Source organism: Xenorhabdus innexi (assembly GCF_002632485.1).
GTDB lineage: Bacteria > Pseudomonadota > Gammaproteobacteria > Enterobacterales > Enterobacteriaceae > Xenorhabdus > Xenorhabdus innexi.
In genome coordinates, this window is the sequence record NZ_NIBU01000009.1 from 1 (window position 1) to 53,827 (window position 53,827).

75 protein-coding genes, 2 tRNA genes and 3 pseudogenes (1 of these 80 cut by a window edge) are annotated in these 53,827 nt (G+C 43.8%); 46 read left to right on the forward strand and 34 right to left on the reverse strand.

Annotated elements, in window-relative coordinates; translation table 11 throughout:
- Positions 1–178 precede the first annotated feature (178 nt).
- The 9 genes and pseudogenes from Xinn_RS05250 to aspA form a co-directional block, all read right to left on the reverse strand.
- Positions 179–1,480 (reverse strand): anaerobic C4-dicarboxylate transporter, encoded by a 1,302-nt coding sequence (locus Xinn_RS05250; RefSeq protein WP_086954384.1) that lies wholly within the window; start codon positions 1,478–1,480, stop codon positions 179–181.
- Positions 1,481–1,901: 421 nt separating this feature from the next.
- Positions 1,902–2,813 (reverse strand): AEC family transporter, encoded by a 912-nt coding sequence (locus tag Xinn_RS05255; protein WP_086954383.1) that lies wholly within the window; start codon positions 2,811–2,813, stop codon positions 1,902–1,904.
- A gap of 56 nt (positions 2,814–2,869) precedes the next feature.
- Positions 2,870–3,772: a TauD/TfdA family dioxygenase gene (locus tag Xinn_RS05260; protein WP_169923529.1), complete on the reverse strand. Its 903-nt coding sequence runs from the start codon at positions 3,770–3,772 to the stop codon at positions 2,870–2,872.
- A 269-nt stretch (positions 3,773–4,041) separates the two neighbouring features.
- A pseudogene (locus Xinn_RS05265) lies at positions 4,042–4,490 on the reverse strand (IS1 family transposase).
- Positions 4,491–4,554: 64 nt separating this feature from the next.
- A pseudogene (locus tag Xinn_RS22620) lies at positions 4,555–5,652 on the reverse strand (IS4 family transposase); the annotation flags it as partial.
- A gap of 18 nt (positions 5,653–5,670) precedes the next feature.
- Entirely contained in the window at positions 5,671–6,147 is a 477-nt protein-coding gene (locus Xinn_RS05275) for an IS630 family transposase (protein ID WP_153043403.1), read from the reverse strand.
- 31 nt (positions 6,148–6,178) lie between these two features.
- A complete protein-coding gene (locus tag Xinn_RS05280; protein WP_099137616.1) occupies positions 6,179–6,502 on the reverse strand; it encodes an IS630 transposase-related protein in 324 nt (107 codons plus the stop codon).
- Between the two features lie 62 nt (positions 6,503–6,564).
- Positions 6,565–6,843 (reverse strand): annotated as a pseudogene (locus Xinn_RS05285) (IS4/Tn5 family transposase DNA-binding protein); the annotation flags it as partial.
- Positions 6,844–7,077: 234 nt separating this feature from the next.
- Positions 7,078–8,502, reverse strand: a complete 1,425-nt coding sequence (gene aspA / locus Xinn_RS05290; RefSeq protein ID WP_086954377.1) for an aspartate ammonia-lyase — start codon at positions 8,500–8,502, stop codon at positions 7,078–7,080.
- 513 nt (positions 8,503–9,015) lie between these two features.
- On the opposite strand from aspA, the gene Xinn_RS05295 reads away from it, so the two are divergent.
- The 4 genes from Xinn_RS05295 (at position 9,016) to Xinn_RS05310 (ending at position 12,209) form a co-directional block, all read left to right on the forward strand.
- Positions 9,016–9,528, forward strand: coding sequence for an FxsA family protein (locus tag Xinn_RS05295; protein ID WP_086954376.1), 513 nt, complete (start codon positions 9,016–9,018; stop codon positions 9,526–9,528).
- Between the two features lie 178 nt (positions 9,529–9,706).
- Positions 9,707–10,000 (forward strand): co-chaperone GroES, encoded by a 294-nt coding sequence (locus Xinn_RS05300; RefSeq protein WP_086954375.1) that lies wholly within the window; start codon positions 9,707–9,709, stop codon positions 9,998–10,000.
- A gap of 55 nt (positions 10,001–10,055) precedes the next feature.
- Positions 10,056–11,702: a chaperonin GroEL gene (gene groL / locus Xinn_RS05305; protein ID WP_086954374.1), complete on the forward strand. Its 1,647-nt coding sequence runs from the start codon at positions 10,056–10,058 to the stop codon at positions 11,700–11,702.
- A gap of 165 nt (positions 11,703–11,867) precedes the next feature.
- Positions 11,868–12,209, forward strand: a complete 342-nt coding sequence (locus Xinn_RS05310) for a DUF4156 domain-containing protein (RefSeq protein ID WP_086954373.1) — start codon at positions 11,868–11,870, stop codon at positions 12,207–12,209.
- Positions 12,210–12,325: 116 nt separating this feature from the next.
- On the opposite strand, the gene epmB is transcribed toward Xinn_RS05310, so the two are convergent.
- A complete protein-coding gene (gene epmB / locus Xinn_RS05315) occupies positions 12,326–13,354 on the reverse strand; it encodes an EF-P beta-lysylation protein EpmB (protein ID WP_086954372.1) in 1,029 nt (342 codons plus the stop codon).
- Between the two features lie 40 nt (positions 13,355–13,394).
- Here epmB and efp point away from each other — a divergent pair, with 40 nt between their 5' ends.
- Both efp and sugE read left to right on the forward strand, forming a co-directional pair.
- Positions 13,395–13,961: an elongation factor P gene (gene efp / locus Xinn_RS05320; protein WP_086954371.1), complete on the forward strand. Its 567-nt coding sequence runs from the start codon at positions 13,395–13,397 to the stop codon at positions 13,959–13,961.
- A gap of 234 nt (positions 13,962–14,195) precedes the next feature.
- The gene (gene sugE, locus Xinn_RS05325) at positions 14,196–14,510 is read left to right on the forward strand and encodes a quaternary ammonium compound efflux SMR transporter SugE (protein ID WP_086954370.1); all 315 of its coding nucleotides are present in this window, start codon (positions 14,196–14,198) and stop codon (positions 14,508–14,510) included.
- A 63-nt stretch (positions 14,511–14,573) separates the two neighbouring features.
- On the opposite strand, the gene Xinn_RS05330 is transcribed toward sugE, so the two are convergent.
- Positions 14,574–14,786, reverse strand: a complete 213-nt coding sequence (locus Xinn_RS05330; RefSeq protein ID WP_038260439.1) for a helix-turn-helix domain-containing protein — start codon at positions 14,784–14,786, stop codon at positions 14,574–14,576.
- A gap of 216 nt (positions 14,787–15,002) precedes the next feature.
- On the opposite strand from Xinn_RS05330, the gene Xinn_RS05335 reads away from it, so the two are divergent.
- On the forward strand, positions 15,003–15,173 hold the full coding sequence (locus tag Xinn_RS05335; RefSeq protein WP_339373515.1) for a helix-turn-helix domain-containing protein: 171 nt from the start codon (positions 15,003–15,005) through the stop codon (positions 15,171–15,173).
- A 139-nt stretch (positions 15,174–15,312) separates the two neighbouring features.
- Here Xinn_RS05335 and uriH read toward each other — a convergent pair whose 3' ends face one another.
- Positions 15,313–16,263, reverse strand: coding sequence for a uridine-preferring nucleoside hydrolase UriH (gene uriH, locus Xinn_RS05340; protein WP_086956506.1), 951 nt, complete (start codon positions 16,261–16,263; stop codon positions 15,313–15,315).
- A 365-nt stretch (positions 16,264–16,628) separates the two neighbouring features.
- Between uriH and Xinn_RS05345 the strand changes: the two genes are divergently transcribed.
- From Xinn_RS05345 to phoA, 4 genes are all read left to right on the forward strand, one after another.
- On the forward strand, positions 16,629–17,930 hold the full coding sequence (locus Xinn_RS05345; protein ID WP_086956505.1) for an NAD(P)/FAD-dependent oxidoreductase: 1,302 nt from the start codon (positions 16,629–16,631) through the stop codon (positions 17,928–17,930).
- A gap of 43 nt (positions 17,931–17,973) precedes the next feature.
- Positions 17,974–18,354 carry a cupin domain-containing protein gene (locus Xinn_RS05350; RefSeq protein WP_086954368.1) on the forward strand — a complete coding sequence of 127 codons (381 nt, stop codon included), beginning with the start codon at positions 17,974–17,976 and terminating at the stop codon, positions 18,352–18,354.
- A 15-nt stretch (positions 18,355–18,369) separates the two neighbouring features.
- Positions 18,370–19,863: an aldehyde dehydrogenase family protein gene (locus Xinn_RS05355; RefSeq protein WP_086954367.1), complete on the forward strand. Its 1,494-nt coding sequence runs from the start codon at positions 18,370–18,372 to the stop codon at positions 19,861–19,863.
- 242 nt (positions 19,864–20,105) lie between these two features.
- On the forward strand, positions 20,106–21,566 hold the full coding sequence (phoA, locus tag Xinn_RS05360; protein WP_086954366.1) for an alkaline phosphatase: 1,461 nt from the start codon (positions 20,106–20,108) through the stop codon (positions 21,564–21,566).
- Between the two features lie 82 nt (positions 21,567–21,648).
- On the opposite strand, the gene Xinn_RS05365 is transcribed toward phoA, so the two are convergent.
- The 3 genes from Xinn_RS05365 to rsmC form a co-directional block, all read right to left on the reverse strand.
- Positions 21,649–21,735 (reverse strand) — tRNA-Leu (locus Xinn_RS05365).
- Between the two features lie 45 nt (positions 21,736–21,780).
- A tRNA-Leu gene (locus Xinn_RS05370) sits at positions 21,781–21,867 on the reverse strand.
- A 172-nt stretch (positions 21,868–22,039) separates the two neighbouring features.
- Complete coding sequence (gene rsmC / locus Xinn_RS05375; RefSeq protein ID WP_086954365.1) at positions 22,040–23,053, reverse strand: 16S rRNA (guanine(1207)-N(2))-methyltransferase RsmC; 1,014 nt, start codon at positions 23,051–23,053, stop codon at positions 22,040–22,042.
- Positions 23,054–23,264: 211 nt separating this feature from the next.
- Between rsmC and Xinn_RS05380 the strand changes: the two genes are divergently transcribed.
- From Xinn_RS05380 to Xinn_RS05390, 3 genes are all read left to right on the forward strand, one after another.
- Positions 23,265–23,675, forward strand: a complete 411-nt coding sequence (locus Xinn_RS05380) for a DNA polymerase III subunit psi (RefSeq protein WP_086954364.1) — start codon at positions 23,265–23,267, stop codon at positions 23,673–23,675.
- A complete protein-coding gene (gene rimI / locus Xinn_RS05385; protein ID WP_086954363.1) occupies positions 23,644–24,093 on the forward strand; it encodes a ribosomal protein S18-alanine N-acetyltransferase in 450 nt (149 codons plus the stop codon). Before Xinn_RS05380 ends, rimI begins: the two co-directional genes overlap by 32 nt.
- Before the next feature lie 535 nt (positions 24,094–24,628).
- On the forward strand, positions 24,629–25,864 hold the full coding sequence (locus Xinn_RS05390; RefSeq protein WP_086954362.1) for a tyrosine-type recombinase/integrase: 1,236 nt from the start codon (positions 24,629–24,631) through the stop codon (positions 25,862–25,864).
- A 306-nt stretch (positions 25,865–26,170) separates the two neighbouring features.
- Here Xinn_RS05390 and Xinn_RS05400 read toward each other — a convergent pair whose 3' ends face one another.
- The 17 genes from Xinn_RS05400 to Xinn_RS05470 all read right to left on the reverse strand — a co-directional run bounded on the left by Xinn_RS05400 (position 26,171) and on the right by Xinn_RS05470 (position 35,102).
- A complete protein-coding gene (locus Xinn_RS05400) occupies positions 26,171–26,350 on the reverse strand; it encodes a hypothetical protein (protein ID WP_086954360.1) in 180 nt (59 codons plus the stop codon).
- Between the two features lie 10 nt (positions 26,351–26,360).
- The gene (locus Xinn_RS05405; RefSeq protein ID WP_086954359.1) at positions 26,361–26,882 is read right to left on the reverse strand and encodes a phage N-6-adenine-methyltransferase; all 522 of its coding nucleotides are present in this window, start codon (positions 26,880–26,882) and stop codon (positions 26,361–26,363) included.
- Between the two features lie 168 nt (positions 26,883–27,050).
- A complete protein-coding gene (locus Xinn_RS05410) occupies positions 27,051–27,794 on the reverse strand; it encodes a hypothetical protein (RefSeq protein WP_086954358.1) in 744 nt (247 codons plus the stop codon).
- 3 nt (positions 27,795–27,797) lie between these two features.
- Positions 27,798–28,109, reverse strand: coding sequence for a hypothetical protein (locus Xinn_RS05415; protein ID WP_086954357.1), 312 nt, complete (start codon positions 28,107–28,109; stop codon positions 27,798–27,800).
- Positions 28,110–28,895, reverse strand: coding sequence for a DNA cytosine methyltransferase (locus Xinn_RS05420; RefSeq protein WP_086954356.1), 786 nt, complete (start codon positions 28,893–28,895; stop codon positions 28,110–28,112).
- Positions 28,892–29,314, reverse strand: coding sequence for a zinc-finger-containing protein (locus Xinn_RS05425; RefSeq protein ID WP_086954355.1), 423 nt, complete (start codon positions 29,312–29,314; stop codon positions 28,892–28,894). The genes Xinn_RS05420 and Xinn_RS05425 overlap by 4 nt, the downstream gene beginning before the upstream one ends.
- A gap of 37 nt (positions 29,315–29,351) precedes the next feature.
- The gene (locus Xinn_RS21905; RefSeq protein ID WP_169923531.1) at positions 29,352–29,516 is read right to left on the reverse strand and encodes a hypothetical protein; all 165 of its coding nucleotides are present in this window, start codon (positions 29,514–29,516) and stop codon (positions 29,352–29,354) included.
- Between the two features lie 60 nt (positions 29,517–29,576).
- Positions 29,577–30,086, reverse strand: a complete 510-nt coding sequence (ssb, locus tag Xinn_RS05430; RefSeq protein ID WP_086954354.1) for a single-stranded DNA-binding protein — start codon at positions 30,084–30,086, stop codon at positions 29,577–29,579.
- Positions 30,087–31,145 (reverse strand): AAA family ATPase, encoded by a 1,059-nt coding sequence (locus Xinn_RS05435; protein WP_169923532.1) that lies wholly within the window; start codon positions 31,143–31,145, stop codon positions 30,087–30,089. It lies immediately after the preceding gene.
- Positions 31,142–31,420, reverse strand: coding sequence for a hypothetical protein (locus Xinn_RS05440; RefSeq protein ID WP_086954352.1), 279 nt, complete (start codon positions 31,418–31,420; stop codon positions 31,142–31,144). The genes Xinn_RS05435 and Xinn_RS05440 overlap by 4 nt, the downstream gene beginning before the upstream one ends.
- Entirely contained in the window at positions 31,417–31,635 is a 219-nt protein-coding gene (locus Xinn_RS05445) for a hypothetical protein (RefSeq protein WP_086954351.1), read from the reverse strand. The genes Xinn_RS05440 and Xinn_RS05445 overlap by 4 nt, the downstream gene beginning before the upstream one ends.
- A complete protein-coding gene (locus tag Xinn_RS21910; protein WP_169923533.1) occupies positions 31,580–31,753 on the reverse strand; it encodes a hypothetical protein in 174 nt (57 codons plus the stop codon). Before Xinn_RS21910 ends, Xinn_RS05445 begins: the two co-directional genes overlap by 56 nt.
- Positions 31,754–31,820: 67 nt before the next feature.
- Positions 31,821–32,243 (reverse strand): hypothetical protein, encoded by a 423-nt coding sequence (locus Xinn_RS05450; protein ID WP_086954350.1) that lies wholly within the window; start codon positions 32,241–32,243, stop codon positions 31,821–31,823.
- 2 nt (positions 32,244–32,245) lie between these two features.
- On the reverse strand, positions 32,246–32,635 hold the full coding sequence (locus Xinn_RS05455; protein ID WP_086954349.1) for a hypothetical protein: 390 nt from the start codon (positions 32,633–32,635) through the stop codon (positions 32,246–32,248).
- Positions 32,636–32,704: 69 nt separating this feature from the next.
- A complete protein-coding gene (locus Xinn_RS05460) occupies positions 32,705–33,010 on the reverse strand; it encodes a hypothetical protein (RefSeq protein WP_086954348.1) in 306 nt (101 codons plus the stop codon).
- A gap of 639 nt (positions 33,011–33,649) precedes the next feature.
- Positions 33,650–33,919, reverse strand: a complete 270-nt coding sequence (locus Xinn_RS05465) for a hypothetical protein (protein WP_086954347.1) — start codon at positions 33,917–33,919, stop codon at positions 33,650–33,652.
- A gap of 709 nt (positions 33,920–34,628) precedes the next feature.
- Positions 34,629–35,102 carry a helix-turn-helix domain-containing protein gene (locus tag Xinn_RS05470; protein WP_086954346.1) on the reverse strand — a complete coding sequence of 158 codons (474 nt, stop codon included), beginning with the start codon at positions 35,100–35,102 and terminating at the stop codon, positions 34,629–34,631.
- Positions 35,103–35,205: 103 nt separating this feature from the next.
- On the opposite strand from Xinn_RS05470, the gene Xinn_RS05475 reads away from it, so the two are divergent.
- The 20 genes from Xinn_RS05475 (at position 35,206) to Xinn_RS05570 (ending at position 44,840) form a co-directional block, all read left to right on the forward strand.
- Entirely contained in the window at positions 35,206–35,397 is a 192-nt protein-coding gene (locus Xinn_RS05475) for a Cro/CI family transcriptional regulator (protein ID WP_086954345.1), read from the forward strand.
- A 237-nt stretch (positions 35,398–35,634) separates the two neighbouring features.
- Positions 35,635–36,006, forward strand: coding sequence for a hypothetical protein (locus Xinn_RS05480; protein ID WP_086954344.1), 372 nt, complete (start codon positions 35,635–35,637; stop codon positions 36,004–36,006).
- A 93-nt stretch (positions 36,007–36,099) separates the two neighbouring features.
- Positions 36,100–37,020 carry a replication protein gene (locus tag Xinn_RS05485; RefSeq protein WP_086954343.1) on the forward strand — a complete coding sequence of 307 codons (921 nt, stop codon included), beginning with the start codon at positions 36,100–36,102 and terminating at the stop codon, positions 37,018–37,020.
- A complete protein-coding gene (locus Xinn_RS05490) occupies positions 37,017–37,757 on the forward strand; it encodes a replication protein P (protein ID WP_086954342.1) in 741 nt (246 codons plus the stop codon). Before Xinn_RS05485 ends, Xinn_RS05490 begins: the two co-directional genes overlap by 4 nt.
- Before the next feature lie 20 nt (positions 37,758–37,777).
- Positions 37,778–38,686: a recombination-associated protein RdgC gene (gene rdgC, locus Xinn_RS05495; protein WP_086954341.1), complete on the forward strand. Its 909-nt coding sequence runs from the start codon at positions 37,778–37,780 to the stop codon at positions 38,684–38,686.
- 23 nt (positions 38,687–38,709) lie between these two features.
- Positions 38,710–39,186, forward strand: coding sequence for a phage protein NinX family protein (locus Xinn_RS05500; RefSeq protein WP_086954340.1), 477 nt, complete (start codon positions 38,710–38,712; stop codon positions 39,184–39,186).
- A complete protein-coding gene (locus Xinn_RS05505) occupies positions 39,183–39,362 on the forward strand; it encodes a Lar family restriction alleviation protein (RefSeq protein WP_086954339.1) in 180 nt (59 codons plus the stop codon). Before Xinn_RS05500 ends, Xinn_RS05505 begins: the two co-directional genes overlap by 4 nt.
- A gap of 134 nt (positions 39,363–39,496) precedes the next feature.
- Positions 39,497–39,733 carry a hypothetical protein gene (locus Xinn_RS05510; RefSeq protein ID WP_086954338.1) on the forward strand — a complete coding sequence of 79 codons (237 nt, stop codon included), beginning with the start codon at positions 39,497–39,499 and terminating at the stop codon, positions 39,731–39,733.
- A gap of 10 nt (positions 39,734–39,743) precedes the next feature.
- Positions 39,744–40,187 carry a recombination protein NinB gene (locus tag Xinn_RS05515; protein ID WP_086954337.1) on the forward strand — a complete coding sequence of 148 codons (444 nt, stop codon included), beginning with the start codon at positions 39,744–39,746 and terminating at the stop codon, positions 40,185–40,187.
- A 20-nt stretch (positions 40,188–40,207) separates the two neighbouring features.
- On the forward strand, positions 40,208–40,414 hold the full coding sequence (locus Xinn_RS05520) for a hypothetical protein (RefSeq protein WP_086954336.1): 207 nt from the start codon (positions 40,208–40,210) through the stop codon (positions 40,412–40,414).
- 68 nt (positions 40,415–40,482) lie between these two features.
- A complete protein-coding gene (locus Xinn_RS05525; RefSeq protein WP_086954335.1) occupies positions 40,483–40,770 on the forward strand; it encodes a hypothetical protein in 288 nt (95 codons plus the stop codon).
- Entirely contained in the window at positions 40,767–41,123 is a 357-nt protein-coding gene (locus tag Xinn_RS05530; RefSeq protein WP_086954334.1) for a RusA family crossover junction endodeoxyribonuclease, read from the forward strand. Before Xinn_RS05525 ends, Xinn_RS05530 begins: the two co-directional genes overlap by 4 nt.
- A complete protein-coding gene (locus tag Xinn_RS05535) occupies positions 41,123–41,317 on the forward strand; it encodes a hypothetical protein (RefSeq protein WP_086954333.1) in 195 nt (64 codons plus the stop codon). The genes Xinn_RS05530 and Xinn_RS05535 overlap by 1 nt, the downstream gene beginning before the upstream one ends.
- Before the next feature lies 1 nt (position 41,318).
- Positions 41,319–41,810, forward strand: a complete 492-nt coding sequence (locus tag Xinn_RS05540; protein WP_086954332.1) for an antiterminator Q family protein — start codon at positions 41,319–41,321, stop codon at positions 41,808–41,810.
- Between the two features lie 200 nt (positions 41,811–42,010).
- Complete coding sequence (locus Xinn_RS05545; protein WP_086954331.1) at positions 42,011–42,211, forward strand: hypothetical protein; 201 nt, start codon at positions 42,011–42,013, stop codon at positions 42,209–42,211.
- A gap of 99 nt (positions 42,212–42,310) precedes the next feature.
- Positions 42,311–43,342: a DNA-methyltransferase gene (locus tag Xinn_RS05550; RefSeq protein ID WP_086954330.1), complete on the forward strand. Its 1,032-nt coding sequence runs from the start codon at positions 42,311–42,313 to the stop codon at positions 43,340–43,342.
- A gap of 347 nt (positions 43,343–43,689) precedes the next feature.
- Positions 43,690–43,926, forward strand: coding sequence for a ParD-like family protein (locus Xinn_RS05555; RefSeq protein WP_086954329.1), 237 nt, complete (start codon positions 43,690–43,692; stop codon positions 43,924–43,926).
- Positions 43,895–44,224 (forward strand): type II toxin-antitoxin system RelE/ParE family toxin, encoded by a 330-nt coding sequence (locus Xinn_RS05560; RefSeq protein ID WP_086954328.1) that lies wholly within the window; start codon positions 43,895–43,897, stop codon positions 44,222–44,224. The genes Xinn_RS05555 and Xinn_RS05560 overlap by 32 nt, the downstream gene beginning before the upstream one ends.
- Positions 44,225–44,336: 112 nt before the next feature.
- A complete protein-coding gene (locus tag Xinn_RS05565) occupies positions 44,337–44,630 on the forward strand; it encodes a hypothetical protein (protein ID WP_143706522.1) in 294 nt (97 codons plus the stop codon).
- A 15-nt stretch (positions 44,631–44,645) separates the two neighbouring features.
- Positions 44,646–44,840: a hypothetical protein gene (locus Xinn_RS05570; protein WP_086954326.1), complete on the forward strand. Its 195-nt coding sequence runs from the start codon at positions 44,646–44,648 to the stop codon at positions 44,838–44,840.
- Here the strand turns inward: Xinn_RS05570 and Xinn_RS05575 are convergent.
- Positions 44,809–45,033: a hypothetical protein gene (locus tag Xinn_RS05575; RefSeq protein ID WP_086954325.1), complete on the reverse strand. Its 225-nt coding sequence runs from the start codon at positions 45,031–45,033 to the stop codon at positions 44,809–44,811. The genes Xinn_RS05570 and Xinn_RS05575 overlap by 32 nt on opposite strands.
- Before the next feature lie 160 nt (positions 45,034–45,193).
- Between Xinn_RS05575 and Xinn_RS05580 the strand changes: the two genes are divergently transcribed.
- Genes Xinn_RS05580 through Xinn_RS05590 form a run of 3 tightly spaced genes read left to right on the forward strand, consistent with a single transcriptional unit; the run spans position 45,194 to position 46,342 of the window.
- Positions 45,194–45,376, forward strand: coding sequence for a phage holin family protein (locus Xinn_RS05580; protein WP_086954324.1), 183 nt, complete (start codon positions 45,194–45,196; stop codon positions 45,374–45,376).
- Positions 45,360–45,896: a lysozyme gene (locus Xinn_RS05585; RefSeq protein WP_086954323.1), complete on the forward strand. Its 537-nt coding sequence runs from the start codon at positions 45,360–45,362 to the stop codon at positions 45,894–45,896. The genes Xinn_RS05580 and Xinn_RS05585 overlap by 17 nt, the downstream gene beginning before the upstream one ends.
- A 32-nt stretch (positions 45,897–45,928) precedes the next feature.
- Entirely contained in the window at positions 45,929–46,342 is a 414-nt protein-coding gene (locus Xinn_RS05590) for a lysis protein (protein WP_244590138.1), read from the forward strand.
- Here Xinn_RS05590 and Xinn_RS22400 read toward each other — a convergent pair.
- Complete coding sequence (locus Xinn_RS22400; protein ID WP_086954321.1) at positions 46,323–46,637, reverse strand: hypothetical protein; 315 nt, start codon at positions 46,635–46,637, stop codon at positions 46,323–46,325. The two genes, Xinn_RS05590 and Xinn_RS22400, sit on opposite strands and share 20 nt — an antisense overlap.
- Positions 46,638–46,863: 226 nt before the next feature.
- On the opposite strand from Xinn_RS22400, the gene Xinn_RS05600 reads away from it, so the two are divergent.
- The 9 genes from Xinn_RS05600 to Xinn_RS05640 all read left to right on the forward strand — a co-directional run.
- A complete protein-coding gene (locus Xinn_RS05600) occupies positions 46,864–47,403 on the forward strand; it encodes a KilA-N domain-containing protein (protein ID WP_086954320.1) in 540 nt (179 codons plus the stop codon).
- Positions 47,400–47,795 carry a hypothetical protein gene (locus tag Xinn_RS05605; protein ID WP_086954319.1) on the forward strand — a complete coding sequence of 132 codons (396 nt, stop codon included), beginning with the start codon at positions 47,400–47,402 and terminating at the stop codon, positions 47,793–47,795. The genes Xinn_RS05600 and Xinn_RS05605 overlap by 4 nt, the downstream gene beginning before the upstream one ends.
- A 120-nt stretch (positions 47,796–47,915) precedes the next feature.
- Positions 47,916–48,185 carry a hypothetical protein gene (locus tag Xinn_RS05610; RefSeq protein WP_086954318.1) on the forward strand — a complete coding sequence of 90 codons (270 nt, stop codon included), beginning with the start codon at positions 47,916–47,918 and terminating at the stop codon, positions 48,183–48,185.
- Positions 48,186–48,261: 76 nt separating this feature from the next.
- Positions 48,262–48,822, forward strand: coding sequence for a terminase small subunit (locus Xinn_RS05615; RefSeq protein WP_086954317.1), 561 nt, complete (start codon positions 48,262–48,264; stop codon positions 48,820–48,822).
- Positions 48,819–50,390, forward strand: coding sequence for a terminase (locus tag Xinn_RS05620; RefSeq protein WP_086954316.1), 1,572 nt, complete (start codon positions 48,819–48,821; stop codon positions 50,388–50,390). The genes Xinn_RS05615 and Xinn_RS05620 overlap by 4 nt, the downstream gene beginning before the upstream one ends.
- A 1-nt stretch (position 50,391) precedes the next feature.
- A complete protein-coding gene (locus Xinn_RS05625) occupies positions 50,392–51,768 on the forward strand; it encodes a DUF4055 domain-containing protein (RefSeq protein WP_086954315.1) in 1,377 nt (458 codons plus the stop codon).
- A gap of 8 nt (positions 51,769–51,776) precedes the next feature.
- Positions 51,777–52,841: a structural protein gene (locus tag Xinn_RS05630; RefSeq protein ID WP_086954314.1), complete on the forward strand. Its 1,065-nt coding sequence runs from the start codon at positions 51,777–51,779 to the stop codon at positions 52,839–52,841.
- A gap of 73 nt (positions 52,842–52,914) precedes the next feature.
- The gene (locus Xinn_RS05635) at positions 52,915–53,619 is read left to right on the forward strand and encodes a hypothetical protein (protein WP_244590139.1); all 705 of its coding nucleotides are present in this window, start codon (positions 52,915–52,917) and stop codon (positions 53,617–53,619) included.
- Positions 53,620–53,636: 17 nt separating this feature from the next.
- Positions 53,637–53,827, forward strand: the 5' portion of a protein-coding gene (locus Xinn_RS05640) for a phage coat protein (RefSeq protein ID WP_086954313.1). Its footprint extends 817 nt past the window's final position; 191 of the gene's 1,008 nt are visible here — the first part of the coding sequence; it begins with the start codon at positions 53,637–53,639; its stop codon lies beyond the right edge, outside the window.

Below are 53,827 nucleotides of genomic sequence, written 5' to 3' on the forward strand. Positions count from 1 at the left end.
CATTTGTGCAACCGCAGTCACAGTCATGTTGTACGGTGGTAGCAATTTAGCCAGTGCGGCAGATTTACGTTCAGGTGAAATACGTGTCATTTTTTTCTCCATCAGCGTTGTTAATGAGGGTGACAACTATGCTGACAGAGAGGGCCCCCCTGAAATAACAAAATATAACGCCTGAAGATTACAGAATCATACCGCCGAACAGAAAACCGAATGTGACTGCCAGCGCAACAGCAATTGTACCCGGAATGAAAAATGGATGGTTAAAAACGAAACGTCCGATACGGGTTGTTCCGGTATCATCCATCTGTACTGCGGCAACTAAGGTTGGGTATGTCGGCAGAATGAACAGCCCGGAAACAGCAGAAAAAGAGGCAATTGCCGTCAGAGGAGTGACATGCAGCGCTAATGCCATTGGCATTAATGCCTTAGCTGTTGCTGCTTGTGAATACAATAAGGCTGAACAGAAAAAGAAGATAATAGCCAGCAGCCATGGTTGTGCATGAATCAGGCTACCAGCAGTTTCTTTGATCCAGCCAAGATTAGCCTGAACAAAAGTATCCCCGAGCCACGCTACACCCAGAATACAGATACAGGCACTCATGCCCGCCTTAAAAGTACTCGAATTCAGAATAGCGTCTGTATTGACGGAACAAATAATAGTGGTGAGCGTTGCGACACTCAGCATAATAATCAGAATCGCGTTAGTGGTATTCATCAGTGGTTTTTCCACTAATCCGACACTCGGGCTATTGATAACCGCATAAGTAATAATACTTATTACCCCTAATAGAAACAGCAGTACAGAGAGTTTAGCTTTTGGTTTGATATCTATTTTATGACTGCTACGCAGTTCAACTAGGCCATCAGCAAGGCGTTTTTGGTAAATAGGGTCATCAGATAATTTGGCATCGAAAAACCATGAAATAATGAACGACATCAAAATAACTGCAGCAAATGATGAGGGAATTATTACCATCAACATTTTAATATAACTAACGCCTTGCCCTTCCATAATAGAAGACATATAAACGACTGCAGCGGATATTGGTGAAGAAGTTAGCCCAATTTGTGCGGCTACGACAGCTGTTGATAATGGTCGGCATGGTTTAATACCTTGTTCTTTAGCTACTTCGGCTATTACGGGTTGCGTTGCTAAAGAGATATTCCCTGTTCCAGCCAACAGCGTCAAACAATAAGTAACTATTGGTGCGAGGATAGTGATATATTTCGGATTTCTACGCAATAATTTCTCTGTTTGTTGAATTAGATAATCTAGCCCCCCGGCGACTTGCATAGCAGAAATAGCAGAGATTACTCCCATGATAATTGAAATAACGTCAAATGGGATACTGCCTGGTTTTACGCCAAGACTGGCAAGGATTAAAACGCCAATTCCACCAGCAAAACCAATACCGATTCCCCCTAATCTTGCCCCCAGAAAAATGGCCAGCAGAACGATAGTTAATTCCACGGCTAGCATATTATGTACCCCTTGTATTTGTTATGTTGTGAAAATTTTTTGTTAAATTTTTGTGTCTTGGTAAGAAAGATGAAAATTTTTTATTATTTTTCCCGTCATCAGGATAGTTTTACTTTATATATGGAATTTTTATTTATCTGTTTTATAGAGATATTACATCATTAAATATTATTTTAATACAAGCTTTTTGTGTTTTTTTAAATATAAAGAACATTCTATGTTTGATATAAAAATAGTTGTAGTTAAAAAAGAGTTTCATTAAATAATGAGAGGTTATTCTAATGTGATGTTTGTGTTTTATTTGGTGTATAATATTGAAAGATATGTAATCATATTGGATTTCTATAATATGAACTATAATATAGCTCATATTAGTTTTTTTCCACTCAAATGAGAATGACCTTGAAAATAATGATTAACATTAATTGATAATTTTGCCAAAAACAGCTAAGGAAATGGGAACAGTAATAACCGAAAGTATTGTACTTAACATTACGGAGAAAGCTGCTTTTTCAGGGTGTAAATTAAGATTGCTTGCAATAACAACTACATTACCAGCCATAGGAGTGGCTAACATTAATGCTATTACAACTAGTAAGTCATTAGGAACTGCAATGATATAATAAAAGAGTGATATTCCAGCAGTAGGATATATTATGTGCTTCCATAAGATGGAGAAAAAAGAAAATTTCCAATCAATCTCTATCTTATTAAAAGACGATAGAGTGATTCCAATAACCATCATACCAAGAATACTATAAGCACCTTTGAAATTCTCTAGTGTGGAAATCAGAATGGAGTTTAATATTATATCACTGCCTTTGAAAAATACACCTAAAATTGCAGAATAAATGATTGGTAATTTAGTGATTTTTATTAGACATTCTTTTGTTGTTAAATGTCCTTTGGCTGTAATAAAATAACCTACTGTAAATTCATATAGATTGATACCTATTATGATGAATATAGTGATAGCTATTTGGTTGGGATTAAAAATAGCAAAAGCTATAGGCAATGCAAAATAACCCGTATTACCTGTTCCTCCCGCAAATCCAAAGAGATTGGCTTTATTACAATCCCATAATTTTTTCCCTATTGAAAAAGCGATGAATGCAGAAAGTGATGCTATTAAAAAACTTGCAATTGAATATGAAAAATATGTTAAATTTGAAGGTGACTGTATTATTGAAATAAAAATAACAACAGGGGAAATAATGTATATTAACAATGATGAGATATCTTTTGTTTTTAAATCCAATTTTTTACCAATAAAAAAACCTAATAATGTAATAAATATTAACAGTAATACTCTAAGTGTAATTTCAAAAAACATAAATCACCCGAAATTTTATAAGATATTAAGCCTACAATATTAGTAGGCTTATAGCTTCAGAAAGTCAATTCTAGCATAGTCGCTGTTGGAATTATGGATGAACCATAACACCGTTGAAGCCAGCGCTCACCTTTGACTTCTCCCCTACCATGAACGCATCTTAAGTTATTGAAAACAACAAGATCTCCAGGAGTCCATTCTTGAATGAAAACGACTTTTTCAATGGCGTCATGTAAGCTAGCTAATGCTTTTCGCGCTCTTTCGTTTATACCGACTGTATTATGAAATGCTACTTTCATCTCATAAACTCCATCAATACGATCTAGAACAGATGTATTAACCTTCTTTAAATTAACATTAAATGTAGCGGGAGCAGTATGAACATATAACTTACTCATTAATGTTTCTATTTCATCGTTAGAGATTTTTTCTAGGGCTTCACTAAGTGAGGCTAATTTTGTGCCTGTTTTATATTTATCAGCCAGACACATTAATGATAATGTTTGTGGTCTAAGGTTTCTATTTAAATAGGCTGCATCAGTATGATAGTCAAATTCTACTGTCCCATTACTGGATGGTATATTCTCTTTAGATTTAACAGGAACAATTTCGTGGACAAGCGCTCCATCTTTTTCTTCTTTGTATGAGAACGGATTGAAACCTAATGCGTTACTTATTCCGAGAATACTAAGCTCTGAGATAATTCCTTTTTCTTTTGAAACAGCTCCATCAGTTGGTATGGCAGGTATATTTTTATCTATAGGAATATTAGATAATTGTACATATCCTTTTCCGTAATTAATTTCATCGCGAATTTCTTGAATGTTAGGTAAGAATTTTTCAGAAATTTTTTTGCTATTAATTATTAATTCTTTACTTATCTCTTTTTTGTTTTCAATTATTCCGTAAAGTTCACTTTGCCATAATTCACATGTTTCACGAGGTATTGTTATCTTCACTGAATCATCCTTCTTGTTAATATATTTTATTCGTATTTGTTTTTTTATAATACAATAAATATTGTTTCTTTAAAATGAAAAATAACAGATGGTGTATAATAATTTTTATTATGAAAATTTAAATAATATTGTTTAATTTGCACCTCTTAATTTTAACGTGATTTGATTATTTTCTACATGAAATGTTTTTTATTGTTAATTGTTATGTACTGCTGAATTAGCACGTTAAATACAATCGGGGTTATGTATTAAATGATTAGATGTTAGTGTTAAAAATAATGTTCACGTCCAATAAAAGTGCCTATCACTTTATCGTGCATTTCCACCGATTTTGAATAACCCTGGATTTTTCTATTCAACCTTTTTATTCGGGTACGGTGCGTTAAGTTCATTCTCTCTATAAGCTGAGTAAACGTCTTTCCAGCCAAGTGTTTTTCCTCGAAAAGACTGTCATAAGCCGCATAGTTATCTGTGCAGTAAAATCGAATATTAAAAGGGGATAAGAGGGCAAGCAGCTTGTCTAATGTGTTTCTACTGCGATCGCCAAAAACGTGGGCCATTATTCGCTTCAGGCGGGGTTCCCAGCATACCAAAGCCAGCGTTGATGTTGCTTGTTCCCCACAAACGACCATTGCTCATCTGTAGCGGTCAAGCACGGTGATTCACAGACGATTGGACGGCACGCCAAAATTAAGGTAAACAATATCACAAACTGCATTCAGATCATCAACTGGCTCTGTTTTGAGATACCTCGCTACTTGCAGCTGTCTCTTGGTCACATTTTAGAGATCAAGAGACTTGGCCAGTAAATAACCTTCAACGAGGGTCTGTAGCATAAACCAGCCTTCCCACAGCCTTTCCCACCCAACGCGACCGTTACGTTTCGAATCATACCAGCCAGCGAGTTTACCCAGACTGATATAGGCCCAGTAGAGGCTTGAGGCTGTTTTAGGGGGCTTTGCCTTCTCCTGCTTCGACCAGAGTAACCTCCACGCCAGTGGACTCAGGAGCGTTTCACAACTTTGCTGTTCCGCTTCTTTCCTGTTCAAGCCAAGATAGCGCAGTTGATGGAGCCGTACGGCGATAAACGCGAGTATGACAACCATTTTTTCTAGGTTATCCTTACTTTGCATTCGCAACCCTTCAACCTGCGTCCCGCTGCTTTTCCACGCCTTGTGGAACTCCTCAATCAGCCAGCGTTTTTCATAGTAATCCAGTATCCGTTTGGCCTCTTCCTGATTGTGCACGGGTTCTGACGTCAGCAGGTGCCAACAAAGGGCTTTATCATGGCTGATTTCCTGACAGGACACCTAGTACAGCGCGATCGACGCGCCGGGTTTTTGAACCGGCCTTTTGACGGTCACAGGGGCATAACGGACTTCACAAATAGCCTCGCGCGCCTTGCGATCACCACGCTGGGCAACGTGAACCCTTCTTTCTCCCGCAGGCTGTAAAGCCTCGTTAAAGGTGTACAACGTTTCTTCACTTTCTTCCAGACGGCGGTCTTGCATTGAGCGGATAACAAAACGATGTTGATTCATGACCTTATAGGTCAGATATTCAATGACATCTGACTCACGATCACAGACGCTAATGACCTTCGCCCTATCGGGACCCAGACGGGCTGCCATTGCCCGTGAAGACACTTCCCACTTATGGCTTTCTTTTTCCTTATAAGCGCGGCTATGACGTTGTTTTTTGTTGCTATAATCCCTGATTTCTCTCACCCAGCGTTTTTGCTCAATCACCCCAACAACGTGTTGTTGACCCGGCGAAAAAAGCAGGACTGAGTGCGCCAGCATCCCCGTGGGTTTTGGGTGGGAAGAGGTATACCCCATCTCATCCCTGACGGTCTCGTGCGTGAAACTCAGTGTGGTGGTATAGCAGAATCAATATAATCAGACATAGGTTACATGCTCTGTAAACAGTTCATCAAGAGAATATCGTTCTCGCCTTCTTATCGCTTTTGTTTCCGACCATTTGTTTTCGATAGGATTTAAATCTGGGCTGTAAGGGGGAAACCATTCTAACTGGCACCCGTGATCGGCTATCGCTTGTAACGTATCACACCGTTTATGGAAAGAGGTATTATCCATCACAATCACGGCACCCTTTGGGATCTTCGGCAACAAACCTTGTGTCATCCAGGCATGAAACACATTCGCATTAATGTTTCCGGCAAACAAACTTAAGGTCACAAAGGTATTTTTAATGATGGCACCAATGGCATTAATGCGACCTTTGTGCTGCCAGTCATGTAAACCAAAACAGCGCGTCCCTTTTAACGAATAACCATGCGTACGTGGCATGGACTGCTCAAAGCCGCTTTCGTCCAGATAAACAATCGGTTTGCCCGCCTGCTCATGATGGCGGATACGCTCACTAAATACCTGACGCGCGTGTTCGTCAGCGGCGGGGTGTTTTAGTGTTTTTTTTGGCGGTTATTCTGAGTTGTTTCAAGGCGTAATGGATGGCGGATTGTGAGACCCCCAGATGTTTTGCTCTTTCCCATTGATAATCATCGGGATAACTGTTGACATCGGCGAGCAGTGTCTCGTCACTGATTTTTGTGGGAGCTTTATCACGTGTCATACAGGGCTCTATTTTGTTGCACCACCGAAATAGGGTGCGGATAGAGACCTCAAAGTGGTCGCTTGTTTGCTCGAAGGTCAACGCATGTTTGTCTTTGTATGCCAGTACTCTTTTTCGAAAATCCAGACTGTAACCCATCTCAATTCCGCCTTGTTATTATCAGTCACAGACATTATGCCATAGTGTTGTGATTCTGCTATATCTTCCAGTGCGAGCAGGCAATTATAGGATTTGTCCTGCTCCGCCGTGGCAGCAAAGCCCGCCTCTGCTATCGACCCAGCGTCAATATTTCCATTACGAATAAAGCGGTAAGCCGCTTCAATATCGGCCGGTGTTTTTAGCGATTGCACAATCGATTGTCCTATATGATTAGCGAGCGATGATGTGAACTTAACCAAGCGTTTTGTCCGTCGGTGCTCGCCCAGATCCGCCTGGGAGAATGTGTCTTTTGCCCATTGTTCCGCATCCGTTAAAAACATGCCAGCTTACCTTAATTTATGGTTTTGTCCTGAGAGCTATCATTTAGGCAAACGTTCCAAAAATCCCTCAATTTTTATTGAAGGATTTGTGTATAAGAGACAGCTACTTGCAGCGGGGGTGTTCATTGTGTTAATCCAAGTAATGGCTTAAAAAGGCACGCTTCCGGTTGGAATAGCGTGCCTTAAAAATTAAGACGAACTCGTTATTATAATCACTTACTTACTCATGAATAGTTAGTCTTCAAAACGTTTTGCTTTATAAGTTGGATTTTTCAGGTTCTCAACAGAGAAAATATCATCTAATTCCGTTTCTGTCAGCAGACCACGCTCCAGAACAACTTCCCGGACGCTTTTACCGGTTTCTGCACAGATCTTACCTACGATATCGCCATTATGGTGACCGATGAATGGGTTCAGGTAGGTTACGATACCAATAGAGTTAAAGACAAAGCTTTCACATACTTCTTTATTGGCTGTAATACCGTTAACGCATTTTTCAACCAGATTACGACACGCGTTGCTCAGGATCGTAATGGATTCAAACATCGCCTGACCAATAGCAGGTTCCATAACGTTCAGCTGCAACTGACCAGCTTCTGCTGCCATAGTGATGCAGGTATCGTTACCGATAACTTTAAAGCAGACCTGATTCACAACTTCTGGAACAACCGGATTCACTTTGGCTGGCATGATGGAAGAGCCTGCCTGCAATTCCGGCAGATTGATTTCGTTCAGACCAGCCCGCGGGCCGGAAGATAGCAGACGCAGGTCATTACAGATTTTAGACATCTTAACAGCCAGACGTTTCAGGGCGCTGTGAACCATAACATAAGCACCACAGTCAGAAGTTGCTTCAATCAAATCTTCTGCTGGTATACAAGGCAAGCCGGTTACTTCTGCCAGTTTTTCAACTGCCAGTTTCTGATAACCCGGTGCTGTGTTCAGGCCGGTACCGATAGCGGTTGCCCCAAGGTTCACTTCCAACAGCAATTCTGCGGTACGGGTGATACTTTTAATTTCTTCTTTTAATAACATGGCGAAAGCACGGAATTCCTGACCCAGAGTCATAGGTACCGCGTCTTGCAATTGAGTACGACCCATTTTCAGGATATCGTCGAACTCGATACCTTTTTTGTCGAAGCCCGCTTTTAATAATTCGATTGAATCGATCAACTTCATGATTGAGTTGTAAACAGCAATGCGGAAACCGGTAGGGTAGGCATCGTTAGTTGACTGACTCTTGTTCAGATGGTCATTCGGGTTCAGATGCTCATATTCGCCTTTTTGGTGACCCATCAATTCAAGACCGATATTTGCCAGTACCTCATTCGTATTCATGTTCAGCGAGGTACCTGCACCACCCTGAAAGACATCAACAGGGAACTGATCCATACATTTGCCAGTGTTAAGCAGCTCATCACATGCTTTAACAATAACATCGGCAATTTTGCCGGGAATGGTATGGAGTTCTTTGTTTGCCAGTGCTGCCGCTTTCTTCACCATGACCATGCCGCGAATGAATTCAGGAACGTCATTGATGGAACGGTCACTAATATAGAAGTTTTCAATCGCACGTAGAGTGTGAATACCGTAATAGGCTTCAGCAGGGACTTCACGTTTACCTAACAGGTCTTCTTCGATACGAATGTTGTTTGACATGAGAACCTTCTTAAATTGGATACGTTTTACTGTTTGTTATATGTTTGTTGAGATAATGTTGCCGACAGCAATTGCTGTGATATTAGGTGATTACCACGAAATTGCTGGCGCGATCATATGTGGATTTGTCAGAAATGCCTTGAACCTGGATCACTTTATAGTACGATTTTACTAATGAAATGACATATGTGTGACTGAGGTCACGGTTACTCAGGGAAAAAGTCAAATGTCCTAAGTATTGAAAACCGTTATTGTTATCCCCATATATGTTATCCATACAAGCTAGTCATCTATAGATGTTGCTATCAATGAGCAGGGTTATAAACGCTATCTGTGGTAATAAAAATGCGTTGGTTGTATACACTGCGCCTAAAGCAGGTGAGAATACCAGCTTATATCCTTCATCTTTCAGGTGCCTCATTTTAGGCTACCTCATTTTAAGTTGCTTCAACTTAATTTGTTTCAACTTAACTTTTTTCAACTTTCTATATTCTTCAATTACAGGAGAACAACGTGCGCTGGTTTCCTCTTATCCTGATCTGTTTGCTGGTTTATATCGAGTCAGTTCTGTTTGTCCGCATCGCGTCTGAAGTCGGTGTTTTACTAACGCTGTTACTGGTCGTTCTGACTTCCTGTGTTGGTATTTCTCTGGTACGTAATCAGGGCATAAAGAACTTTATGTCAATGCAGCAGAAAATTGCTGCCGGAGAAAGCCCCGCTGAAGAAGCAATCAAAAGTGTGTCTTTGGTCATGGCGGGTTTCCTGTTAATACTTCCCGGCTTTTTTACCGATTTTCTCGGACTGTTATTGTTGTTATCACCTGTACAAAAATTACTGACAGCAAAATTACTGCCTCATCTGACTTTTTACCGCCCGAATGTTCGTGGAGGATATGGGCAGGATAGTAACCGTGGTCAGACCTTTGAAGGAGAGTATGAGCGCAGACAGGATGATGCTTCTTACACCATTACTCAGGATGATCAAAAAAATCAGGATGAGCATGATAATGGTCATAATAAGAAATAACTTCAGCTCATATTGTCTGAGATCATCACAGGTAAATAAAAAAGTGAAATATTTTTTGCTATCCCCCCTTGAAGTACGGCCTATAAGCCCCAACTTGTAGCTTCATGGTACTGGTTCTGTTGGGTTCTGGTATCAATCCTCTTACCTGATATGGACTTTATTTATAGGAGATCTATCAATGAAAATTCGTCCATTACACGACCGTGTTATCGTCAAACGTCAAGAAGTTGAGTCAAAATCTGCTGGTGGAATCGTTCTGACCGGTTCAGCTGCGGGCAAATCTACCCGTGGGGAAGTTCTTGCTGTTGGCAATGGTCGCATCCTGGAAAGCGGCGAAGTTAAAGCTCTGGATGTTAAAGTGGGTGATATCGTTATTTTTAATGAAGGTTACGGTGTTAAAACAGAGAAGGTCGATAACGAAGAAGTATTGATCATGTCTGAAAGCGATATTCTGGCAATTGTTGAAGCGTAATTGAAAATCTTACGCTTAGATCTTCTTAACTGAACGAATTTAAAGGAAAGATACAATGGCAGCTAAAGACGTAAAATTTGGTAATGATGCTCGCAGCAAAATGTTGCGCGGTGTGAATGTACTGGCTGATGCAGTTAAAGTGACTCTGGGTCCTAAAGGCCGTAATGTTGTTTTGGATAAATCTTTTGGTGCACCTGTAATTACTAAAGACGGTGTTTCTGTAGCTCGTGAAATCGAATTAGAAGACAAATTCGAAAACATGGGTGCACAGATGGTTAAAGAAGTTGCTTCTAAAGCCAACGATGCAGCGGGTGATGGTACAACTACTGCAACCGTACTGGCTCAAGCGATCGTCACCGAAGGTCTGAAAGCCGTTGCTGCTGGCATGAACCCAATGGATCTGAAACGTGGTATCGATAAAGCAGTTATTTCTGCCGTTGAAGAGCTGAAAAAACTGTCCGTACCTTGCTCTGATTCCACTGCAATTGCACAGGTTGCTACAATCTCTGCAAACGCCGACGAAACAGTAGGTAAACTGATCGCAGAAGCGATGGATAAAGTCGGTAAAGAAGGTGTAATCACCGTTGAAGAAGGTACTGGTCTGGAAGACGAACTGGATGTTGTTGAAGGTATGCAGTTCGACCGTGGTTACCTGTCTCCTTATTTCATCAACAAACCAGAATCAGGTTCTGTTGAACTGGAAAACCCATACATCCTGCTGGTTGATAAAAAAATCTCCAACATCCGTGAACTGTTGCCAGTTCTTGAAGGTGTAGCTAAAGCAAGCAAGTCTCTGGTGATTATCGCTGAAGATGTTGAAGGTGAAGCACTGGCTACTCTGGTTGTGAACAACATGCGTGGTATCGTGAAAGTTGCAGCGGTTAAAGCACCTGGTTTTGGTGATCGCCGTAAAGCAATGTTGCAGGATATCGCTATCCTGACTAACGGTACTGTTATCTCTGAAGAGATCGGTCTGGAGCTGGAAAAAGCAACTCTGGAAGATCTGGGTCAGGCAAAACGTGTTGTTATCAACAAAGACACGACTACCATCATTGATGGCGTAGGCGAAGCAAGCGCAATTGAAGCGCGTGTTGGTCAAATCCGCCAGCAGATCGAAGAATCAACTTCTGACTATGACCGTGAAAAACTGCAGGAGCGCGTAGCGAAACTGGCAGGCGGTGTTGCAGTAATCAAAGTTGGTGCGGCAACTGAAGTTGAAATGAAAGAAAAACGTGCACGTGTTGACGATGCACTGCATGCAACCCGTGCAGCGGTAGAAGAAGGTGTTGTTGCTGGTGGTGGTGTGGCGCTGGTTCGCGTTGCAGGGGCTATCACAAGCCTGACTGGTGACAATGAAGATCAGAACGTTGGTATCCGTGTTGCACTGCGTGCAATGGAAGCGCCAATGCGTCAGATCGTAGAAAACGCAGGCGAAGAACCATCTGTTGTTGTGAACAACGTGAAAGCGGATCAGGGCAACCAAGGTTATAACGCTGCAACTGAACAGTACGGCGACATGATCGAGATGGGTATTCTGGACCCAACTAAAGTAACCCGTTCTGCACTGCAATTCGCAGCATCTATCGCTGGTCTGATGATCACGACTGAAGCTATGATCACTGAACTGCCAAAAGATGACAAAGTTGACTTAGGTGCAGCTGGTGGCATGGGCGGTATGGGTGGAATGGGCGGCATGATGTAATGCTGTTCACCCTGATGATGGAATTTTCCGTCTATTAGGTAAAGACTTTGAAGGCGGGCAGATTTTTCTGCTCGCCTTTTTACTTTCTTCTGTTAATAGAATACAAAAGATTAAATTTATCGATCGTAATCGAAATAAACATAATCAACGAGGGAGAGGAAAGACATGCGAATAAAACTTTTGCTCAGCGTATCGGTGTTGTTGTTAGCGGGATGCTCAACGAATAATCAATTAACTTCAGCGGGTTCCGGTGTGCGTTTTGTGGATACTCAACCGGGTAACGAATGCCAGCGGTTAGGCGAAGTGACCGGAACTCAAAGTAACTGGCTCAATGGCGTTGGAAATGAAAGCAGTTCCATGCGTGGTGCAGCTAATGATTTGCGTAATAAAGCGGCTGCAATGGGTGGAAACGTTATATATGGCGTGAATAGTCCGTCAGAGGGGCTGTTAAATAGCTTTATTCCTCTCGACAGTAAAATAGTTGGTCAAGTTTATAAATGTCCTTGATTTTACTTGATAAATAGCATGTTGCATTTGGGCAATGCCCAGAAAAACAGCCCATAATATGGTGAGCTGGCTGTCAGAGTTTCTGAGCACTGCCTATTGCGAAAAGTATATGATGGTTAATTATTTTTTAACCCTAAATCCAACGGCGTTTTGCTTGGTTCGCCACCGATTTCCCTTGTCAGACACGGCACCAGATAGCCGGAGACTTTGGTTAATAGCTCCCGCATAATCGCTTTTGCCTCTTCATCACTGATAAGAAAGTGTGCTGCGCCTTGTACTTTATCCAACACATGGATGTAATAAGGCAAAATACCGGCATCAAATAACGAATTACTTAAATCAGCCAGTATATCGGCATCATTATTCACGCCACGCAGCATAACACTCTGGTTCAACAGGGTGACTCCAGTCTGTTTCAACCGCATCATGCTTTCCCGGAATGCGTCATCAATCTCATTTGCATGATTAATATGGGTGACCATGACGACCTGCAAACTGGATTGTGCCAAGCGATTACACAGTGAGAGAGTCACCCTGTCAGGAATTACAACAGGTAAACGGGTATGAATACGCAACCGTTTAATATGAGGAATGGACTCAAGATGAGTAATTAACCAATCCAGCTCATGATCCTTTGCCATCAAAGGGTCACCACCAGAAAAAATAATCTCATTAAGCTCAGTATGTTGCTCAATATAGTCCAGTGCTGATTGCCAGTTATTTTTATTTCCCTTGTTATCTTCATAAGGGAAATGGCGGCGGAAGCAGTAACGACAGTTTACTGCGCAACCGCCTTTAACCATTAATAAAGCACGGTTGCGATACTTGTGCAGCAATCCGGGAACAACCGGATGCTGTTCATCTAATGGATCGGTGGAAAAACCCTCTGGAGTATTAAACTCTTCTCGTGCAGTTAAAACCTGTAGTAATAAGGGATCTCTTGGGTCACCTTTTTTCATTCGTGATACAAATGCTCTTGGCACACGCAAAGGAAACAGGCGTCGCGCCTCATTACCTTCTTTCAATAAAGCGTGCGTGTTCAGCGATAACAATTGCAACAACTCATTGGGATCAGTGATAACATCGGTAAGTTGTTGTAGCCAGACTTCTCTGGCAGGGTGAATATGGGTTATAATGTGTGCCATTTTTTGGCTAAGCCATTTCGTTAAAAATTAGAGGATCTCCATGGCTACTTATAGTACCAATGAATTCCGTTCAGGTCTTAAAATCATGTTAGATGGCGAGCCGTGCGCTATTCTTGACAGTGAGTTTGTTAAACCAGGTAAAGGGCAGGCGTTTGCCCGCGTTCGTATTCGTAAGTTAATTTCTGGCAAACTACTGGAAAAAACTTTTAAATCAACAGATTCCGTTGAAAGTGCAGATGTTATGGATGTCAATTTGACTTACCTGTACAACGACGGTGAATTCTGGCATTTCATGAACAACGAAACTTTCGAGCAGTTAGCTGCGGATGAGAAAGCCGTTGGTGACAATGCAAAATGGCTGATCGATCAGGCAGAATGTGTTCTGACTCTGTGGGATGGCCGTCCTATCGCTGTTACTCCACCAAACTTTGTTGAGCTGGAAATCGTTGATACCGATCCAGGTCTGAAAGGTGATACTGCGGGTACTGGTGGTAAACCTGCTACTCTCAGCACGGGTGCAGTAGTAAAAGTACCTCTGTTTGTGCAGATCGGTGAAGTTATCAAAGTTGATACCCGTTCTAACGAATACGTTTCTCGCGTGAAATAATCTCGCGTTGTTATTTTAAAAAAACCGCAGCCTCTTCGTCCAGTGATTGCGGTTTTTTTATTGTCCCAGATTTTGCTATGTATTGTTGCTCTTTGAGCAGATAGTTATAATCCTGTTTCATTTCCTATCGTTATCCGGGACGACTCGGATCAACGCCATCTCATTGGGGACGACCCCACTTTTATTGGACAGTTTATTCATTGAACTGCTTCCATTAGGTATAGGGTAAAAAGCATGTCTTGGTTGATACTTCTCATTGCAGGTTTATTTGAAGTTGTATGGGCTGTGGGACTGAAATATACACAGGGGTTTTCCCGTTTAGTGCCGAGCTTAGTCACTGTCAGTGCGATGGCTGTTAGTGTAGGGTTACTGGCTTATGCTATGAAAAATCTACCGACAGGAACAGCCTATGCTGTGTGGACAGGAATTGGGGCAGTAGGTACAGCGATTTTTGGTATTATCATCTTGGGTGAGTCTGCTAATCCTGCCAGAATATTAAGCCTTGGGCTGATTATCGTTGGCATTATCGGTTTAAAACTTGCCAGTTGATCACCTGTCATCATTTGATTTATCGCTAAATAAAACCCAGCATCATGCTGGGTTTTATTTTGTTTACTTTTTTTCATAACGGGAAGGCCATATCTCTTCCGGTGTCAGCCCCAGAGCGGCTGCGATTAAACGCTCCCCTTTCGGCCAGTGACGTTGCAGAGCATTCGCAAGAGTTGACGATGCCAGCCCCGCAGTACGTGAGACTTCCGAGAGTGTTGTGCCACGTTTTTTCAATTCAGCAATGATATCGGCGGAGTGCCAATCTTTATTTTCCATTTTTAATTTCTCCGGTTACCTGTCATTTTTCAATTAAAAAGAAATGATTTATCAGTAGACTATGAGTCACACATAATAACATAAATTAGATTTAAATGTGACTCATAGTCCGTGGTCGGATAAGTAACACGAATCGATACTTATCGGATGAAAAAACCTAACAACATCAAATCCCTCTTCGGGCAAAGGATCAGATATCTCAGGAGAGAAGCCGGGATGTCTCAGGAGGCTTTTGCCGATAAATGTGGTTTGGATCGAACCTATGTCAGCGGTATTGAGCGCGGAGTCAGAAATCCTACCTTAGAAATTATTTATGTTATTGCGAATGGGTTACAGATTGAACTGAATGAGTTATTTGATTTTGACGCCTCTGTCTCTTCCGGTTAGCGTCTCTTTCGGTTAAATAGTTCGCGATGCTATTTCTTATTTCATTCTGAAAGTGAAGTTTTATTGATTTTGCAGTTCTATCGCCTTTGAGCATATACAACTGGCTCAAAGGTGATTTTTTCTCTGTAAGAACGCTTTATCAGTGCTCAGTCTCACCAATATTTTTCAGGGCATCAATGACCATCTGCCAAAATTTGGCCTGATCCAGTTTCACAGCAACTTGAGTATGGCAGTCCTCTGGAGGAGGGAAACGGAAATCAGCGACAGTCATACCGGTTGTTAATATTCCACTCATTTCGATATTAACCGGAACTTTTTGTGTAGTCATAACACTGGGATCAATAACATAAGCGACAGCACAAGGATCATGGACAGGGGGGTAGCTGAAACCCTGCGATGCCCGATAACTTTCCCCATAAAATTGCAGTGCGTCCAGAACAAACTTAGCAGAGCGTGTGTTTATTTTGGAAATTGCCTCAGTGACTTCGGGTGTTGCCTGAGCCTGATGAGTGAGATCTAATCCGACCATGGTCAGTGGCCATTTCTCATTGAAAACAATATAAGCAGCTTCCGGGTCGATTAATATATTGAATTCGGCAACGGCACTTCTGTTACCTTTATGGTAGCCCCCTCCCATTAGTACAACTTCTTTTACCCGCTCCACGATTTGTGGTGCCTTACGTGCTGCAAGGGCAATATTAGTCAGGCCTGCGGTCGGGACTAATGTCACGCTTTTAGGCGGGTGCTCCATGATGATATCGATAATTAAATCAACGGCATGACGGGAGTCCAGTTCCATTTCCGGTTCAGGTAATACAGGGCCATCCAACCCTGTTTCTCCATGAATATGAGGAGCCGTCATGATTTCTCTGACTAAGGGGCGATGGCAACCGGCAGCAAAAGGGACATTATGGATATTAGCGATACGGGCAACGGAAAGCGCATTACGGGTAACTTTATCTAAAGTCTGGTTACCCACAACGGTTGTGACTGCTAAGAGTTCGATATCCGGGTTGCCATGAGCAAGCAGCATAGCAATAGCATCATCATGACCAGGGTCGCAATCGAGAATAATTTTCTTGGGAATCATATTCATTCCTTTTATGGCGTCTAAAGTAAATATACCCAACAAGAATAATTCACCATCAATAAAAATGCCTCCGCTGACCATCACAAAATGGCATGATAAAAAATATAATCAATTAACAATTTGTTTAATTATTGTGATTTAATTAACATATAAATAAAAAATGGTTTGAGCATTTTAAGTGCGTGTGATTCATATATAAACATCAAAAAATTGCAGGTGGCAAATTTTAATATTTGTTAATTTATTAATATTTTTGCCCTGCTTTGTCATTCCGCTTAAATAAAAAGCGTTAACTGAATGAATAACATTCAGTCAATGCACAGATCTCTCTGACAAGGAGCAGACTGATGCTCACGGGGTGTAATATGAATAATCAGATCGATTCATTAACATACTATGCAGCAACCAAAAAATATGATCTTCGCTTCCCAACACTGACAGAAGATCTGGATGTCGATGTTGTTATCATTGGTGGTGGATTTTCCGGTGTAAACACGGCGCTGGAACTGGCAGAAAAAGGTATTACCAATATAGCGATCCTGGAAGGAAGACACCTCGGATATGGTGGAACGGGGCGCAATGGCGGGCAGGTAATGGCTGGCATTGGGCATGATTTAGATCGGATTAAACGCCATGTTGGTGAGAAAGGTCTGGAGACAATATTCAAGATCAGCAATATGGGGGCGGGAATAATCCGCGATAGGATTGCCAAATATAATATCAATGCGGACTTCTGCCGAGGATACGGCTATATGGCTTATAACTCCCGGCAGGATAAGACACTGCAAGGTTGGCTGAAAGAGTTTCAGTCAGCCTGTCCTGATGAAGAAATTGAGCTTTATACCGGCTCGGATGTTAAAAAAGTTATTGGTTCAGATCTTTACACCTCTGGATTGAAACATATGGGAGGAGGGCATGTTCACTCACTGAACCTGTTGTTGGGGGAAGCTAAGGCCGCCACAGAATATGGCGTCAGAATTTTCGAAAACAGTCAGGTTGTGAATGTTGAATACGGCCCGAGAGTTACCGTTCGTACTGCAATGGGTACTGTACGGGCAAACAAAATGCTGTGGGCGTGTAATGCGTTTCTGAATGGTCTTGAACCAACAATTTATAAAAAAACAATTAATACTTACGCATTTCAGTTAATGACAGAAGAACTGTCAGACGAAATGATCGAAAAAATCAGCCCGATCCGTGGAGCCTATAGTGATATCAGCCCGGTCATCAATTACTGGCGGGTGACTAAAGAGAACCGCTTGCTGTTCGGCAGTGCGACGCAGTATGTCGAATATATCCCTTCAGATTTAAAAGCATGGAACCGCAATCGCATGCTGAATGTTTATCCCTATCTGAAAGATGTGAAGATTGAGCTGGCATGGGGAGGCCCTATGTGCTGTAGCGTCAGTCTGTTCCCGCAGCTCGGCACTTTACCGGAACATAACAATGTATTTTATGTTCAGGGGTATTCCGGGTTTGGAGTAACACCCAGTCATATTATCTGCAAAGTACTGGCAGAAGGTATGACTGAAGGCTCCGATCGCTACTCCCTGCTGAGTTCTATCCCGCATATGAATGTCATCGGTAAGGATCAACTGAGGCATGTCTTGCTGACTCTCGGAAAAAGCTGGCACCAGATTTCAGGCTATTGGAAAGGGCGTCGTTAGTTTTATTTCTTTTTTGCACAATCAATTCTGAAAGGTAAAAGTCATGATAAAACCACTATTGCTGGAGAAATCACTTCCTGAATTAATGCCGATTGGCAGTATTACGAATCTGGGTTCTGTTGTGGTAGAAGGTGATCCACAGGCGAGTGTTGCTATGGTTCACGGTGAGCCGACGGATAACCTGACTTGCGGTATTTTTGCCTGTACCAGAGGAAAATTTAAAATGGTTTATCCCTTTGATGAAATGGCAACAGTTCATGAAGGTGTTGTGAAACTGACGGATGTTAAAACAGGCGTTATGGTTGAATACCACAAGGGCGATTCATGGTTTGCTGCCAAGGGCACGGAAGTTTTGTGGGAAATTACCAGTGAACGCTTCGTCAAACATTATATGGCGTGCATCAATGCTCAGGTTTCAGGCTGACAAGAGGGCGACATCATGAGTGACATCACTTTGTTGGCGTCTGTTACGGCTTTTTTGCAGCGTTCTCATGGCCACTACATCAACGGACAATCTGTTCAGGGTCAGGGAGACAAAACTTTTTCGGTTGTTAACCCCGCGTCTGATGAAGTGATCGCGACCGTTAATCAGGGAGGTGAGGTCGAAGCTAATGCAGCGATGCAGGCTGCATCCAATGCTTTTCATGGTTCATGGGCGAAGACTTCGCCGATGGAACGTGGAAACTGCCTGATACGGCTGGCAGATTTACTGCAAAAACACAGTGAAGAACTTGCTCAGTTGGAAACGCTGTGTTCAGGGAAAACCATTCAGTTATCGCGTATGCTGGAGGTGGGTGCCTCCGCCGAGTACTTACGCTATTTTGCTGGCTGGTCGAGCAAAATCAGTGGCGAAACACTGAATGTATCTTTGCCCTCTTTTAGTGGAGAAGAATATACAGCCTTTACCCGTCGTGAACCTGTCGGCGTGGTGGTCGGGATTATTCCCTGGAATTTCTCGATCATGATTGCCATCTGGAAACTGGGTGCTGCTTTGACCTGTGGCTGTACGATTGTTCTGAAACCAAGCGAATACACGCCCTTAACGATGTTGCGAGTGGTGGAACTGGCGAAAGAAGCCGGAATTCCTGATGGCGTGATCAATATCGTCAATGGAACGGGAGCCGATGTAGGAACTAAGCTATTGACTCATCCGTTGTGTGCCAAAGTGACTTTTACCGGATCAGTCCCTACAGGTAAGTTGATAGGCAAATCTGTCATGGAGCAGGGATTATTTCATGCCACACTGGAGCTGGGAGGCAAAAATGCCGCCGCTTTCCTGTCGGATGTACCCGTTGAAAAGATAGTGGATGGAATATTGGAAGCCGGTTATCTCAATCAGGGGCAAATCTGCGCAGCGGCGGAACGTTTCTACATTCCTTCTGTTCATATGGATGCGGTTCTGGAACTACTCACTGAGCGTCTGTCTGCGATGAGAATTGGCTCACCCCTTGATGAATCGACAGAAATGGGGCCGTTGGCAAATAAAGAGCACTATGAAAAAATTCTCTCCCTGTTTGAAAAAGCACGTCAGGAGGGGAATGAAATCCTGTATGGCGGGCGAGCACTGGAAGGAAAAGGTTTTTTTGTCATGCCAACTGTGATCCGCGCTAACAGTGCGGATGATACGTTGATGAATGAAGAAACATTCGGGCCGATAGGAACTTTCCTCAGTTACGATGATGAGGAAGAGCTGATTGCGATGATAAACGCAACGCCATTTGGTTTATCTGCCAGTTTATGGACAAATGATCTCAGCAAAGCGATGCGAATGATCCCGCGCATTCAGGCAGGTATTTTGTGGGTTAATATGCATACGCATCTTGATCCTGCTCTCCCATTCGGAGGAACAAAATCGTCAGGGCTAGGCCGGGAGTTTGGCAAGGCATTCATCGAGTATTACACAGAACTGAAATCAGTCATGATAAGGCATTGATTGCTTGAAATTATCAAGACTGAAATGGTTTAAAGTTGCTTCGTGGTGGCTGGCGAGGCAACTTAATCATTTATCAATGCTGCAACATGGTTCTGCCACAACAGGGTGTTCCATAACATGCCACAAAAATTGTCATAAATGTGTCATCATTATTTAACGATAATGCCATATTGGGTGTTCACTATTCGGGTAAAAATTAATGTTCATTCTTTTTTAATTTTCCCGAGCATAAGGAACTCCCTATGTCCTGTAATGACCTGTCCCATCGCTCTGTACGCCATCATCACTCAAAAAATCTGCTTGCTATTACTTTTGCGATATTAATGTCAGGAGTTTGTTCATCTGCACAAGCCAGTAATGCAGACAAAATTATGGCAGAAAAACGTTCCGCCCATGGTGATCTTACTCAGTTTGGTGGCGCTCGCCGTCTTACTCAGGATCAAACTGATGCACTTAAGGCTGCATTGAATAACACAAAAGCGAAAAATGTCATTTTATTTATTGGCGATGGAATGGGGGATTCGGAAATTACACTGGCTCGTAATTATGCGCAGGGTGCTGGTGGTTTTTTTAAGGGAATAGATGCGTTACCTTTCACGGGGCAGTATACGCATTACTCATTGGATAAAGAGACAAAAAAACCAGACTATGTCACGGATTCTGCCGCTTCAGCCACGGCATGGACGACAGGAACGAAAACCTATAACGGTGCGCTGGGAATCGATGTTTTTGGCAAACCACACCAGACGTTACTGGAATTAGCCAAGAAGAATGGAAAAGCCACAGGCAATGTTACAACGGCTGAAATTCAGGATGCTACACCCGCAGCGCTCTACGCCCATATTACTAATCGTAAATGCTATGGCCCACAGGAAACACTGGAGAAATGCCCTACCGATGCAGTAGAAAATGGTGGGAAAGGTTCCATCACAGAACAACTTTTGGTGGCTCGGGCTGAAGTTACTTTGGGAGGAGGCGCTAAAAGTTTTGAGCAACAATCTGCCCATAATAATGCAAAGACTCTGAAACAGCAGGCATTAGAACAAGGATATCAATGGGTCACTGATCTCAATTCATTGAATAATATTAAAGAAGCCAACCAGAAAAAACCGCTACTGGGTATATTCAATCGTGGCAATATGGATGTTATCTGGCAGGGGCCAAAAGCAGTTTATCAAGGCAACCTTAATGAAGCGCCGGTTAAGTGCCGAATTAATGCAAAACGTAATTCAGATGAACCAACATTGGGACAACTCACTGAGAAAGCGATTGATTTGCTGAAGACCAACAAGAATGGATTTTTCTTACAGGTAGAAAGTGCTTCGATTGATAAACAAGACCACGAAGCCAATCCTTGTGCCCAGATTGGGGAAACTGTGGCATTGGATGACGCTGTTCAGGCTGCCCTGACATTTGCCAGACAGCATAAAGATACGTTAGTTATTGTTACGGCTGATCATGCCCATTCCAGCCAGATCGTTGCAAATGATGTTAAATCTCCCGGCCTGACCCGTTCATTGATTACTAAAGATGGTGCGGTCATTACGGTTAACTATGGCAACTCAGAAAAAGGTAAGCAAAATCATACTGGCACACAGTTACGTGTCGCAGCTTATGGCCCGTATTCCGCCAATGTTGTTGGTTTAACTGATCAGACAGATTTGTTCTTCACCATACGTGATGCAATGGAATTGAAACAATAGAAAATGATGGGATAAAAAGAGAAAGGTATTAAAAGGAATTAAACTGAATAGATGACCAAGTTGAACAGATAAATAGTAACAGTGGTGCGAAGGGGGGGACTTGAACCCCCACGTCCGTAAGGACACTAACACCTGAAGCTAGCGCGTCTACCAATTCCGCCACCCTCGCAGGTACTGCTATTTATCTGATTTGTTTAATGATGACTATCTGATTTGGTGCGAAGGGGGGGACTTGAACCCCCACGTCCGTAAGAACACTAACACCTGAAGCTAGCGCGTCTACCAATTCCGCCACCCTCGCAAATCCAGATACCATCTTTAAACAGATAGCATGGGGGCGCATTCTAGAGATTTTACGGCTGGCGTCAATCATTATTTATCAGAAGAAAGCATAACTGATGTAAAAATCGACACGTTGCTATTGCCATCCTGAATGGGTGGCAATAGCGGTCTGATTCGTTACTTTCTGCTTACTACTTCTTGGTGGCCTGATAAATTTTGAATTTACCTGTCTGAGCAATAACTTCATGGCTGCCAAAAGCACTATCCAGTAAGTCCGCATAAGGTAAAAACGCGTTTGCGACAATGCGGAATTTACCACCGGATTTCAGATAGCTTGGTGCCATGCGTATCATATCATCAGCGGCTGCTATACTGGTTTTCAGCCCATCATGGAATGGCGGGTTGGAAATGATCCAGTTGAACTTCTCTTCAATAGCAGAATAGACGTTACTGGTGACAACATTTCCTTCCAGCTTATTGGCTTTCAGTGTTGCCTTACTGGATGTGATCGCGGCTGCATTAACATCGCTGAGAGTCAGTGACAAATCGGGGTTATTTTTACCCAATACTGCGGCGAGAACACCAGAACCACAGGCAATATCCAGCAGGCTGCCGGAAATCGGCGTATCAAAAGTGGAAAGCAGAAGACGGCTGCCGACATCCAGATCATCCTGACTGAATACGCCGGGCAGTGTATTAATGATAGCATCACCAACCTGATAGCTATGCCACCAGTTATTCTGATCAAACTGAACTTGTTGCTCCAGTTGACCATAAAAAAGGCTGCAACGGCGGGCAGTGTCTACTTTACGGAAAGTAACGATCCCTTCCATCAGTTTATCGACGCTACGAACACCACTGCGGTTTTCACCGACAATAAAAATATTTGTACCGACAGGCAGGATGGAGAACAGGCTGCGGAGTTGGAAACGGGCTTCCTGCTTGCTCTTTGGCCAGTAATAAATCAGCGTATCACACTCTTTGACAAACGTGCTGTCAGCAGTGAGACCAAATGAAGCATGATCACCCAATGTACGGATCAGTGATTGCCAGTGATGATATTGATTAGTGTGTACCCGCACACTTGCAGCTTCGATTTCCGTTGCCAGTGTATCCTGAAGATCGCCTGCAAAGAGCAGATGATGGGACTGGAATTGCTCTTGATGGCGCAGGATCACTTCACTGGCCGGTGTTAATACTGACATCTATGTATAGCTCCTTATAACTCTTTATCCGGGCAATATTTATTTGACTATATCTTTGGGCAAAGCTGGAATGCCATGTTGTTGGCGCAGAGATAAGCCCTCTGATACTATACCGTTCATCTTTCAGGTGGCAGTTTTATTGATTTACAGCCTGAAACCTACCGGGTATATATTACCTGTTATTTTTTTATGGCAGATGGAATAAAACACGATGACGAAGCGTGACAGATCACTGACCCGACTGGGTATTACCCAATGGGTTCTGCGTAACCCTGCGGCCTTGCGGGGTGAATTATCTGTCCTCATCCCTGACTCAACCCGTCTGTTGATCATTACCCATGATCACATTGACTTAAGCCATTCATTACTTGCTGATATTTTCACAGCCATGGGGATTGATGCCTCATTAGTTTATTGCATTACAACAAAAGATGTTGAGCTACTTTCGGAATCAATTCGCTGCCCATGCTGGCTGTTGGGGGTTGATATTACCTTATCAATACAAGGGATTTCTTTGAGAAGCCCGGCATTAAATGACTTATCCCTTGATGGGGATGCAAAACGCGCTCTTTGGCAACAAATTTACCATTATGAAGAATATTTCTCTATTAACTCCCGCTGATCTTCCTGCGGCATTCCAGATAGAACAGGCCAGCCATCCCTTTCCGTGGAGTGAGAAAACCTTTTACTCCAATCAGGGAGAGCGTTATCTCAATTATAAAATCATGCTGAATAATCAGATGATTGGCTTTGCAATAACCCAATATATTCTGGACGAAGCAACGCTATTTAATATCGCTATCCATCCGGAATATCAATCACAAGGGTATGGAAGAACACTATTAAACTACCTGACAGAAACATTACCGGAGAAACAGATAAATACGTTATGGCTTGAAGTCCGGCGCTCCAACCAATCTGCGATCCGGTTATATGAAGATCTGGGTTTCAATGAAGTATCCATCCGCAAAAATTATTATCCGACATCGACAGGTAAAGAAGATGCCATTATTATGGCGCTACCGTTGTTTGGGGAATAGTGTGTGCATATCCGTATGTGAGCTTTTGCGATCTGGGAGAAGGGGAATGTAGATTTAATCTGATGAAGTCCCGATGATTTTCTGCATCATCATCTTGAGTATCATGAGTTGTTTATAGCGCCAAGTTCAGCGAAAATAAACGCTAATTCCAATTAACATACCGGATTTGATGGATTAAGGATCACTGGTGGAGCCTTAATCATGGTATCGCTCCGCGTAAAGAATAGAAGATTTCAATAGATGTCAAATTCTCCATTTCTGCAAGAAGTTGCGAAACGGCGCACCTTTGCAATAATTTCCCACCCCAATCCTTGATCTGGTTTTACCTGTTTTTGACTATTTGCATTCACTTTCACATTTCCTCATTTTTTCATTTTTAATTCAGTGAAAATGGTCAGGCTAGTGTTATTTTTACTCTGACATTTTTCAAGTTAATCTAAATCTCTTTGAGTGTTGTACATAAAATTATGTACAGAGTTTTGTACATAATGCTATAACAAGTTATTGGCACATGAAAATATGTACAAGGTGAGTTATGGCGCTATCAGATACGTGGCTTAGGTCGGTCGTTGGGAAAGAAAGGGATAAGCAGATAGTTAAATCGGATAGAGATGGTTTATCTGTCAGGATCACTCCAAAAGGCAAGGTGATTTTCCAATTTCGATTTCAGTGGAATGGTAAAGGCGAAAGGGTCGATATCGGCACATACCCAGCAACAACTCTGAAAGATGCCAGAGATGAGGTTATTAGACTCAAAGGGGAAATTGAATCCAATCGTAACCCTAGATTTGTAAAAAAACAGCAAAAAATAACTGCTTTTACCGAAGAAACAAATGAGGGGATTATAAGAAAGTGGCATGAGGCGTACTGTGTAAAAAACAAAAAGGATGCAGTGGGAATACTCCGATCTTTTGAGCTGCACGTCTTTCCCAAAATAGGAAATAGGCCGCATAGCTTAACCACATTACATGATTGGTTGGAGTTACTGGAGGGGTTATCTACACACTCTGAGTCAATAGCTGACAGAGTTCTCATAAATACAAAGCAAGCTCATAAATGGGGAGTGAAGAGGCAGTTGATACTTGGTGAGCCTCTGGTGCAGATAACAGGAAAGGATTTGGGAGTTCACAAGCGAGAAGGAACTAGGGTGCTTGAAGAGGGAGAAATAAGAATTCTGTTCCACGCACTAGAAAAATCAAGAGCATCATTAAAATATGAGCTGTTTGTTAAATTGCTACTACTTTTCGCTTGTAGGTTAGGTGAGTTACTGAACGCTGAAATCAGTCATTTTGATCTTGATAACAAGTTATGGACCATCCCACCGGAAGGCCATAAAACAGGCTCTTCTACTGGGAGGCCGCTAATTCGCCCAATCATTCCTCAAGCAGAGGAGATGATTAGGCAACTGATGGATATGAGTAAAGGATCAAAATATTTAATAACAAAAGATAATAATAATGAAAAGATAAGAGGAAGCTCATTAAGTTCTTTGCCATATAACTTAATGAGATTTGCGTGGAAGAAGTTAGACTATCAATTCCCGCATTGGTCTCTTCATGACCTGAGAAGAACCGCCAGAACGAACTTTTCTGATTTCACTGAACCTCATGTCGCCGAAATTATGCTGGGACATAAACTACCGGGTGTTTGGCAAGTGTATGATAAAAGCCACTATATAGATGAACAAAGAAAAGCCTATGGCTTATGGTGGGCTAAAGTTGAAACCATCGTATATGGTGATGGCAAAGTATCTTTATTAGTCGCCGGATAATCCTGCAAACCTCATGATCTTGTCTTTAGCCCAGAGGTTAGGGCAAGATCTTACATCTGGGTCTGGAAAGTCTGGCTTATACTTTTTACCAGTCTTACCGTTGATGCTGTTCCACCGCTGGATGGTAGACTTAGATCTTCCGAACAAGTTTGCGATTTCCGCTGTATCCATAAAATTACTCATCTTTCATCTCCATTTAATGGTTTTTATATAATTGGCTAGTGCGGGTTTAGTATTAATCTTAATTTGTGTGTACTTAATTTAGGCAAATCCCTTGCCGACTTCCTCCTTGCTTTCTCCAATTCGTTAGTCATCGGCGATGGTGATATTTACCTCCGACTCAGGAAAGCCAACTGACAGCAATCCCTCCACAACAAGATCGGTAACGAAATCTGCTAATATTTCATCTGAAACTGTTCTGCTGGGGCTGGTCAGTTCTTCTGCTGTCGTTCTGGTTATTTCGAGTGCTATTTTTGGTGTGCTCATACTATTTTCCTCAAGGGTTATTTTCGATATTAAATAGATATTCTCTATCTACAGTGGTTATTAATTTTCTTGGGGTGATAAAGGGTCGCCAAATTAAAAGCATTGAGCCTTTTGTATTGCCATTGCCTTTTTTTATTTGCTGAGCTGGAACAAACTGAACGCGGCTACCTGTGATTAATCTCACTTCATCTACGGTTTCCAGTGCCAATTTAAACCAGCCGACCGAAGTATCAGAAGGGACTAACATCACGATACTCTGGCATTGTTTTCTGCACTCAATCGCGGCTTTCTTTATCCACGGGTCAATTTTGGAGTAAGGTGGATTGCACCAGATAGAACCGTCACTTTCCCAGTCACATTCCAGTGCGTTATCTTGTTCTGTGAAGTAGTGGGCGCATAAGGCATTACCCGCAGAAGCGGCGGCATCAAGATAAAATTTGAATTCGAGATTGAGTGCTTTAAATAACGGGAGTGGAGTTTGCCAGAGGTCACGCAGTGCTTTTGGAGTGTTGCTGCCTCCGTAGTCTGTCATATTTTATCGCTATTTATTTTTCCATATGAAAGGTTTAAAACCACCGTCTTTAGACGGTGACTTTGACTTTAATTCTTTGACCTACGCGCGTTTACGAGGTGCGTGGTTCGACGACTTTCAGTCGTCGGCACCGAAGTGCGCTAACCCACCTACTTCAGTAGGTGGTAGTTAAGTGGAGTGACGTATCTTATAAACTGAATTCTGGGTTTTTATATATCCGTCAGTTATGTAAGTGTAGGGATTAATTACCGGAGATGTTTTTATTTCGACTCCATCGTTAAATCGTTTTTTGCTGTCATTAAATATCTTGCCAAAGGCTACTGTTTTATCATCTTCAAGCTCAATGCAGGCGGTTAATTCTATTTCGGCAGTGAATTCTAAAGATTCTTTGCTAAGGTGGCGGTAGAGGGGAAATATATCATCAGCAATCTCTGGGTGTGATTCGTTGAATTCACGCCATTCCGCTACTCGTTCTGGCAGAGTGGTCACGTCCATACTGCTACCCATTCCTTTATCGCGTGCCCATGCCACAGGCTGCATATTTCCATATTCAGCTAACTTTTCACGCATATCCACCCATGATTTTTTAAAGGCTTCAACCGTAGGCATTTCGGAGCAGATAATTTCCAGTGCTTCAGATGTGCTAACTTCATTTTCTAATCGCTTATCAAGCCAGCTATCTAAATCATGTTCGTTATTTTCTATTTCTGACGAAAAGTCCTCTTCTAAATAATCAAGGATACCATCTGTCCATGATAATGCTGCTTCATTATCTCCTTTTTCCAAAAAATGACGAATAATGGAAATGGTCAGTAATTGCTTTTCTGTTATCCATGAGGCAGCTACTTCATTCGCCGCCTTAAATTGCAGTTTGTTTATTTCTTTTTCGAATTCAATTGCATTATTATTCATTATTTAATTCTCGTTATTATTTATTGGGTAAAAGTAGAGTGGGATTATGTTGCGAATACAGAACATGTCACAATCAGGATAGTGCCTTGTAATTTCCATTTCCCAGTTGCCACTTAGATTCTGTGTTTCATACTGGAATGCGACAGGCAGAATACTTTCATATTCACCAAGTTTCTTTGCAGCTTCACAAAGCTTGATTACCTCATCGCAATCAACGGTTATTTTGTTGACGTCATAGTTTTTTGATATTTTCGCTGCTACTTTCAATCTGCTCGAAATATCATCGAGGGTATTATTTTCAAATTTATCGTTCATCTAAACTCCCTGCATGTAAGCTCTTATGAATGTTTCCGCGACCGGAGCGACGAGGGCATTTCCGTAGGCGCGCAGTCGTCCCACTCTTTTGGCAGCCCCAGCAGCAACCTCGCCATAACAGGGTGGAATGACTCTAATTTTTCCATCTGCCCCCTTGTCGGGTTTCCATTCATGCCAAATGTGTGTAGCCACAGCTGACGATAAAGGGTGTCGTTTCGAATCTTGCCGTCTTTCCTGATAAACGATCCTCCCATGTCCCCGCAGTCCTTGTAGCACCGCGTTGTTGGCGTGGCCCACCCAATACAGTCGTTGTCTGATATGCGGCGCACCGATGCCCGCAGCGCATAAATCAACCGCCGCTGAGGAGTAACCCGTTCCTTCCAGGTCAGTTTGTACAAGGTCGAGCCAGTGCAATCCGTCCCGACTTGCAACCTGTTCACCAAAGATAACGTCAGGTCTGCATTGTTCGATGAGGTAATGGAAATGTGGCCATAAGTGCCGCTCGTCAGTAAACCCGCTTCCTTTGCCTGCCGCGCTGAAAGGCTGGCACGGGCAGGAGCCTGTCCAGACGGGTCTTTCATCAGGCCATTCTGCACGGCGCAGGGCACAACTCCAGACACCAATTCCGGCGAAGAAATGACACTGTTTATATCCGCGTAAATCATCGGGTCTGACATCCTCAATACTCCTTTCATCCACATCCCCCGGCGCTATGTGACCGGCTGTAATTAAATTTCTGAGCCACTGAGCGGCATAAGGGTCTATTTCGTTGTAATAGGCACTCATCTAAACTCCCTACATATACTCTCTGCTTTATGACACATCTCAGCGTCAAACCAGCCGAAATGACATTCGCCAGGATTAATGCCTAATTTTTCAGCCAACCATTTATATGCATCCGTGCGAGTGAGTTTTCCTGATTTCCATATCCGTTCGAAATGGGGCTTGCATCTATTCCTTGCTGCGCGAGTTTCCTTATCTGCCAACGTTCCTAATGGAATATCTGTAAATGGGTGCATGCCTACGTAGGCTTTACATGCTGTGCATATATATAACCAAGGCCAATTACCGTAATCTTTGCCATACACAGCTTTGTGGCTGACTATTGCTATATTTCCATCGCAATAATGGCATTGGGTAGGTGTAGGTAATGGGTCTTTAACTTTTTTGATTGCTCTTGTGCTGGGATTCCACGGGGTGTACATGAAGAGTTCTCCTTCATGAATATAATCCAGTAAATATCTAAACGTATGGTTCAACTCCTAATTGTTTAAACCAATTTTTTATTTCCTGATATTCCTCATCGCTAATACCAATTTCTGCTCGAAACTCTGAAAATGAATCACGAGCAGCTTCTTTTGTTAGAAAATAAATTAGTGTTTGTAATTTTTCGGGTGTTTTCGACATAAACCCTCCCGCCGCATAGCAGCGTAGTGATAGGGTTGAGTTAGAGGGGTCTATCTGGAGTTAAATTGCGTAGATAGCGTGTTTGGAATACTGTTTTCCAACTGGGGCAAACGGTAGATCATCGTCATAATCCATCGGTGGTTCCTGCTGTGGTTGTTGTGGTTGCTGTGGCGATTTCCATGCCTGCCCTGAATGTTGCTGGCCTTGTTGACCTCCCTGTCTATTGCCCAGCATCTGCATTGTCCCGCCGATGGGGTTAACCACAACCTCCGTTGTATAACGATCTTGTCTCTGTTGGTCTTGCCACTTGCGTGTTTGCAATTGACCCTCAATATAAATCTGGCTGCCTTTCCTCAGATATTCACCGGCAACTTCTGCCAGTTTTCCGAACAGAACCACACGGTGCCATTCTGTTTTTTCCCTCAGCTCACCTGATTGCTTGTCTTTCCATGCTTCAGAGGTAGCCAGTGTGATATTGGTGACTGCGCCACCATTGGGTGAGTAACGTACTTCCGGGTCTTGACCTAAGTGACCGACCAGAATACATCTGTTAACGCCGCGTTGTGCCATTTATGCTGCTTCCTTTTCCATTATCATGGATTTGATTTTTCTGAATCCCTGTTTCAACACTTCACTATTCATGCCTTCAATCGCTGTCCAGCTGCGTGTAGCAAAAATACTGTCCAGAACATCAAGTCGCTGGAGTTTGGCGTCTGTCCCGTTTCCATCCAGCCCCAGTTTTACAAACAACCCCTTTATTTCTTCACACCAGATTTCTCTCTGGCGTTTTTCGTATCTGAAGCCGTCATCCGTGATGTCATTCGCAAACAATGTTGCGCTGTCGTGCTGTTCCATTGAATCAAAGTGCTTGCCACCAATGTTAAGAAAATCAAAGTGTGGTGCGAATGTCTGGAATGTGGGGAAATCAAACTCTTTGCCATTGAGCCTGTCCGTGCGATCCTTTTCAACCAGTGCCCGGTTGATAATCCGCCCGTTTTCCCTGTGCTTTATCATTTCAATCAGCAATGAGGGTTCATATCCCATCTCTTTCTCGGTGGCCATCTTGGTGCCGCTGGTGATGAGTTCCATTTTTCCTGTCTCATCATTTTTCTGGTATTCGTAAATCGAGCCTGCACGACCGCAAACTATTGCGTGGATCTTTGATGACAGAAACAGGTCAGTAAACTCTGCCCACTTAGCTTTGATAGGCTTCCAGTGATGGAACTCAAGCTGATAAACAGGCTTAGCGTGGGGGTTATTCTTTTGCCGTTGGGTGTTGAGTTGTTTCAGATAGCTATCCTGACAATCTTTCCAAACGTGGGTGATTGAGTCGGCAATGATAATCGAACATTCCTGTTCTGCTTCTCGCCAGAATCCCATTAAATCCTTAATGGCCCGGCTTTCGTCATAAACCAGAAATTCAATACCGGCGGCTTCAAAGAATGGGATGATATAAGTTGCAGCCGGTTCTGTATCAAACATGGCAACCGGTTTTTTGAGGTTGTAGGTCTGCCATAATCCGACCGCGATTTCTGTGGCAGTTCTGGTTTTCCCTGACCCGGCATCACCGTAGATGCCAATTTTCGCAAAAGCCTGTTTGCGTTCCGCTTTTCTCAGGTAGTGTTTCACGCTGCTCTCCCAATTGATTTATCTTTCAGACTTATCATTACAATTTTATCGAGTGCCTCTACGTAGATATCCCAAGCTGCCGGGTGTTCTTTGAATATGGGTTCGAGTATTTCACTGGCTTCTTCTGATAACGAGTTATCGATAAATCCCAGAACAGTTTCCTCGGCTTTTTCCCTGCGTTCAGCCTCGGCTTTCTCTTTCTGTTCTGCTTTATTTTCTGCTTGTTTCTGTGCTCGATCCCAATTGGCGTAGGTGTTGTAACCGAAATGCCTCATGCTGCTCTCCTCTGTAGTTTGTTTAGTTCTTCCATAAGGCTATCTATTAAATCTCTGTCATTGAGGTACTGAGCGACCTCATTCATTCCCCACTGGCTGGCATCAAGTATTTCTTCCAGCCTTCCATCAAGGCGGTTAATTCCTTCGGGGAACTCAACTTCATTTATCCCGGCACAGTACTGTCGGACAGCAACCGCTGGCGCTAATGCTTTCATGTTGACCTCTGTAATATTTCATAAGCAGTTTCATGCCGCGTTTCCATGCAGCAGGGCGTTTTTCACGTACAGCAATCCCTCCCCATGACTGAGCACGGGTTAAATGTCGTTTGTTCATAATGGATTATCTGACAGTATGTAGAATGAATATGATGACGAGAATTGAGAGTGAGTAGTAAAAGAAACTATCGGACATTATTTAATATAAGAGCAATAAGTGCCTTGGCGTGTAGTTCGGCGGCTTCTTGGGTGAGGTGGATAAGTCTGTTTTTTAAGCGGGTATTATCAATGGTGCTTTCAGTCCAAAAAGCTTTCCAATACAAGCTATCTTCATCAGACCCTTCTATATTTGGAAAATAGTAAGCCTGCCCCTTTTTCAATGCCTCTCTTACTGGCTCAGGAACGTCGTATTCTCCAATCCTGATAGTGCGGGGTTTTAAGCGGTATTCAGCGTTTATATTGTCATAAAACGCAGTTTCTCCGCCTAAATCTCTCCATCCACCCCATCCATAGTCGGTTTTTACCTGAAAATACTTCCACCATTCAGCATCTGTTTGTGCAATTTCTGCCGCTTTCATCATTAAATCGGCGTGAATATGTTTAGCCATTGTTATTCTTCAACCTTTTCAAAAGTTCTGATAACAGTTAAAACTTCTTCTTCCTTGGTTACTTTTAGAAAATAAGCATCCTCTATCCAGTCTATTTCCTCTGGGTCGCTGTGTTTCCCTCCGCCATACCAATATGTCCAGCCGACCCATGCACCATCCGGAGTTTTACTGGCTACTGATTTTGTTTCATAATGCCGACTGAGAGGCGCATCTATATTTGTTTCTATGGTTCCTCCCCTAATTTGATCCAGTAAATCAAAAATAACATCACTGTTTTCAACTTCATCATACATATCATCGATTGCTGATATGGATATGTTCTTTCCGTAATATCTTTCTAAGACGATATGCTTTATTGCTTGCTGTGGGGATGAATACATTGGTTTGTTCATTAATAATCTCCTGTTATTCAGGTAATAAAAAACCTCGCTTGGCGAGGCTGGTGTTTGGTGATTTTGTTATTATCTAACGAAAAGCAACCTGCTATAAAAAATCAGACCCCAAACTGGCGGAATTAAAAAGAATAAGGTTAAGAATGCATAAAATATTTTAGACTTTTTTTTAACAAACAGAAAAGCTGAAATTATTCCAAGCGGCACTGTGATATACCAGATATAAGCAATATGTAATAGGTAAAATAGATAATATGCAATCATAAACAATACTATTGATGCTATTGCATCTGGCATTGCTGTCATTATATTTGAGTTGCTAATGTCGTACATTAAATCGGGTGTTGCTTCTTGCAGCTCAGATAATCCAGACATATATACTCCCTCATGAATCCATTGTCGATCCCCGGAATATATCAGAGTAACTCACCACAGCCCACTCGGAAATGAGCTGCAATCAACTATCTGTTGTAATCTAACCAAGTGCGATAATGCCTGCGATACATCAAGCACATGCAAATCTTTATACGACGTAATTCAGGATTGCTACGGCACTGCTTAAGATCACTGCGATAATAATCATAACGAGCTTTATCTTCTTGAGCGCATAACATTGCGAATTTATCTTGAGTCTTAGTCATTCTTATTCACCTCAGTATCAATATTATTTTGGAATGAGCTGGAGTCAGTTACCTGCTTTTAGCCACATCAGGCGAGGTGGTTTTGCTACTCCCCAGCAACAAAATCGTTTAAAGTGGTTTCACACCTATAATTGAGAAGATTTTTAACTAATGGATAGAAGTCAATTTAAAAATATTGCCAGATGGCTTGGCAGGAAGTTCAATAAATCAAATTTCGCTATGATAGGTTATGTTCTGCTACTGACATATTGTCCTGAATCGCTCAAATTATGGCTGAGTGAACACAATCCTGATTTTTTGCCAGAAGTAGTGACCTATTGCGTTTCTCTATATTCTATCAGTACGGCTATAGTTTATTTCCCGCCAATGCTGATTAATTATTTAAAAAAGCGCGTTCTAAGCTCTTGCCGTAACCCCGCCTGATTTCTGCATTCGGCGGGGGAGATTTCACAACCTGTTCCCTCGATGACGCTTTATGTACTACCGTGATGAAGGTGTTTAATACATCAACCGTATCGAGTTCCTGCCCGGTAATACTTGATTTAGGTTCGCGGTTAGACCAGAACTTCCTGAGTTGCTTCTTCCGTTCTTTAGCGAAGAAACTATCAAGCACGTTTTCCAACCAGTAATCTTTCTTTTTCATAGAAATTCCTCTGTAATTGGCTTTGATGCTATGGCGATTATCACCACACCTCAAAGCCAACTGTTCTTTGACTTTGAACCACATCCCGCAGTGGTCGCGCTCATGCCCTTGAGTTGCTGTCGCACTTTCGCCGCTAATAACCGGTGCAAGTTGGCCTTCTTGCTGCTCTACCGGAGCTATTTGTAATATATGAACCTTGACCCGTCGCTACACAGGCTCACCACTTGGCGACTCAGGGCAGCATCATTACTGCTGCATTGGCGCATTGCACTTGCGGTCTATCCGCTTTGTTACACCATAATTTATTCCTCCTCTTGTTAATAAATACACCTAACACTGTCCGCCGCTTGCCTGAGATGCCATATACCCCGTGAGGTCTGGAGATGTCAGGGAACTGAGTTACGCAGATCTCTCCGCTCAGCATTAGATGTGATTCCAATTTGTTAAAGAGCATACTGATTTATCTTTCGGCTGTGTGCCTTGGATGAATCTAGTATCACCGTCAGTAATAAATTAGTCAACACTAATAGTAATATATTTTTATCACCATTAGTAATGTTGTTGATTGGAAAAGAAATTGTTTTGAAAATTTATTTTGAATTGTGATCGTGGGTGTTTGTTACTTAGGCTGGAGCAGGCCGTTGAAGGCAGCCTGCTATTGAGTCTCTTGGCGGGTTATGACAATTTTGATTGTTATTTGTTCGGCTAACTAATTTATATTTTTACTACGTCTTGCAAGCAATTCGGCAAAAATGGCATCAAAGCGAGCTGCTTTTAGTTTCAACTCACGCAAGAATCCATCCGCCTCATCTGAAGGAAGGCTTTCAAATAAGTTCAATATTTCCTTCTGCTGCTTCGTTAGCTTATTACTACTAGATAAATTTGAAGATTCAATACTTTTATCTAATGTCCGCGTATACCGAGCCATTTCCTTGATTTCTGCCGCTAATGCCGGGCTAAAGTCATCTACAGTAATCTCTAGAATCTTAGCAAACTTAGCCGCATGAAGAACTCCAATAGCGTTTTTTGCGTTTAGTAACTGTGCAACGGCGCTCTGCCCCATGCTTAGCTTTTCTGCTAGTACCTCTTGGGACAGCCCTAATTCTTTTTTCTTTGCCTCATATATCGCTTTAAGGCGTCCAGCGTCCGATATTTGTTCGTCGCTCAATGGGATTTTTTTCATGATTCGATTCTATAACTTAAAGTCATATTTACCAATCACCGTTAGTGTTGACTATATTATTACTATGAGTAATACTAAGCACCAAATCTAACTGGAGGATTGCATGGAAAGAATTCCGTTATCAGATTTTGTATCCCGAAAAGGGCAGGAGGAAACAGCCTCCCTATTTGGGGTCAATCAAAGTGCTATTAGTAAGGCTCTGGCAATCGGGCGGAAAATTACTGTCATTGTCCATAGGGACGGACGAATTGAAGCTGAGGAACTTAAGCCATTTCCGTCTCACCGTCGCATTTAGTATTGCCTTGTATTGCTCTTTAACAACCTGGACACACGACAAGCTACTGGTGAACCCTAGCAAACTGAAATAGCGCCGGGTAGTTACTCAGGCAATCGGGTATTCCCCCGTAAAGGCACATTCACCATGATGCTGTTCGTGTTAACCATTATCTATCTCAGGATAGTTGATGTCTCTTTTCGCCATATGAAACAAACATGACTCGTTAACAAAATTTCACTTTAGGAAATATAACAAATGGAAATAGCAAAAACTGTCAAAAATACTCGTAATGCGCGTAAAGCGCAGATGCTTGAAAGTTATTTTCACAAAAAAGTATTTGAAGTTGGAAATAATGGACTGGCAAGTGATATGGGTATTCACCCCTCCAAATTAAGCAAGGATAAAAACCGAATTGCCCGATTAGCCAGTTTAATGATCGTGAATTTGGGATTGCCTGAGTGGGCATTTGAGATATCTGATGCAGACAATAAACCTGTGATAGTCATTGAAGGGGTATATGCCGAGCGCTTAATTCAGGCTCTGGAAAATGAAGGAAAGGTAAAAAGAAAAACCCCAGTTGCGGTAACAACTGAGGCTTCAGAAATGCAAATTGAGATGTCAATTTAACGACAAGGGGAAGTATGCAGTGTTCCCCTCAGAACAACATTTCACGGAAGTAATTATACATGAAAATCAAATTCAATGGTAGGGAGTTCATTCATGAACGTAGTTAAACGAGTGGACTTCACTAATAAAATAATTCTGCCGGAACAACCGGAGGTTCAGGTGGCTGATCTTTCAGATGGGTATATGAAAGTAGCCAATAAAATACAACAACTCAAACCCCGTCTAAGATTATCGGGGCGGGAATGGCAGTGCTTTGAGGCTGTTATTTGGCTAACTTACGGATGGAATAAAAAACAAGATAGGGTAACTAACACTGTCTTGTCTGAGCTGACTGGATTAGGTGATACACATGTTTCTGATGCAATTAAATCCCTTGCAGAGAGGAAAATTATTTTTAGTCATAAGCAAGGAACGATGAAATTAGTCGGTGTAAATACTGAGCTTTCTGAGTGGATTTTAGACAAAAAGAAAACGGGAAAAACCTTCCCGAAAACGGGAAAATCTTTCCCGAATTCAGGAAAAGTCTTCCCGAAAACGGTAGACACCCAATACAAGAACAATAACAATATTAATAATACGTCTGAGAATTCTGGCGAATCCTCAGGATCGTCAATTCAAAATCAATTATCTCCACGGCCTGATGCAGCCATCAGCACTCCCAAAGGTGACAAATGGGGAACCGCTGAAGACCTGAAAGCTGCCGAATGGATTTACGAGAAAATTCTGGTTGCCCGACCGAATACCAAAACCCCTAACTGGGCGGCATGGGCCAATGATATTCGCCTGATGAGGCAAGCCGATAACCGAACCCATGCGGAGATCTGCCACCTGTTCAAGTGGGCGAATCAGGATTCATTCTGGTACTGCAACATCCTGTCCCCTGCCAAGCTACGGGAAAAGTGGGATACGCTCGAAGCACAGAGCACGCAGCCCAACCGAAAACCCACCACTCACGCCACCGCTGAAACCTCCGGCAACTGGAACACGGCTGAAGCATGGGAGGGATTTCTATGAATCGCAACCTGGTTACCGCCATTAAAAATCGTGATGGTGCGGCACTGTCTCAACTGTCAGCGGGGCAACAGCCTAACCGCCAGCCCGTGGTGAACGAGAATGCCGAGCGGTTGGTTAACGTGCTATTCGAGAACCTGAAGCAGGTCTTTCCTGCTGCGACGCAAACTAATCTGCGAAACGCTTCCGATGAGACACTGGCTAAACAGCAATGGATCGCCGCCTTCGCTGAGAACGGTGTTCGCACCAAGGAACAAATTTCTGCGGGTATGCGTCAGGCCCGTGCCAGTGAGTCCCCGTTCTGGCCTTCGCCGGGACTGTTTGTGACATGGTGTAAACAGGGAGAGGCTATCGCCATTGGATTACCCACTGAAGATGAGCTGTACGAGGTGTTCCGCGATTATTGCCAGCACCGTGGTTGGGGAAATTACGAATGGCCGTCCAGTGCGTGTTATTGGATGGTGACAAAAATTCATGCTGAAATGATGCGTCAAAACCTCACTGACTCTGAAGTAAAAAAGCTCTGTGGCCGTGAATTGAAGGTGATGGCGAAGCGGATTCAGGCAGGCGAGAAAATACCTGAACCTATTACTCAGATTGAGGAAAAATACACGCCGTCTGATGAGGGTTCTGTGATAAGCAGCTTGTGGCTGATAAAGAGAGCCTTAGGCTGCAATTTATCCCGTCAAGAGTACGAGCACCAGTTCTACAACGAAAGACTAAAAGCCCTCAGAAAATAACCGGTCAAAAGGAAACCAATATGAACTTTTTCAAAAATGCGATCGTATATCGTATGGCTCGTGACATTCAAATTTCAGCGGAAACACTGGAAACGCAATTATCCACATTGGCATTCACCCCGTGTGGCAGTCAGGACATGATGAGAGTGGGCTGGATTTCTCCGATGGGTTCTCACGGTTTGGCACTCACTCATGCAACAGGGGATCAGATTCTGATTTGTATGCAGCGCGAAGAGAAAATATTGCCCTCATCGGTCATCAAAAAAGAGCTGCAGGGCAAGATTGAGAAATTGGAAGGTGAGCAGCATCGGAAACTGAAAAAGGCCGAGAAAGACGCGCTGAAGGATGAAGTGATCCACACCCTATTACCACGGGCATTCAGCAGGGAATCACAAACCTATCTCTGGATAGATTTAGGCAATTTGCGCATTGTTGTGGATGCCAACAGCGCCAGACGAGCCGAAGATGCGCTGGCGCTTCTGAGAAAAGCGTTAGGCTCACTGCCGATAACGCCAGTCATGTTATCCAATCCGATTGAATTGACACTCACCGACTGGGTAAGCAACGGTGAATTACCCGCAGGGCTGGCATTACAGGATGAAGCAGAACTGAAAGCCGTGCTGGAAGCAGGCGGCCTTATCCGCTGCAAGCAGCAGGATTTGTTTTCAGATGAAATTGCCACGCATATTGAATCCGGTAAGTACGTGACCAAGTTGGCACTGGAGTGGGAAGAACGTATTCAGTTCACGTTATCCGATGATTTCGCCATCAAGAAAATCAGGTTCAGTGACGCATTGAAAGAACAGAACGACGATATTGATCGTGAAGATTTCGCCCAGCGTTTTGATGCTGATTTTGTGTTATTCACGGGTGAGTTATCCAGAATGTTAGACAGTCTGATTGACGCACTCGGCGGTGAAACCCAATAAACCCCACAAGAAGGACTTTTGAAATGAAACTAAAAACAAGTGAACTGACAGGCAGGGCATTGGATTTTTCTGTAGCTCAGGCGATTGGCATGGATATTTATATATGTGGTCGTGCTAGTGATGACGAATATGGATGGATTGGTTATAAAAAATCATTCGGATTAATTCAGGATAGCGTGGATGTTGCAGTGGCGGCGTTTGAGAAACCCGTTATTACGGTTGGCTTTTGCGGTGAGATATGCATTGAGTCTCAGACAAAATCTCAAAAGTATTCCCCATCAACCAATTGGGAACAGTGCGGGCAATTGATTGATATATTCGGGATGGAACTCACCAATGAATTAGTCAATGATACATGGAGATATTACGCAACATGCCCACATTTGATGGGTGAATATCAACATGGTGATACACCAAAGATAGCTATCTGCCGCGCTGTAGTCGCTGCCGAGTTAGGCAATGAGGTTGATATCCCTGATGAGCTATTGGAGGGGGAATGACAGATAAACTCAATCCGTGCCCATTTTGTAATAGTAAGCGCACAGAAATGAGCGCGTATGCAGAAGACACGTGGTTTTTTGTGCAATGTATTGACTGTAATGCTAATGGGCCAGAAAGCCATGATCATGATTCTGCAATTCAGGCATGGAACCAGAGGGCAAATAACGATGAGTAAACTCAAATGCAGCCGGTGCAAGAAAATATCAGACCGTAGGAATTTATTTGAGGCTAAGGCTAAATACAGTTATAGCGTTCTGGTCTGCCCTAATTGCCGTAGTCAGTCATTTTCACCAGTTGAGGAAGATAACGATGACAAGAGCAGCGATTGATCGGGCAAACAATGCCGCTAAACATGATTATTCATGGTCAAAGTCATGTGGGGGCCACATTTGTTCTAAATGTGGAACCGCCGAGCATCGTAGCGGCTGGTATTACTGGGCTGGGTATAAATCTAAATCTGAGCCGCCATGTGCATACAATCCGCAAATTGATAGTGCAGAAATGAGGAACTGGTGTGCAGAAAACGCAACCTATGAAAGTCTATAACGGAGATTAGATGGACAAGCAGACATTTCTGCTACGAAATGCGCGAATACTCAATAACCTGAAAGCCACTTTAGATACTCTCTCCCTCAGTGACGAATTTCCTCTTCAAGTCACCATATCAGACTCAAGCCGAACACTACCGCAGAACGACAAGTTCCATGCGTTATGTGGTGACGTCTCGAAACAGGGCATTGAGTGGGCGGGCAGCACATGGAAGCTGCCGGAATGGAAATGTATTTTTGTCTCCGGTCACGCCAAAGCCACCGGGAAAGAGGGGCAGTTAATCGAAGGCATTGAAGGTGAGCCGGTGCCATTGGCAAGAGAAAGCACCGCCAGAATGAGCGTAAAGCGCATGAGCAGTTTAATTGAATATTCACAGGCATGGGCTGTCTGTCAGGGCGTAAAACTCACAGAGACACGCTACGCGCTGAATTATTACGGGCATAAGATTTAACCTAACTGGAAGGAAACGCAATGAAATTAGAAAAAGGCAAAATTTACGATGTGGAAGATGATTATTACCTGCAGCACAGCCGGGCTGAATATCACTCAACCCGATACCGCGAATCGGATAACGAGCCACTGCACGACATGATCATCCGATGCGCCAATGAGGATTTGATGGTCGGCCTGTTTACGACGGATAAGATTATCGGGTTAGCCAAAATTCAGGAAATTTAGGGGGTAAATGCAGTCCCTCACTTGAATAGTCATCACGGTAATGATGAGAGTAGTCTCAGGGAGATAAAATGAAACAGAAAAGCTATCGCAGTAAAAAATGGCTGGCTGCCGTTGGTCAGATTGAATGCTGTGTCCGGTGTGGGCAATACGGCGTTCAGGTCGCCCACAGAAATGAGGGCAAAGGCATGGGGTTGAAGGTGGATGACAGCCTGACCGCAGCACTGTGTCCCGCCTGCCATTATGCCATCGATAATGGCGCTGACATGAGCAAAGAGGAACGCAGGCACGAGATGGACAGGTCGATTGTCCTGACGATCAAAGAGCTGACGAGGCGGGGACTGGTTGGCGCACTATGAAGACTTACCGCTTAAAACTGCCGTGGCCGCCGACAATTAATCATTATTGGAAACACTCAAGGTGGGGTCACTACATCACAGAGAAGGGCAAAGATTACCGACAGAACATCATCACACTCATCAAGCAGCAGGACTTAGACATCCTCACCCCCTCCCGCATCAGAATAACAATCACTGCACACCCTCCAGACCGACGCCGAAGAGATATCGATAACCTGCCCAAAGCGGTCTTCGACTCACTGACACATGCCCATTTCTGGGTTGATGATGAGCAGATTGATGATATGCGGATCACGCGGGGCGAATTGATTAAAGGCGGCTGTCTTGATGTCCAGATATGGGAACTGGATTAATGGAATTCACAGACTTACACATAGCAATTGAAGAAGCGCGGTATCTCCACGCAATAACAAGAAAAAATCATGTGGTTTTGCAGTGTGAACACGCCCGACTGAGAGTGATTCAGGCACGCAAAACAAGAACCACAGGCCACTCAGTCATGTTCTCAACCAAATACGATAAACAGCATTCAGTATTGCGGGGGTAAAATGAGTCACATCAGGGAAAAGCAGCTAACAAAACCACAGCAGGACTGGATTGATAACTGGTTAAATTTGTGGGGGGCATGGGTTCACAGTGGCAGAATCGATAAGCGCCAGATAAACATGATTTATAAGTTCATGATGACTGTTGAGCCTCGCAAGGGGCAAGACCGCCCTGTGTGCAATGATGATGATGGTATGTTGATTTCTCAGGTGGTCGATGCCGTTATGTGCATTGACCAAAAAGCCTATGGGATTTTACTCAGCTACTACGCTCACGGCGCATCGAAGCTGTCAATTTCAACTTATTATCACAAGATTGCGAAACCCCGCAGAATGATGACGCGCTCTGGCGGGCGCTTAAGGAAGCCTTCTCGTGGGACATGTCGCCGTGAAGTGGATGAAATTCTGGCAGCCAGTGTTTACCTATTATATCAGCCTCTGCAAAATGCATTTAATTCACGTAAACGTGTAGAGAAAATCAAAAAGATTGCCTAGAACGTGTTGACACTAATGAGCAAATGAGCAATAATTTTTGGTAAGGTTGCCGTCAGTGTTTCTTAGGTGGCCTTACCAGAACAATAACCCCACTCGCGGGGTTTTTTTATGCCTGAAATAAACATAAGACTTGCTGTTGTCATGGGTCAGAGTTACATGTGTGTTCACGCCGAATAACTGACCAGAAGGTTAAAATTATCATGCTAAAACATGAAGATATGACAACAACAGCAGCCTGCGTTTTGGAAACTGTGCCTCTGTATGACTGGGCATCTGTTGCCGATATTTCTACCCTGACGGGGCTGTCCACGCCACGTTGCCAATTACTTTTAACTCAATTTTGCCTGGCTGGATTGATGGAAAGCCGGGACGATGAGACGTTTTTCAAACGTTGCCCTTAATCGGGTAATGTCTTAAGCCATCAAGGGCGGGGCTTTGATACCTCGCCTTTGCCTGTGGTTTTCCAGCAAGCCCGCCAGTGTCGATGTATGGAATAGCTTGTGAATTTAAGTAGTACCACATTAATTAACGACGACTCGCTGCAATTTATCAAAACCCTGCCGGATAACTGTATTGACCTGATAGCCACTGACCCACCGTATTTCCGGGTTAAAGAATGTGGCTGGGACAGGCAGTGGGAGGATGTCACGGCTTACCTTGCGTGGCTGGACGAGATGCTGACTGAGTTCTGGCGGGTACTGAAACCCAACGGCAGCCTGTATATGTTCTGTGGTTCCCGTCTGGCCTCAGATACTGAGCTGCTCGTGCGTGAACGTTTTAATGTGTTAAACCATATTATCTGGGCGAAACCGTCCGGCCCGTGGCGCAGGCAGAATAAAGAAAGCCTGCGGATGTATTTTCCGGCCACAGAACGCATTATTTTTGCCGAACATTACCAAGGGTCGTATCACCCGAAAGGCGATGGCTATTCCAAACAATGCCGGGCCCTGAAACAGTCGGTATTTAAACCGCTGATTGATTACTTCCGTGATGCCCGAAAAGCACTGGGCGTGACGGCGAAAGAAATTCATGCGGCAACCGGTAAGCAGATGGCCAGTCACTGGTTCAGTGATAGCCAATGGCAGTTACCCAATGCTGTGGACTATCAAAAGCTGCAGGTGTTGTTTGACCGCGTGGCTAAAGAGAAGCACCAGCGTGGTGAGCTGAATCAGCCCCATTCTAATTTGGTGGAATCACACCAGTTTTTGTCGCGCCAGTATGACGAGTTGCGGCAGGAATACGGTTTAATGCGCCGCCCGTTCTCAGTGACGGCAGACGTGCCTTATACCGACGTCTGGCAATTTGCACCCGTTCAGTATTATCCGGGCAAGCACCCCTGCGAAAAGCCTGCTGACCTGATGACACATATTATCCAGTCCAGCAGCCGGGAAGGGGATGTGGTGGCGGATTTCTTTATGGGTTCCGGGGCAACATTGAAAGCGGCGCTGAAACTCAATCGTCGGGTTCTGGGCGTTGAGCTGGAAGAAGAGCGGTTTAAGCAGACTGAGCAGGAGATCAACGGGCAGCTGTAAACTTAGAGTTTACAACTGAACTGTTAGAAATATTTTAATTCCCCCGAATTCGAGGGTTTTAACCATTTCGAGCAACACCTCGGATTGGTGTATCGAGCATTTATGAAAGATGAATTCGAATGGGTTTATTCAACTACCGAGGATTCTTAGGTAGTTCGAAATCCCGACATCGAAATCCCGACATCGAAACAAATTCAATGGGTTCAGGTAGATTGCGAAACCATATAATCATTTATTGCGACAAAAGATTGCGTTATTCGTCAAAATGGTGCATATTTTAAGTGCGCTTCCGAAAGCGTATGCGTCCGCTCCGCATGTAGTAAAAACCGTCGAGGAGGGTTAACCAAATGGCTGTCAGTATCCGTTTAGATGATGACTTCGTGAGTGATGTAAAAATCCACGCAGAAGCGTCAAGCAGGAGTGTACCAAAGCAGATCGAACATTGGGCAAAAATAGGTCGCATCGCCGAAGATAACCCCGATTTGCCGTACTCCTTTATCCTTGATGTCTTGCTAGCGAAAAGCGAAGTCGATAATGGTAAGGTGTCGCGTTATGTCAGAAGGACAAAAAAGTCCCAAGATTGATGTTTATGAAACAAGACGTTTCTCTAAGGCATTATCTAAATTACCTGAAAATCTTCTTGCAGTCGTGGAAGATGAGATAGAAAAAATTATCGACAACCCAGAAATTGGCGAACAGAAGAAAGGCGATTTGAGTTTTCTTCGCGTTCATAAATTCCAGTTAAACAACCAGCTAACATTGCTTGGGTACCATTGGGTTGAAAAAAAGATAGAGCTATACCTGCTAAATTTTGGTTCTCATGAAAATTTTTATCAGGAACAAAAGCGACACAGGAAAGACGATTTAAAATTTATTAAATGACACATAAAGGCTGCGCATTGCGTGGCCTTTTTCATATTTGCCACCGCAATCACTCTAATCACATCCGTATACACGCATTGCGGCTGGCATCCTATTAACTCATGCGGGGTGAATGATGAATATTATAGTGGAATTCCCGAAGATGAATTCGAGAGCGGAATTTAAGAATAATGACGGTATAGCACAGCAGAGCATACTCTCTTTTTCTTCTGAACGAGTCACCATGCTGGAAGCCGATGTTTATGTTTATCTGCAAGAAACAGACGAAGTTCTGTCCCCTGAAACACCTCATGTGAAACTACTTTATGCTGAAGATTATGATGAAAAATCAACGTTCTTAGATTTTGAACTCAGGGCAACAGAGTGGGCGAAAAATAAAGTAGTCGAGTTTGTGAATCAATATTAAATAGCGAGATGAATCATGGAAAAGCGCATTGAAGCACTGGAAAGAAAGGTTGTCGAACTGGAAAAACAGCTCGCTGATCTATCAGGAGCTGTTAATCATTATCGTACTATTCATCAAGTAGAGATTGATGAAATCAGAGCGAAAAACCAAGCAACTAAATTAATCGATGCCGGAATGGTTATTGGTGCTGATCTTCGTCAATCAGCTTAATATTATCGACAATATTTTTGATGATTGGGCAATCACTCTGTGATAGGCCATTTATAATAACTTGTTTTTTCTCGTAGTCAGTCGCAATGATACTGACTAAAACTTGTTTGATAGCAATCAGTTCACGAGCTAGAGGCTCGGGTATTGATTCTTCTACAGAAAATTTAAATGGATAGTATTTTTCCACTATCATGCTTTTTCCTTTATTTAGAGGTAATCAGCCATCCCTCCATTGATTAATTATTTTGGCTGATTCAATAGCATACCTTAATTATTAACTTATTACATTTAACCGACACAGGGGCGATCATAACTCACCCCACGGACACCCATTGTTCTGATGGGGGGGGATTATGATTATGGACAAATACACCAGCCCCACAGCGTACACATGGGGCGCATTTACCGCTATGCTCGGTGCGCTGTCATTAAACGACTGGGCTATCGTCATTGGCATCATGTGTACCATCGGCACGTTTGCCGTGAACTGGTACTACAAACACCGGGAATTCAACCGCCATGAAAAAGACGAGTAAGTTAAGTGCTGCCGTTATCGGTCTGGTGCTTTCCGGTGCAGGGGCGACCGCCATTCTCGCTCAGTTTTTGGATGAAAAAGAGGGCAACCGATTATCGGCGTATCGGGATGCAGCTGGCATCTGGACAATCTGCCGGGGCGTAACCCGAATTGATGGTGCTCCCGTTCGTCAGGGTATGCAACTGACACCGAACCAATGCCGTGATCTCAACGCCAAAGAAGCAGATCAGGCCGTTGCATGGGTCAGAAGCCATATTAACGTGCCACTGACTGAACCACAGATAGCCGGCATTGCCAGTTTCTGCCCATACAACATCGGCCCCGGTAGATGCTTCTCTTCCACGTTCTACCGAAAACTGAATGCGGGTGATAGGCAAGGGGCTTGTCAGGAAATTAAACGCTGGATATTTGACGGCGGCAGAGATTGCCGACAGACCCAAGGCCAAGCTAATGGCTGTTATGGTCAGGTAGAGCGACGTGCTCAGGAATCGGAATTAACCTGTTGGGGGTTGGATGAATGAAGTTCAATTTCACCTCTGGCGTTGTCATTGCCTTGATTGTCACTTCTGGGGCAGCTTGCCTCTATCGCGATAAATACAAGGTACAACTTAAAGCCACCCAAGACAAAATAACCGAAATCCAGCAACTGACGGACACCATCAACTACCAGAACACGCACATTGACATGCTGCATGAACTGGATAGTAAGCACACGCAGGAACTCGCCCATGCCAAGACTGAAATTGACCGGTTGCACTCTGCTTCTCTTGCTCATCCTGAACGGGTGTACATCCAAGCCAAGTGCCCCGTGTCTAAAACCGTTGCCAGCTCCGGCATGGATGATGCAGCCCTCGCCAGACCTACAGACTCCGCTATCCGAAATTATTGGTTACTCAGAGAGCGCATTGCCACCTCAGAACAAATGATCCTGGGGTTGCAGGAGTATATTAGGGAGCAGTGTCAGTGAGCCATTTTGGCAAATAAAAGTCTATGCAAGTGCATGCCTCATTTTTAAACCAAGCTTCAATAATTAATTTTCCGATTTTCCATTGTACAAACTCTACGCCATGCTCCTTAGTGCCAGAATGGTATGGCTTCATTGTTTTGCTAATAATGTAATCCGGGCTTTTCCCGATAAATTGTTCATGATCTTTAAATAAAGAATAAAGATACCGTGCTTGTTCTTTTTTTTGTGATGAACGGAGCGAAAGGTATGCCCACACTAATACTATGTGACTGAGTAAGACGCCTGTATTAATCATATGAGATCTCAATAGTAAAAATTAACTAATCAATATACCTAATGTTTTTCCAAGTTATCGCATTTGGTGATGACTTTGTCATATCTAAATCCACTGCGTCTCGCTCGACGTATATACCAAAGAACCTTTCAGGATAAGCCTTGAGGAATGCCAGCAGTGGTCTGGTTAACCCTCTTTGGGCTGGTTATTCCTGAGCGCAAGGTTTATCACTAAAAGGAACTTAACCATGAGTTACCCAGCTATCGTTATTGAAAACATTCATGTTCGTAGTAATGAGCATGGCACCTACAACCTTAATGATTTACATAAGGCTGCAATCGTAGGAGGGTTAGCGCAGACATGGCAGAAACCGAGTCAGTTTTTGCAAAGTGATGGTGTTCGGGAATTTGTTGAGGAAGTGACCAAGGTGCTAAAAAACACCTTGGAACAAAATCAAATACTTAGAAAGATTCACGGCGGTAACGAACGGGGAACATGGGCACATGAACTCATTGCTCTACGCTATGCCGCTTGGCTCTCCCCTGCCTTTGAAGTGAAGGTTTACCAAACTTTCCGTGCTTTTATTCTTGGTCACTTGGGTAAATTTGCTCAGGCTAATCGACTTGAACTGGAGTATCAAAGTAAGAAGCGCAGAGTCAGCACCGCAGCGAGGATCATGAATGGCTGGGGCGTGGGTGGTGAGAAGCAAAGAATTGAGTCCGCAAGGGCGCAACTGGCTAATGAAATGCAGGTGTTGATCCCCGACCTTGGGGGCGCGAAAGCATGAATATGCCAACCCATGAGTTTTTATGCTGGCGTGTTGCCGAAGCCTACTGCTATCACCTAATGAAAATCAATCAGAGCCTTGTGTATCGACATCTGTTTGGTGATATACAGATCAACCAGCACTTCATTGCGGGTCTGCTTGATGGGCGGTTAAGTGAAAAGCTCAGTCCCCGTAGTCAGGCATTGTTTTACGATAGATTGCTTGAACCCTACGATAAAAAAATCTGCGAACGCGTGGTCTTTATCGGTGGGAAAGCTCCGGGACTGAGTAGACGCGGGAAGCATTACATGAATGCTTTCCTGCATCAGTTTGGCATGATGCTAATGGATATTGGTATTAGAGAGAAAAACGGACTTTATCGCTTGCCGACTGATGAAGAAATCATTTTATAGAACTACACAAAGCCTCCACAAACGGGTGCTTGATAGCGTTTTGCTTATTACTTTTCAAATTGAATGAATTTCATAAAAGTCTAATATTCACGTTCTCATAAAATATAAAGGGAAATTAGTATGGAAGAAGCACTGAAAAAATTTAACTCATGGCTGAAGATTGATACTTGGCACACAGGACATCCTCTTGATGAAGCGAGATTTTTAAAATCCGCTTATGGTGCATTAATAGCTAAGAGAGATCTGGATTCCGAAACATTGCGTGATTATATAGTTAATTTTGTGAATGAAACTTCTAAGCTAAATGAACGTTTTCTTGAAGAAAGAGCTGAAGAATACGCGTCAAAATTTGATGTGATATCTGAATTTGTCAGGGTAAATTCATTATAAATAGCGATATACAAAGATTGATTTAATCATAATGCCTGCATAAAAGCGGGCATTTTATTTTATAAGGGAAAAAGAAATGGCACTCACCGACAAACAAGAGATGTTTTGTCGCGAGTACCTCGTTGATTTGAACGCCACACAAGCGGCCATTCGTGCGGGGTACAGCGAGAAGACTGCAAACCGCACTGCGTCTGAGAACTTGTCAAAACCTGATATTCAATCACGCATTGCTGAACTCAAAGCTGAACGCAATGAAGAGGTGGGAATTAATGCCGCCTATGTATTAAAGCGGCTAGTTGAAATTGATCAAATGGATGTCCTCGACATTCTCAATGATGGCGGGGAACTGAAAGCCGTCAAGGATTGGCCTAAAGTCTGGCGAACAACATTATCAGGTATGGAAGTGTTGGAAATAGGGTCACAAGACACTGCCGCTCTACTCAAGAAAATCAAATGGCCGGACAAAGTGAAGAACCTTGAGCTGCTCGGTAAGCACATTGCTGTTCAGGCATTTAAAGAACAGGTTGATCAAAATGTGGTGGCTACACACAACATCATGCCGGTTCCTGCTTGCGATAGCGTCGATGATTGGGAAAAAGTGGCTCAGAAACAGCAGGGCGAGGTATTGGGTGGATGAATTACAATGTGGTTTGGAAACCGCTACCCGGCTCACAGTCGTTAGCATTAAGTTGCCCGTGTAACGAAATTCTGTATGAAGGTACACGAGGCCCCGGCAAAACAGCCGCACAACTAGCCCGCTTTCGACGCAATGTCGGCGTGGGATACGGTTCATTCTGGCGTGGTGTTATTTTCGATACTGAATACAAAAACCTTGCGGACATCATAACTCAATCCAAGCGTATGTATCGCTTATTTAAGGATGGTACGCGTTTTTTGGCGTCGGCATCTGAATTACGTTGGGTATGGCCAACGGGTGAAGAGTTGTTATTTCGGTTTGGTAAAGAGGCTGATGACTACTGGGACTACCACGGGCAGGAATTCCCTTTTATCGGCTTTAACGAATTAACCAAACAGAAGTCTCCTGATTTCTATGAAGCGATGTTTTCGTGCCGCCGTTCATCATTCAGACCAGAAGATTATCCGCTTGAAGACGGTTCTTTGTTAAAGCCTATCCCGCTGGAAACATTCAGTACAACCAATCCATTTGGTATCGGTCACACATGGGTTAAGAAACGGTTTATCGAACCTGCACCGCGTGGAACGGTTATCCGTGAAACGCAAAAGGTGTTTAACCCGCAGACAGAACGAGAAGAAGACATCACCCTGACCCGTGTTGCTGTTCATGGCTCTTTCAAAGAAAACCCTTACCTAGACCCGCAGTACATCGCCACATTGATGAACATCAAAGACCCCAATCGAAGAAAGGCATGGGTTGAAGGCTCTTGGGATGTCACCAGCGGTGGACGCTTTGACCATCTGTGGAATGCCAATCATCACGTTATCAAGCCATTCAAAATACCGGATAGCTGGACAGTTGATCGTTCTCACGACTGGGGGGAATCAAAGCCGTTTGCCAATCTGTGGTGGGCTGAATCTGACGGGACAGCAGCAACACTGCCTGATGGGCGTCAATTTTGCCCGCCATCAGGATCATTAATTTTGATAGGCGAGTGGTACGGTTGCCCGCCAGATGAACTGAATAAAGGCCTCAATATGTCATCGACCAATGTAGCCAAGGGGGTGAAGTGGATTGATAGCCGCCTGATGGGTGAAGATGTTGCAGAACCTGACGAAATTAAACAGGGCAGTAAGACACAAGGCCAGTTAAATATGATGCCCGGTATCTGCAAAAAAGTGAGCACGGGTCCCGCTGACAGTTCCATTTTCAACACAGGAGATAATGAGGACTCCATTGCGCAGAAGATGGAAAAACAGGGCGTGAAGTGGCTGGAGGCCAATAAAAAGCCCGGTTCTCGCATCAATGGTGCCTCAATCTTTGCGGATATGCTGGAGGCAGTCATTGAGGGCAAGCAATCAGAATCAGGCCTACCGGAAAAGCCCGCGTTCTATGTATTCGACCATTGTAGAGGCTGGATAAGCCGTATCCCCGTCTTAGTGCGTGACACTAAAAATCCTGATGATGTTGATACCGAACAGGAAGACCACGATTGGGATGCAACGCGGTATCGTGTTTTGCATAAACCTCAGCGCTTTACCCAAAAACTTAATTTCAACTGGAACTGACATGAATACCAACGTGGATTACACGCATCCGGCGTACACCGAATTTTTGCCCGAGTGGAACATGATCGGGGATTGTGTTGATGGCGAGCGGGTGGTCAAAAGCCGAAAAGAAAAGTACCTACCCCATCCCGCAGACAAGAAAGCGCGGGATGACTTCAGCAATGAACGTTACAAACGCTATCTGCTTCGGGCATCGTTTATCAACGCCACGGGACGCACATTGAGCGGGTTGCTGGGTATTGCATTCAATAAGCCCGTCAAAATTGATATCTCAGGCGGCATTGAATATCTGGAAACCGACATTGATGGTGAAGGGCAACCGTTGACACAAATGATACGTGATGCGCTTTCTCAGGTGTTACAGCGTGGCAGAGCGGGCTTGTTGACTGATTTCTCAGGCTCCGGCATCCAGTCAGAGGCTGAAAAAGGCCGTCCCTATATCCGCTTATTTACCGCCAAGGAAATTATTAACTGGCGGGTGACGAACGGGAAAACGTCACTGGTGGTGGTGCATTACAGGGAGCCGAAAGACTCGGACTATTTTGATTTGCAACTGGTCGATCATTGGATTGAGTTACGGCTCATTGATGGCAGGGCACATTCGCGGCACTGGTATCAGGACAGCAATTTACTGGTGGATGATTGGGTAGAGCTGAAAGATGCCACCGGTCAGCCATTATCTGAATTGCCGTGGTCATGGATTGGATCAATGAACAATGACCACACGCCGGATGCACCGCCGCTGGCGGATATCGCCTATGTGAACATCAAGCACTATCAGGCCGAAGCCGATATTGCCGAATCAGCACACACCGTCGGGCAGCCGATGGTGGCATTAACCGGACTGACTGAGACATGGGCCGATAAGTATTTTTCTGAGGGTTTTACGGTCGGGTCACGCAATGGAATATTACTTCCCCCAAACGGCGATATGAAATTCGCCCAACCCGAAGAGCGCAATATACAAATCACCGTGGCAGAACGGCGAGAAAAGCAAATGGCGATGCTGGGCGCTAAGTTAGTGGAGCGTGGCACGTCGGCACGAACAGCTACACAGGCGCAAGATGAGGCGCAAACAGATAACTCCGTGCTTTCATTGTGTGCGGGTAATGTTGAGCAAGCCTTTAACAGGGCGCTTAATTTCTGCATTCAGTTTGCCGGGAGTGGTGAGACAACCATCGAACTCAACAAATCCTATGATATCGCCCAACTAGATTCAGCGGCGATGACGGCATTACTGGCCTCGGTTCAATCGGGTGCCATGCGCCTGATTGATTTTGTTAAGTACCAGCAAAGCATCAACCTCGTGCCGCAAGATGAAAAGCCAGAAGATATTATTGAGGCGCTGGAAGCATCGCGTGCTAACTCGCTGTTTTAGAGGTGAATATGCAATCACGGTTGATGTTAGATAATGCAATGCTGATCCAGATCCTCCTTGAGCGATTGAAAGCCGGTATGGTTGATGATGAAGCAATGCAAAAGGAACTGAGGGCTGCGGTGGCGAAGGCATTAGCCCACTTTTCTGGTCAAATTTCATCAAGAACAAAACTGAATGCCGTTATTGCTGAACTCAAGCGAGCACTGACGCCTGTTATGACGGGTTACTCAGCACATTTATTGCAGTCGGTTATCGATATCGGTATTGAATCAAGCCGGCTTGAAGCCGATAGCCTGTCTCAGGCGGTGGCAAAGACGGTTAGCCAGCCCTCGAAGGAAACCCTCGAGAAATCGATTATCAATGTTCCATTGGGGCTTGTTGCATGGGGAGGGTCATTATTTCTCAAGAAATTTATCGCCTCTTGGGTGACCAGCTCTATACAGCAAGTCGAGAATCAGGTTGTGTTAGCCATGGCAGCACAGCATGATGTTCAGGCTCTGCAAGCCACGATTAACGGCACGATGATGGATAAAACGCCCGTCACGACCTCGACGATATCACGTCTTATTTACAACTATCAGACGATAGCCAGTACCGCCATTCAACATGCTCACACTGGCGCGGCCCAGGCGTTTTACAAAGAAAACAACGATCTCATCAAAGAAGAAGAGTTTAGCGCCATTCTTGATAACAAAACGTCAGCAACGTGCCGGGCGCTGTCCGCTAAGCGATATCCGGTTGGCGAGGGGCCGATGCCACCGCTGCATCCACGGTGTCGAAGTCGAAGGTTGCCCATACTCAATGATAAGCATGTCGATTTGATAGTGACAAAGCCAGTGGGGCGTTCGGAGTGGGGAGAGGAAAACTATTATGAGTGGCTATCACGTCAGCCAGCCCAGCGGCAGGATTTGATATTAGGGCCCACTCGAGGGGCGCTGTTTCGTGATGGTGGGCTTTCACCAGAGCGATTCGCTCAATTACAACTACACAAAAACTTTACCCCAATGACGCTCAAGGAGATGCAAAAACTGGCACCCGACGCATTTAAGCGAGCCGACATTGCATTGAAATAACACAGACCCGCCCATGCGCGGGTTTTTTATTCTCCGCAGTCAGTGACTGCATCATCCAGACCCGAGGTTGACGATGTTTAAATTTTTATTAACGAAAGACGAATTTGAGGCGCTTTCTGGTGAGCAAAAAGCCCTGTACAAAGCGCAGGGCGACCAATATCAGTTACACATTGAAGGTATGCCAGACATGCCTGATGTCTCTGGTTTGCAGAGGAAAGTGGATGAACTGCTTTCTGAGAAAAAATCAGAGCAGGAAAAACGCCGACAGGCGGAAGACGCGGCGAAAAAAGCCGCCGATGAACAGGCTCGCAAAAATGGGGATATTGAAGCACTGGAAAAGAGCTGGGCTGAAAAATTATCTTCCCGTGAAAAAGAGCTGTTAGCCAAACTCGATGAAAAAGACAGCAATTTACGCACGTTGCTGGTAGATAACGTGGCGCAATCTTTGGCGGTGAAACTGGCGGGGGACGGGGCCGCGTTGATCCTTCCTCATATCAAATCACGCCTCATTGTTGAAGAGGGAAAGACACGCGTCATTGATGCCGAAGGGAAGCCGTCCGCACTCACCCTTGACGATTTAGAAAAAGAATTTCGTAGCAACAAGTTGTTTGCGCCTGTTGTTATCGGCAGTAAAGCGACCGGCACCGGCGGTGAAGGCGTGCGCCAGACGGTTGCCCGAGGCGGCAGTAAAACCTGGCACGACTATACGGAAGCTGAACGCATCCGTTTATTTGATGAAGAACCCGAGGAATTCAAACGCCTCCAGAAAACCCAATAAATTAGGAGTAAAAATTAATGGCAACCACTCGTTTATCCGATATTTTTCGTGGTGATTATTATCAATCGATTGCACCCCTGAACAGCCCAGAAAAAACCGCCGTGTTTGAATCGGGCATCATTACCCGCCTGCCTCAATTGGATACCATTGCCTCAGAGGGGCAAGGTACAGCAACCATTAACTACTGGAACGATTTGGATGCGAACGA

Coding starts and splice junctions, on each gene's coding strand:
- Xinn_RS05250 (WP_086954384.1), bottom strand. CDS start 1,480: ATGCTAGCCGTGGAATTAACTATCGTTCTGCTGGCCATTTTTCTGGGG.
- Xinn_RS05255 (WP_086954383.1), bottom strand. CDS start 2,813: ATGTTTTTTGAAATTACACTTAGAGTATTACTGTTAATATTTATTACA.
- Xinn_RS05280 (WP_099137616.1), bottom strand. CDS start 6,502: ATGGGTTACAGTCTGGATTTTCGAAAAAGAGTACTGGCATACAAAGAC.
- aspA (WP_086954377.1), bottom strand. CDS start 8,502: ATGTCAAACAACATTCGTATCGAAGAAGACCTGTTAGGTAAACGTGAA.
- Xinn_RS05300 (WP_086954375.1), top strand. CDS start 9,707: ATGAAAATTCGTCCATTACACGACCGTGTTATCGTCAAACGTCAAGAA.
- groL (WP_086954374.1), top strand. CDS start 10,056: ATGGCAGCTAAAGACGTAAAATTTGGTAATGATGCTCGCAGCAAAATG.
- Xinn_RS05310 (WP_086954373.1), top strand. CDS start 11,868: ATGCGAATAAAACTTTTGCTCAGCGTATCGGTGTTGTTGTTAGCGGGA.
- epmB (WP_086954372.1), bottom strand. CDS start 13,354: ATGGCACACATTATAACCCATATTCACCCTGCCAGAGAAGTCTGGCTA.
- efp (WP_086954371.1), top strand. CDS start 13,395: ATGGCTACTTATAGTACCAATGAATTCCGTTCAGGTCTTAAAATCATG.
- sugE (WP_086954370.1), top strand. CDS start 14,196: ATGTCTTGGTTGATACTTCTCATTGCAGGTTTATTTGAAGTTGTATGG.
- Xinn_RS05330 (WP_038260439.1), bottom strand. CDS start 14,786: ATGGAAAATAAAGATTGGCACTCCGCCGATATCATTGCTGAATTGAAA.
- Xinn_RS05335 (WP_339373515.1), top strand. CDS start 15,003: ATGTCTCAGGAGGCTTTTGCCGATAAATGTGGTTTGGATCGAACCTAT.
- uriH (WP_086956506.1), bottom strand. CDS start 16,263: ATGATTCCCAAGAAAATTATTCTCGATTGCGACCCTGGTCATGATGAT.
- Xinn_RS05345 (WP_086956505.1), top strand. CDS start 16,629: ATGAATAATCAGATCGATTCATTAACATACTATGCAGCAACCAAAAAA.
- Xinn_RS05350 (WP_086954368.1), top strand. CDS start 17,974: ATGATAAAACCACTATTGCTGGAGAAATCACTTCCTGAATTAATGCCG.
- Xinn_RS05355 (WP_086954367.1), top strand. CDS start 18,370: ATGAGTGACATCACTTTGTTGGCGTCTGTTACGGCTTTTTTGCAGCGT.
- phoA (WP_086954366.1), top strand. CDS start 20,106: ATGTCCTGTAATGACCTGTCCCATCGCTCTGTACGCCATCATCACTCA.
- rsmC (WP_086954365.1), bottom strand. CDS start 23,053: ATGTCAGTATTAACACCGGCCAGTGAAGTGATCCTGCGCCATCAAGAG.
- Xinn_RS05380 (WP_086954364.1), top strand. CDS start 23,265: ATGACGAAGCGTGACAGATCACTGACCCGACTGGGTATTACCCAATGG.
- rimI (WP_086954363.1), top strand. CDS start 23,644: ATGAAGAATATTTCTCTATTAACTCCCGCTGATCTTCCTGCGGCATTC.
- Xinn_RS05390 (WP_086954362.1), top strand. CDS start 24,629: ATGGCGCTATCAGATACGTGGCTTAGGTCGGTCGTTGGGAAAGAAAGG.
- Xinn_RS05400 (WP_086954360.1), bottom strand. CDS start 26,350: ATGAGCACACCAAAAATAGCACTCGAAATAACCAGAACGACAGCAGAA.
- Xinn_RS05405 (WP_086954359.1), bottom strand. CDS start 26,882: ATGACAGACTACGGAGGCAGCAACACTCCAAAAGCACTGCGTGACCTC.
- Xinn_RS05410 (WP_086954358.1), bottom strand. CDS start 27,794: ATGAATAATAATGCAATTGAATTCGAAAAAGAAATAAACAAACTGCAA.
- Xinn_RS05415 (WP_086954357.1), bottom strand. CDS start 28,109: ATGAACGATAAATTTGAAAATAATACCCTCGATGATATTTCGAGCAGA.
- Xinn_RS05420 (WP_086954356.1), bottom strand. CDS start 28,895: ATGAGTGCCTATTACAACGAAATAGACCCTTATGCCGCTCAGTGGCTC.
- Xinn_RS05425 (WP_086954355.1), bottom strand. CDS start 29,314: ATGTACACCCCGTGGAATCCCAGCACAAGAGCAATCAAAAAAGTTAAA.
- Xinn_RS21905 (WP_169923531.1), bottom strand. CDS start 29,516: ATGTCGAAAACACCCGAAAAATTACAAACACTAATTTATTTTCTAACA.
- ssb (WP_086954354.1), bottom strand. CDS start 30,086: ATGGCACAACGCGGCGTTAACAGATGTATTCTGGTCGGTCACTTAGGT.
- Xinn_RS05440 (WP_086954352.1), bottom strand. CDS start 31,420: ATGAGGCATTTCGGTTACAACACCTACGCCAATTGGGATCGAGCACAG.
- Xinn_RS05445 (WP_086954351.1), bottom strand. CDS start 31,635: ATGAAAGCATTAGCGCCAGCGGTTGCTGTCCGACAGTACTGTGCCGGG.
- Xinn_RS21910 (WP_169923533.1), bottom strand. CDS start 31,753: ATGAACAAACGACATTTAACCCGTGCTCAGTCATGGGGAGGGATTGCT.
- Xinn_RS05450 (WP_086954350.1), bottom strand. CDS start 32,243: ATGGCTAAACATATTCACGCCGATTTAATGATGAAAGCGGCAGAAATT.
- Xinn_RS05455 (WP_086954349.1), bottom strand. CDS start 32,635: ATGAACAAACCAATGTATTCATCCCCACAGCAAGCAATAAAGCATATC.
- Xinn_RS05460 (WP_086954348.1), bottom strand. CDS start 33,010: ATGTCTGGATTATCTGAGCTGCAAGAAGCAACACCCGATTTAATGTAC.
- Xinn_RS05465 (WP_086954347.1), bottom strand. CDS start 33,919: ATGAAAAAGAAAGATTACTGGTTGGAAAACGTGCTTGATAGTTTCTTC.
- Xinn_RS05470 (WP_086954346.1), bottom strand. CDS start 35,102: ATGAAAAAAATCCCATTGAGCGACGAACAAATATCGGACGCTGGACGC.
- Xinn_RS05475 (WP_086954345.1), top strand. CDS start 35,206: ATGGAAAGAATTCCGTTATCAGATTTTGTATCCCGAAAAGGGCAGGAG.
- Xinn_RS05480 (WP_086954344.1), top strand. CDS start 35,635: ATGGAAATAGCAAAAACTGTCAAAAATACTCGTAATGCGCGTAAAGCG.
- Xinn_RS05485 (WP_086954343.1), top strand. CDS start 36,100: ATGAACGTAGTTAAACGAGTGGACTTCACTAATAAAATAATTCTGCCG.
- Xinn_RS05490 (WP_086954342.1), top strand. CDS start 37,017: ATGAATCGCAACCTGGTTACCGCCATTAAAAATCGTGATGGTGCGGCA.
- rdgC (WP_086954341.1), top strand. CDS start 37,778: ATGAACTTTTTCAAAAATGCGATCGTATATCGTATGGCTCGTGACATT.
- Xinn_RS05500 (WP_086954340.1), top strand. CDS start 38,710: ATGAAACTAAAAACAAGTGAACTGACAGGCAGGGCATTGGATTTTTCT.
- Xinn_RS05505 (WP_086954339.1), top strand. CDS start 39,183: ATGACAGATAAACTCAATCCGTGCCCATTTTGTAATAGTAAGCGCACA.
- Xinn_RS05510 (WP_086954338.1), top strand. CDS start 39,497: ATGACAAGAGCAGCGATTGATCGGGCAAACAATGCCGCTAAACATGAT.
- Xinn_RS05515 (WP_086954337.1), top strand. CDS start 39,744: ATGGACAAGCAGACATTTCTGCTACGAAATGCGCGAATACTCAATAAC.
- Xinn_RS05520 (WP_086954336.1), top strand. CDS start 40,208: ATGAAATTAGAAAAAGGCAAAATTTACGATGTGGAAGATGATTATTAC.
- Xinn_RS05525 (WP_086954335.1), top strand. CDS start 40,483: ATGAAACAGAAAAGCTATCGCAGTAAAAAATGGCTGGCTGCCGTTGGT.
- Xinn_RS05530 (WP_086954334.1), top strand. CDS start 40,767: ATGAAGACTTACCGCTTAAAACTGCCGTGGCCGCCGACAATTAATCAT.
- Xinn_RS05535 (WP_086954333.1), top strand. CDS start 41,123: ATGGAATTCACAGACTTACACATAGCAATTGAAGAAGCGCGGTATCTC.
- Xinn_RS05540 (WP_086954332.1), top strand. CDS start 41,319: ATGAGTCACATCAGGGAAAAGCAGCTAACAAAACCACAGCAGGACTGG.
- Xinn_RS05545 (WP_086954331.1), top strand. CDS start 42,011: ATGCTAAAACATGAAGATATGACAACAACAGCAGCCTGCGTTTTGGAA.
- Xinn_RS05555 (WP_086954329.1), top strand. CDS start 43,690: ATGGCTGTCAGTATCCGTTTAGATGATGACTTCGTGAGTGATGTAAAA.
- Xinn_RS05560 (WP_086954328.1), top strand. CDS start 43,895: ATGTCAGAAGGACAAAAAAGTCCCAAGATTGATGTTTATGAAACAAGA.
- Xinn_RS05565 (WP_143706522.1), top strand. CDS start 44,337: ATGATGAATATTATAGTGGAATTCCCGAAGATGAATTCGAGAGCGGAA.
- Xinn_RS05570 (WP_086954326.1), top strand. CDS start 44,646: ATGGAAAAGCGCATTGAAGCACTGGAAAGAAAGGTTGTCGAACTGGAA.
- Xinn_RS05575 (WP_086954325.1), bottom strand. CDS start 45,033: ATGATAGTGGAAAAATACTATCCATTTAAATTTTCTGTAGAAGAATCA.
- Xinn_RS05580 (WP_086954324.1), top strand. CDS start 45,194: ATGATTATGGACAAATACACCAGCCCCACAGCGTACACATGGGGCGCA.
- Xinn_RS05585 (WP_086954323.1), top strand. CDS start 45,360: ATGAAAAAGACGAGTAAGTTAAGTGCTGCCGTTATCGGTCTGGTGCTT.
- Xinn_RS22400 (WP_086954321.1), bottom strand. CDS start 46,637: ATGATTAATACAGGCGTCTTACTCAGTCACATAGTATTAGTGTGGGCA.
- Xinn_RS05600 (WP_086954320.1), top strand. CDS start 46,864: ATGAGTTACCCAGCTATCGTTATTGAAAACATTCATGTTCGTAGTAAT.
- Xinn_RS05605 (WP_086954319.1), top strand. CDS start 47,400: ATGAATATGCCAACCCATGAGTTTTTATGCTGGCGTGTTGCCGAAGCC.
- Xinn_RS05610 (WP_086954318.1), top strand. CDS start 47,916: ATGGAAGAAGCACTGAAAAAATTTAACTCATGGCTGAAGATTGATACT.
- Xinn_RS05615 (WP_086954317.1), top strand. CDS start 48,262: ATGGCACTCACCGACAAACAAGAGATGTTTTGTCGCGAGTACCTCGTT.
- Xinn_RS05620 (WP_086954316.1), top strand. CDS start 48,819: ATGAATTACAATGTGGTTTGGAAACCGCTACCCGGCTCACAGTCGTTA.
- Xinn_RS05625 (WP_086954315.1), top strand. CDS start 50,392: ATGAATACCAACGTGGATTACACGCATCCGGCGTACACCGAATTTTTG.
- Xinn_RS05630 (WP_086954314.1), top strand. CDS start 51,777: ATGCAATCACGGTTGATGTTAGATAATGCAATGCTGATCCAGATCCTC.
- Xinn_RS05635 (WP_244590139.1), top strand. CDS start 52,915: ATGTTTAAATTTTTATTAACGAAAGACGAATTTGAGGCGCTTTCTGGT.